Source organism: Suttonella sp. R2A3 (assembly GCF_021513215.1).
Classification (GTDB): domain Bacteria; phylum Pseudomonadota; class Gammaproteobacteria; order Cardiobacteriales; family Cardiobacteriaceae; genus JAHUUI01.
Genome location: NZ_CP090975.1, coordinates 1925687 through 1983357, shown reverse-complemented (window position 1 = coordinate 1983357; position 57671 = coordinate 1925687). Strand labels below are relative to the sequence as shown.

Here is a 57671-nt window from a genome sequence, read left to right as displayed (position 1 = left end):
GCGGGTTATCTGTTGTTGATTTAGCATCAAAATGATCATCTTCTGGATCAAATTGGGTAGGGTCTGGGTAAGCCATTTTCGCGATCTCAGCAATGCCGACAATCCCTGGAGGCGTTGTGTTGGAATGATAAAAGAACACTTGATCACCCACGCGCATGTCGCGCATGAAATTACGCGCCTGATAATTGCGCACGCCGTCCCACATTTCGCCTTTTTTGCCTTTTGCTTCTAAGTCGTCAAAAGAAAACTCATCCGGCTCAGATTTCATTAACCAATATTGCATTTTATCGCCCATAACAGCCAAAAAACGCATCATACCATAGAGCTGATCGAACCCCTGATGCGATAGAAAAAATGCGCTTAAAAAGCGCGCGCGGTTGCTTGTTCGGCTAAGGTAATCAGCGCGGCTTTATACGCGCTATCGGCAAATGGCTCGAGGGAGGCGATCGCTTGCTCGCTTAATTGTTGCGCCGCCTGCTTGCTATAGCTGAGTGCATCGGTTCGGTCGATCATCCCAATCACCTCTTCGATGGCCTCACGTTCGCCCTGCTCAATAATCTCACGCAAACGCAGACGATCGCTTTCTGGCAATTGGGCTTGTGCACGAATAATCGGTAAAGTGGGTTTACCTTCAGCAAGGTCATCACCCAGCGATTTACCAATCGCTTGCGCCTCGCCAGTATAGTCCAACAAATCATCCATAATTTGGAACGCCATACCCAGTTTACGGCCATAGTCAGCAAGCGCTTCAATACGCACCTTATCTTCTTGAGCGATTTGTCCGGCCACCTGACAGGCTGCAGCAAATAATACCGCCGTTTTTAGCTCAATCACCCGGTAATAACGTGCCTCATCCACATCCGGATCATGCACATTAGATAACTGCATCACTTCACCAGCAGCAATCTGGTTGGTGGCATCAGCCATAGTGTCTAAAATCGCAAATTCACCAGTACGCACCATCAACTGAAACGCACGCGTATAAAGAAAGTCTCCAACTAAGACGCTCGCTGCATTGCCAAAGGCAATGTTTGCTGAATCTTGCCCGCGCCGCATGGAAGATTCATCCACCACATCGTCGTGTAGGAGCGTTGCATTATGAATAAATTCAATAAACGCCGCCGCGAGCACATCATCCTCGCCTTGATAGCCACAAACGCCAGCAGCCAGCAAAGTGAGCAAAGGGCGAAAACGCTTGCCGCCATTACCAATCGCATACGCCATCACCAATTCTGCCAACGGCACTTCAGCATGCATTTCCTGATGCATCAATGCTTCGGTCGCAGTGAGTTTATCCGCTACTAAGGCGCGGATCTCGGCTTCGGTCATAATCGATCCTTTAGGCATAATCACAAAGCTGTTATTGTACCTGATTGATCATTGATACGTAACAAGAGTCACTATGAGTATTACTATTTATCACAACCCGCGCTGCTCAAAATCGCGCGCTGCCCTCGCCTACCTTCAAGAGCATGATTTTTCACCCATTGTTCTTGAATACTTACAAGACGCACCTGACGAGCCAACACTGCGTGCACTTGCTGCACAAGTCCCCGGCGGTGCATCATCGCTGATTCGCGCTAAAGATGCCAAAGTGCTGGGCATCACAGCCCAAGACGATGAAGCAGTTATCGCCACATTAGCCGCACATCCCGAATTGATTGAGCGTCCGATTGTCGTTACACCCCTAGGCGTACGCTTGGGACGACCACTGGAAAATATTTACGAAATACTGCCTCGATGAAATAACGCGGTAAACAACGCAATCAAGGCAACTTACGATATAATTTCGAAACAAGAACATGGCAAAATCCTGAGTGTAAATTGAGTTATAAATATACCGTTTTTTAATAATTCTGTTACAATCGACTATTGAGGGTTACTCATTTATCAACATAAGGATTGCCTATTTATGAAAAAAAGTATTGTAATTTTTGAGGCCGAAGGTGGCTCGGACAAAACGTTTAACGGCCACCGCAAAGATACCTTACCTATCCTCGATGCGATCAAGCAAAAAGGCTGGGGGTGTGAAATTGTGTATTTTCGTGACCAGTGGGCTGGGGAGATATTTGATTACTGTAATGATCGCTTCGATGGTTATATCAGCCGCATCAATCCTGGCAACCTTGAACATGGTGAAAAGATTTATTTTGAAACCCTGCGCAGACTATCTGATGCTGGCTTAGTTGGTATGTCGCACCCGGATGCGATGATTAATTTTGGCGCAAAAGACGCCTTGGTTAAACTCGCACAAACCGACCTTGTTCCTGAAGATACCTATGCGTATTACACGATCGAAGATTTTAAAAAAATCTTCCCGCAAAGTATTTCCCATGGCGAGCGTGTACTTAAGCAAAACCGCGGCTCGACTGGTGAAGGTATTTGGCGTGTACAGATCAGCGAAAGCGTCGATTACCAGCCTGGTGATAGTCTGCCTTTAGACACCAAACTTAAATGCACTGAGGCGGTGGACAATCATGTTGAATACCCAACGCTAGAAGAGTTCATGATTTTTTGTGAGCAATATATCGTTGGCGATAATGGGATGCTTGTCGACATGCGCTTTATGCCACGTATTAAGGAAGGCGAAATCCGCATCCTGCTCATTGGTGAACAGCCGATTTTTGTGGTTCATAAAAAGCCTGCTGATGCTGAAGACGCTTTTTCCGCCACCTTATTTTCCGGTGCAAAATACACCTACGATAAGCCCGAAGACTGGGCTGATCTAATGACCTTATTCAACGATTCTCTGCCGATTATTTCCGATAAGCTTGGCGGCTTTGATATTCCGCTGATCTGGACAGCAGACTTCATGCTTGATTGGGACGCTGATGGTAACGATACCTATGTCCTTGGCGAGATCAACTGCTCATGCGTTGGCTTTACCAGCCACCTTGATCAAGGCATTCAAGAGGTTATCGCTGACGAGGTCATCAGTCGCGTTGAACAAGCACACGCTTAATAGCGGCGTTATTTATTGACCAAAATCCCTGCCTGGTGCAGGGATTTTTTTATTACTGGGAAAGACGTAACTCACCGTTACTTTGTTGGATATTAAGTTGCCCAAGCACATTCATCCCCAAAAGTACTTCATCATCCATATTCGGCAAAATCGATGCCCGAACATCGCGCACTTGAATACCGCCCATATCTAAGAGATCAATATGGGTGATCCAGTTATGCGTCAGGCCGTTGGCGGTTGACGATTGGCCGCGCATGCCCTTCTCTAAACCGATTTTTTTAGCAAGCGCTTCATTTAACGCCACCCCACTCGCACCCGTATCTAACATAAACACCACAGGATAGCCATTAATCAAACCATCAACACGATAATGCCCATCTTGGGAAACTTGAAGCACAAGCTCACCTGAAGACTGGTTAATCATCACATTTTGATTGGGGTTATGTGCTTTTGAGAAATAATCGGTGGTATAGAAATAAAATAGAACGGCCAACCCTAATAGAGTGATCAAGGCAAATCCGGTTCCAAATGCATTTTTTTGCGCCATAAGCTGGTTTTTTAACGAACAATTAAGAGAAAAGCATCATAAAAGGCATCATCTGCCATACAGACTATTGCTGCTTCTATGATAGGATAACCACCAAGCTGTCGCAATAAGCGGTAGTGGTTTTCTCTCCAACCTAAGGAAACATACATGGATCTTAATTCTCTACTTAATAATGTTCTTTCTGCTGGTCAGAGCATGATGAACGATGGCAACACCGCGTCACGTGGCAATCAAAACCAATCCGCCAAAGACCAGTTTGGCTGGCTTAACAGCTTTGGTGGTGGCGCAGCAGCAACCGGCCTACTCGGCATGCTGATGGGCGGAAAAAGCGGATCAATGAGCAAAAGTATGGCTAAATATGGCTCACTTGCAGCGCTTGGTTCTCTCGCTTATAAAGCGTATCAATCATGGCAAGGCCAACAAGGCGGCACCAGCGCACAACTACAACCCACTTCAGAGCGTGCACCTGCAGAAGTGGAACAAAACAGCGAAATTTTATTACAAACCATGATCGCTGCAGCAAGCGCTGATGGACGCATTGACGCACAGGAAAAACAAGCGATTCTGTCTGAAGTCGATCACAGCGATCACGAAGCCAGAATGTGGCTAGAGCAGCAAGTAAACAACCCAAGCACACCGGCACAAATCGCCGCACGTATTGGTAATGATAAAGCACTTGCCGCTGAAAACTACCTCGCAGCTCGCATGGTATGTGGCGATTTAGACCGTAAAGAAATTGTCTTTTTGTACGAACTAGCTGATGCACTCAACTTAGAAGAAAATTTTGTTAATAAACTCGAAGAACAAGCTGGATTCTAATCTGGCCAAGCTGAAGCCCTGAATTCTCAGGGCTTTTTTATTCTCTCGCTATAAAAAATTTTAGTTTGAACACGCTGCGTGCTATGATGCGCGCCTTCCGCCCGTAGCTCAGCTGGATAGAGCGTTGCCCTCCGGAGGCAAAGGTCAGGGGTTCGAATCCCTTCGGGCGGGCCATTTTTACTTCTCCCCACTTCTATATACGCACCCTCATTATGAGAATACGCTTTCTTAACGGCACCGTGTGCTAATACTGGTATCAGATAGACACCCCATTTACAATCTGGTAGAACTCAGCCAAATACTCAATAAAATATAAACTCCAGCGGCAACACCAACATCATTGCGCCCACAAACAACCACATAGCACTAAGCTTCTATCACCTTCAATCTTTGCAAAAAAGTCTGCATAATACTCAAGAAAACTCTATCTAAGCATGGTACTGATTTAGGGGATCGGTGAAGGCAAACCAACACTAAATAAGTTCGACAGTTAATAATTGTCTGAGAGTAGCAGATGAAAAAAGTAATGTTGTCAGCAGTTCTGGTATTGGGTTGTAGTATTGACCCAGCTAATGAACCCAAGTTGGTCAATTCTGGACTTGATAATAGCTTGCTGACGTACCAGAGTTACAAAGAGATTCTAGATGACACCATTACTTTATGGGAAAACATCAATAAAGATAAAAATATAGCTGAAGCGTATCAAACATTATTGAGACTTGAAAAGTCTGGAGATGAGTTCTTTTCTCAAGGTCATTATGGTAAAGCTTGGAATCACTACAGCATGGCTAATAGGTATTATCCCTCACCGAAGGTTCTTATTAAGGGAGGTGATGCTTATATTTATAATGTGTTGAATAGATTTAATAAGATTCATAAAACGCAAAATATAATTGATGATGAGCTATATACAACTATTGAAGTAAATTATTTAAGATACAAAATTAGAAGATACTATAATCTAGCCCTTGATTTTAATGAATATCTTAAGAAAAACAACCCGTTAAGTCAGATTTTAACTACTGCAGAGGTCAAGACAACATTAAAAAAAGTATCGTGTTTGAATCAAAAATTGAATTTTGAAGGCAGTTCAATCGATACGTCTATATTACGCTCTTGTCTGTAGCTATAAATACTCATAAGTTTGTATATATTCATAAGTTGAGCCACCTAAATAACAGCACGTCCCACAGACCTTTAAAAAAACCAGGATAGTCACCTGCTGGTCTCATGGTTGAAAATGCGTCTAGCACCAGCGCAAAGATAGACAAAGATACTACCAACGCCACGACAAACATAATGATAGATACCAGCCTGTCTATCAGGGTTGGTGGTTTGATGAGTTCAGGTACAGGTGGGTTTTTGTTTAAGTCAAACTTATCATCAGGGTCGATGGTGCTTTGTGCTTCTATCTCAGCAGAAAACGTGGGTTGTTTACTGGTATAAACTGAAAGCAATCTGCCAAGGAACTTCAAGAACATAAACGGCGTGTTTATATAGTATGTCCAGTCTTTTTTAAAGCTTTGTTCTGGGTACTCCATGTTTTCATAGCCATGATGATACTCAAACTGAGTATGCTCAAAGCTTTCTTTTATTGTTTCTCTTCGCTCATGTACAGGAAAAAGATAGCGAATACTACTAGCTACTTCGGCTAAGTCTTTGTCAGTGCGAGCTTGCATGTAACGGTTAACAAATTCAAAGTGGCTGATTAAATCCTCATCTGTATAACTGGAAATAAAAGGTAAAGAAAAAGTTTTTTGAATAATGTTGTTGTTATCTACCTCGCAGCAGCGTACATAGCATTGGTCATTTCTTGGATGCACCATGTTTATTTTAAGTGTCTTCCAGTTGAAGGTTTGCACTTTACCAGTGGCCTGCAATACATGAACTTTGCCTGTTTTACGGTTAAAGCGCAGTGGAAAGTAACGATGGCTAAAAACCTCCAAACGAAGAACTTTGTAGCAAAAAAATACAAACAATATAGACGGCAAGAACAAGACACCTATAAAAACTATATAGCCTATATTTTCAGAATAGTTCTTAGCCATATCAACGATAAAGTATGCAAGCATGCTTGTTAATGCTAGAAAACCACCAAGAAATAAACTAAACCAAGAAGCCACTTCACCCCTAGTTGCATCCCACCTGTCTATTAATTCCATATATGTACTGTTGAACTGTATGACTGTACGCTGTGGTCTTAAAGGTACATCATGCTTTACACTTTGGTTTAAAGGCATCTGATGATTGTCATAAGGCTTGCCAACAAAACCATAACCATCTTTTGTAAAGTAAATAGCTTCTCGGCCTGTCAAATCACTTATCATTTTTTATCATCACTCTCATCAATATCTATTTCGATGTTCTGTGCCGCCTTTTGGTACTCAGCAACTAACTTGTCATAGCTCCAACCTGCATTTTCCTCACCCCAAGGACCGTACTTAAACCAATTTTTCATGGGTGACAGTGTAAAGTAAGCGATAACAAAGCTAATTTACAATAAAAAGGTCAGTCTACATCCACCTAAACAACAACACATCCCAAAGCATCTTCAAAAAGCTAGGGTAGTCACCTGCTAGTTTCATGGTTGAATACGCTTGGATAAAATCACCTCACTGAACCACCCAAATTCATTTGATAGAACCAGTCATACGCATCTTCCCAGAATCTATCCATTTCTAAATCTCTCAAAAATGACTCAATAGAGCATAACACCTAGCTAAAAAGACGCGTACATAGCACATCCTTTTTAAGTAACCTTTTAAACACACTTAGATATGAACAAAGAAGATAATCTTAATGCCTGGTATCAAGGCACCCTTTTGCATATACCTCGATAAACACCCGACTGATTAAGCGGTGTTCGTTAAATAGGTTTTGTCGTAATGCGCCGTTATGTAGACATATATCTTTAACCGTCCAATCGCTTGGCACAACAATACACAGATCAACGATATATTCACTGCCCATTTTACGGATAAGACATTCATCCACGCGTACCACTTCCGGCGAAGCGCCAACCAAAGCGACAATCTGTTCGCGCAGTTCATTATGATTATCTTCATCCATCACTTCACCCAACACCGGGCGGAAAATTCGCCAAGCATTAATATAGATAATCCCTGCGGCAAACAGCGCAGCCCATGCGTCAGCTGTGACCCAATTTTTGCCCATAATTAAGGCAATACTGATACCGATAAAAGCTGCTAAGGATGTGATCGCGTCGCTACGATGATGCCACGCTTCCGCACTCAGCGCTGAACTATGATTGTCTTTACCACGACGATCAAACACTCGATACAGCAACTCTTTGACAATGATCACACCAGCAAGCACTATCAGCGTATAAGGCGCGGGTAGCTCTTCAACCGGCGTACGAATTTTCTCGATACTCTCTAGGGCGATAATCGTTGCCGAGGTGAGCAAAAAGCCAACAATGATAAAGGTGGTGAGCGATTCTGCGCGTCCATGCCCGTAGGGATGATTGTCATCAGCCGGACGTTGCGCAAAACGCAAACCCAACAGCAATAAAATCGAGGAAAAAACATCGCTGGTTGATTCAATAGCATCGGCTATCAGCGCATGCGAATGCCCAAAAACACCGGTTATCCCTTTGATCAAGGCCAGCAGTGTGTTGCCGATAATGCTTAGCCACGCGGTCTGCACCACACCACGGTGGCGATTGGTTTTCTCGTTCACTTTAAGCATGACGGCATTCCTCGCTTAGCGCTGTGGCTGCGCCATAAAGCCCGGCACAATCATCATGAAGCAATAAATACACAGGAATATCAGCCAGATAATCACGACAGCGCCCTTTGGCGACAAAACGCTCGGCAAAAACGCCGTTTGTGAGTAAATCTACGCTGCGTGGCAAAATACCCCCACACAAATACACCCCACCACGTGCGCCCAAGGTTAGCGCTAAATCAGCTGCGACGCTCGCCAGCATGCCGTGAAACACATCCCATACGTGCCTGGCTTGCAACTCTCCGGCAAACGCTGCTGCACCAATTTCTTCAGCGCGGCGCCTAGTGTGCGCTTCTCCTGCATCAGCAAGTGCCGCATCAATCAAACTTAGTCCGTTGCCAGAGAGTAAACGCTCGGCTGAAACATGCTCGGGATAATGACGGCGAGCGTATTGATACACACGCCATTCATCTTCCGTTTGTGGGGCAAACGAAACATGTCCGCCTTCGCCAGCAAGTGCACACCAGCGACCACCATCACCTCGAATCAAACCCGACACACCAAGCCCCGTGCCCGGACCAAGCACGGCCTTTGGCGCCGTATGATCGATAATACCTGGGCAAATCGTGCAGTATTGATGATCTTGCAACGATAAAACCGCGAGCGCCTGTGCGCTGAAATCGTTAATTACCAAAAGTCGTTGCAAACCAAGACTGTCTTGTAGCGCGCGAATAGAGAACGCCCAATGATGGTTGGTCATCGCCACCCTATCACTGGTTATCGGTGTAGCAATCGCGATCACTGCATGATCAACCGATGCCCTGTGTGCGGAGAGATACGCACGAATAGCTTCTTCTATAGTAGGAAAATCCGCAGTGCGCAGACAATCAATTTCGCTGAGCACCCCATCGGGCATACTCAGCGCAAAGCGGGCGTGTGTTCCGCCAATGTCTGCGACCAGAAACTGCGTATTCATCATCCTTACATTCTCGCTTTCGCTTTCCAATCTAAGGTAAAGAGATCGCTACGACGGTCTTTTAAATTATGCACCGAGCCTTCAGCACGTACTTGCTTGAGCTTGGCCAAATCAATATCTGAGAAGAAAATCATCTCGGTATTGGGGGTCGTTTCGGCCATGATCGCATCGTGTGGAAACGGAAAATCTGACGGCGAAAATATCGAAGACTGCGCGTATTGAATATCCAAACTCTCCACCTGTGGCAAGTTACCCACGCTACCGCAAATCATCACATAACATTCGTTTTCAATCGCCCGAGCCTGTGCGCAATGGCGCACCCGCAGGTAGCCATTTTTGGTGTCCGTCCAAAATGGTACAAACAAAATATCCATATCATCGAGCGCCATCAAACGTGCCAATTCTGGAAACTCAACGTCATAGCAAATCAGAATCCCAATCCGCCCAGCATCTGTATCAAATACCCGCACGCGATCACCGCCTTCAATCACCCATGAATTACGTTCATGTGGGGTGATGTGGATTTTACGCTGTTCATCCACTGTGCCATCGCGTCGGCAGAGATAACTGACGTTATACAACGTATCCTCTTCAACAAGCGGCATCGAGCCAGTGATCACATTGACGTTATAACTCACCGCCATATGCGAAATTTTTTCTTTAAAATGCTCGGTATAATCCGCGAGAAAACGGATCGCGACGTTTTGATCGGTATCTTCACTTAGCCCCATCAATGGCGCGTTAAAGAACTCAGGTAACAAAGCAAAATCCGCGTTGTAATCAGCCATCACATCAACAAAGAATTCGACTTGTTGTAGCAGCTCATCAGCGGATTGCACCTCACGCATCTGCCACTGAATCCCTCCGATACGCACTTCTGTTTTGCCCGTTTTTGCGCTGTAATCTTGCGGTTCGTAATAGATATTGCTCCATTCGAGCAAGGTGGCAAACCCTTTCGATTTATCATCTTCGGGCAGGTATTTATGCAGCACGCGTTTAACAATAAACTCATTGGCTAGTTGGAACGACAAGATCGGGTCGTAAATCTCCCGACCTTTAACCGCCTCAATATAGTCCGCTGGACTCATGCCATCTTCTTGATGATAATTCGGCATCCGTCCACCGGCTAAAATCGCCCGATAGTTATGCTGACGGCACAGCTCTTTACGCGCATCATACAAACGTCGACCCAAGCGATAACCACGATAATCCGGATCAATCAGCGCGTCCAAACCATAAATCGCATCGCCATCAGGATTATTAAGGATGGTTTCGCTTTGGCCAATCAAATCGTCATAGGTATGCGGATTAGAGAATTTTTTATAATCGACTTGTACCGAAAGCACCATGCCGATCAAGCGATCGTGGTCAAACAACGCAATCTGACCTTCGTGGAACTCATCGACCAACTGATGAATGGTTTGCTCCGGCCAGGCACCACCAATATCGTGGTATACGCGATCCATTAACTGTTTAATTTGCGGATAATCATCGTGTTCGATTTCACGAATCTTGAGATAAAGGTCTTCGACCATAATTACTCCCCAAAAAGAAACTATTGTATCGGTATTAACGCCCATACGTCATCCCAATAACACTATCTAATGATTGTTAGCCACACCATCCTGCTTTTTTAGCGGCCCAACCACGGCCACTAACAACGCAACAAATAACAATGAAATAATTTTATCTTTCTTGACTCTAGTCAAGGCATAAATAGCACTAAAATTTTACGATATCGCCTAATAAAGTATCGTTGCCAAACCTATCAATACGATCAAACACTTAGATCGCTCATCGATTGAGATAGCAAGGCAAAGATTATTTTATGACCCAGGCAGAGACGCTCTCTGTGTTCTTCATTATAAGGTTATGAGGTTGTTATGAAATCCTATAAATGGCTCTGGGCAACGTTAGTTATCACCATGGTGATAACTTTTTCGGTGCTCGGTTATTATGGTCGCGAGGTTTATCGCGAAGCGCCGCCCATTCCGCAGACATTTGTCAGCGAAAGTGGCGAAACGATTTATTCACAAGACGATATTTTTGCCGGCCAAAGCGCTTGGCAGTCGATTGGTGGCATGTCGGTTGGTACCGTTTGGGGGCATGGCGCCTATCAAGCACCAGATTGGACAGCTGATTGGTTACACCGTGAGTTGCTCAGCTGGATGGATATCGAAGCGCAAAAGCAATTTGGTAAGTCCTACGATGCGTTAGACGAAGAAAATCAATCATTGATTGAATTGCGCGCCAAATTAGCCTTCCGCGAAAACACCTACAACACAGAGTCCGGTGCTGTCACCCTTTCTGATCAGCGTATTGCAGCGATCAAAAACACTGCTGTGTATTACGACAAACTTTTTGGTGATGATCCTGAGTATCAAAAGAGTCGTGAGCATTTTGCGATGAAAGAAAACACACTGTCTGATGCGGATAAACGTGCACAAATGACAGGATTCTTCTTCTGGTCATCTTGGGCTGCATCAACCAACCGTCCGAACATGGATGTGACTTACACCAACAACTGGCCGCATGAGCCAATTATCGACAACGTCCCAACCACTGAAAACATCATGTGGTCTGTGGCATCCGTTGTGTTACTGGTTTTCGGTGTCGGCATGGTCATTTGGTTGTGGGCGTTCTATTCAGAAAAAGATCCGGAAGTGCCTACTGCACCCAAACAAGATCCTTTATCGTTAGTCACCTTAACCCCTTCACAAAAAGCGTTGTGGAAATATTTGTTAGTGGTGGTTGCGCTGTTCTGCGTTCAAGTGTTGCTTGGTGGCTTTACCGCGCACTACACTGTTGAAGGACAAGAATTCTACGGCATTCCAGTCTCACAATGGCTCCCGTACTCTCTAACCCGCACCTGGCATATTCAAAGTGCGATCTTCTGGATTGCTACGGCGTTTCTTGCTGCGGGCCTGTTCCTTGTGCCGATTATTAACGGCGGCCGTGATCCTAAATACCAAGCACTTGGTGTGAATGTTCTTTTTGTTGCCTTGCTGGTTGTGGTCGGTGGATCGTTCTTAGGTCAGTTTGTGGCGATTAAAGGCTGGATGCCAAGCTGGTTGAACTTCTGGTTTGGTCACCAAGGGTATGAATTTGTAGAGCTTGGCCGTTTCTGGCAGTTAGCACTCTATATCGGCCTAATCTTCTGGCTAGTGCTTATGCTCCGTGGCGTTTGGGCAGCACTCAAAGCGCCTGGTGATAACCATCTGTTGATCTTGCTCACCCTATCGATTGGTGCGATTGGTTTGTTCTACGGTACAGGCTTGTTCTACGGCGAACACACTAACCTATCAATCATGGAATACTGGCGCTGGTGGATCGTGCATCTGTGGGTAGAAGGCTTCTTTGAAGTATTTGCCACAGTCGCTATCGCCTTTATTTTCTACACCATGGGCTTGGTTGGGGTACGCAGTGCCACTTCAGCGAGTATCCTTTCTGCCATCCTGTTTATGCTTGGCGGCGTCCCGGGCACCTTCCACCACCTCTATTTTTCAGGCACCACCACCCCAGTGATGGCGGTTGGCGCGATGTTCTCAGCGTTAGAAGTGGTTCCATTGGTGATCTTAGGTTACGAAGCTTATGAAAACTGGCACATGCAATCACGTGCTGCGTGGATGGCTCGGGTTAAATGGCCATTGATGTGCTTCATCGCGGTCGCCTTCTGGAATATGCTTGGTGCTGGGGTCTTTGGCTTCTTAATTAACCCACCGATTTCATTGTTCTACATCCAAGGTCTAAACACCACGGCTAACCATGCTCACGCAGCGTTATTCGGGGTGTATGGATTCTTATCCCTTGGCTTCATCCTCTTGATCTTGCGTTATATTCGCCCTGACATGCAGTTTAACGAAAAGCTCATGAAGGTTGCTTTTTGGGGATTAAATATTGGTTTGGCAATGATGATGTTTATGACCTTATTACCACATGGTGTAATCCAAGCCTATGCAGCGATTGAACATGGCTTGTGGTATGCCCGTGGCGAAGAATTCATGCAAAGCGATATCCTCGTCACCTTGCGTTGGATTCGTACCTTCGGGGATGTAGTCTTTATCATTGGTGCTTTTGCCGTCACCGCGCAGATTGTGCTCGGTGTCATGGGCAAATACCGCAAAAATGATACAATGGATTATTAACATCACTTGGGCATTAATCCTATCGTCGAGATGAATAATTATTGATGCAAACTGTGTTAGTTAACACACCCCATAAAGTCTGTTATGGCTTTATGGGGGCCAATGAGCGAAGCGCTTAGCGTATCAATCGTTAGTCGGCTCGACCGGGATGCCCTATCATCACTACAGGAGCTTTCTCATGACTCATTTTTTCTCTCGAATCACCCTCGCGTTATCACTGATTATCGGTATCGCGCACGCAGATTCTGATTATCAATTTGAACTCGTTGGCCCTGATGAACAAATTATTACTGAAACCAGTTTCCCCGATCACTATATCCTTTTAGCTTTTGGTTTTACCAATTGTCCTGATGTTTGCCCAACCACGCTTTATGATATGAAGCAAATGCTGGCAAAAATTAACAACCCCGATAACATCCAACCCATTTTTATCACCATCGACCCTAAACGCGATGACGTACCAAGGCTCAATGAATACGTGGATTATTTTGACCCACGGATTATCGGCCTAGGCGGCACACGCGAGGCCATTGATGCAGCGGTAGAAAGTTTTAGTGCCAGCTATGGTTACCAACTTGATGGCAAAAAGCTCAACCCAGACGAGCTTCCTGATGGCGCCTACACCGTGTATCACTCAACCTATATTTATTTGCTCGATAATCAAGGCAACCTGTTAGATGTTTTTGATTATCAAAGTGGCGCAGACAACCTAACCCAAGGTATTGAAGCCGCAGTGAGCGCTAACCCATTGAAAGAATAACCGCCATGATCAGTCGTCTGCTCGTCGTCCTCTGCGCCCTGTTGTTTGCCACACAGGCTTTTTCAGAAGCGCCTAAAAGCCTTTATGGCCCGACTGACTACGCATTCATCAGCAGCAAAGGGTTTCCGAATCTAGCAGTGGTAGACCTTAGAAGCGGTCAACAAATCGATACAGTAAAACTCCCAGTTACCGCAAAGATTCTTGCCGCAAGCACCGATCGTCCGTACTTAGCCTTTAGTGACCGTTTCACCCATGGCGTTTACGTCATGAACTTACAAACCCGCGAAATTGAGCTATTTGACTTACCAGCCAAGGCTTATCGTTTGGTGTTTATCCCTAACACCAGCAAACTGGTGATTGTGTTAGAAAAACAAGTGGCCACCTTGGATTACGAGCGTGGTGAACTGAATGTGATTGAACGCGAATTCCAGCATCTTTACACCCGGTTTAACACCATTTTTAGTGTCTATAGCCAAACCATATGGGTCACCCAAGAGCGTACGCCAATCATCTATCGCTATCGCTTTGATAAGCCAGAAGAAGGTTGGGAAGCGATTGATATCGGTGATACACGCGGCTTTGGTCGCGGTGCGCCAAGTTTTGAAGATCAGATTATCGCCTTTAACACCTACTATGCAGATGAAGGTATTATCTATTTTAACGACAGCGGCAAAACGATCACCACTGGTCCAATGTATGATTCGCGGCCACTCAATGAGCCAATGGTAGAACCTTATATCGATAACGGTACCCGCCATGTGATTTTTGGCGATAAACGCGGTAATTTAAAGATTTACGATCTACGTAAAAGCGATGAGCCTGAAGATTTTAAGGTCAGTTTCCCCCACGTCAGTTTAAAAGCGGTTGGCTCGATCAATATTTAATTGTTAGCGGCGACCAACATATTGGCATCTACCCGTTTGATCACTCCAGTAAAGGCGTGGTTTTTAGTTTTGACCACCAAGAAGATATCTCCGATATGTGGGTCAGTGGCGATTCTAAATTGTTACTTTTTGGCACAGAACGCTCTAATCGATTGATGCGTTATGACCTACAAAGACAAGTGCGTTTGCCGGATATCCCCCTGCAAGGTATCGCTGAAGTTGGCTTTATCCGCATGGGCACGACGAATACTATCTGCTATTAATAATTCCGTGTTACTATAGTCTATGCTTATGTTGTTTGGGTTATAAAGCGCTATAACGCACCTTACTCAGACACGCTAACAATCAGCGCCCCATTGTGGGCGCACAAATTATCTAACCTTGAGATAATCATAAATAATCAACAGGATACCCATTTACCACCCTAAAATATCAATAAAGCAAACGATTAGAGTTATTAATAACCTATTAGTATTAGATATTATCGATATTTTAAGAAAATTGATGTAAATCAAGTCAAATAAGATTGCTTTTTTGTATAATGAATGTAACTGAAACCATAGGAGAACAGTTATGCGTAAACTCTTTCTCGCTTTAGCCATTGCTTCAACTGGCGCCCTTGCAGAAAGTCACACTGGTGGCCTTGATGGCTATGAAGTTGGCACCCCTTCACCAGACTTAAGTAATTTAGAGCACGTAACTCAAACGCTCGTTACCCCACCTGCGACCCCTGAGCACAGCTTAGAGCCACCGGCTGAAGCGCGGGTTGTTAAGATGGAAATGGTCATCGAAGAAAAAGAAATCGAGGTCGAGCCTGGCGTGTTTATGTGGGCATTTACCTTTAACGGTAGTGTTCCTGGGCCAATGATCGTTGTTCATGAAGGCGATTATGTTGAATTAACCTTGAAGAATCCAAGCTCTAACCAGCTCGTTCACAACATCGATTTCCACGCAGCGACTGGTGCGCTAGGTGGCGGTGATTTAACCGTTGTAGCCCCAGGTCAGGAAACCGTATTACGCTTCAAAGCAATCAAACCCGGCGTGTTTGTGTATCACTGCGCCCCTGGTGGCACAATGATCCCATGGCACGTTGTCCACGGCATGAACGGTGCAATTACAGTCTTACCTAAAGAAGGCCTGAAAGATAAAGATGGTAATCAGCTGACTTATGACAAAGCGTTTTACATCGGCGAACAGGATTTCTACCTCCCACGCGATGAAAATGGCAAATACAAGCGCTATGCAACCCCTGCTGAATCTTATGCTGATGATAAGAAAGTGATGGATGGCTTAATTCCGACTCACGTTGTGTTCGGCGAAAGCAAAGGGCAGCTAACTGGTGATAACGCGATGACGTCAAAAGTTGGCGAAACCATCATGATTTATCACTCACAATCTAACCGCCCATCTTACCCACACCTCATCGGTGGTCATGGTGAGTATGTTTGGGAGCGTGGTAACTTAGCAGACACTCCTGCACAAGACTTGGAAAGCTGGATCATTGGTGCAGGCTCTGCCGGTGCTGCGATGTATACCTTCAAGCAACCTGGCACTTATGTCTACCTCTCACACAACCTGATTGAGGCGCTTGACCTTGGCGCGATTTCACAAATCCGCGTTGATGGTGAGTGGAATAATGACTTGATGGAACAGGTTGTTCCACCAAGCCCAATGTCTGAATAATTCAGTCATTAACCCGACAAAAACTGCCCCACTTGGGGCAGTTTTTTTATCGCTAAACCATTATGCTAGTGGCTTGCTGAATAAACCACTGCTGCAAAAGCCTGCATTTTCTCAGGCGATTTAACCCCCGGCGCTGACTCAATCCCCGAGCTGACATCAACCGCATACGGCCGATATTGCGTTATTAAAGCCTCAACGTTTTCAGCGTTCAATCCGCCAGCAATAATAATCTTTTGTCTGTCCTCGGGAATCAACGACCAATCGAAGCGCCTTCCGCTGCCGCCACTTTGCGCCCCACCAAAGGCATCGAGTAAAAAACCACTCGCCTCAGGATAATCGTTCATATAATCGACTATCGCATCTTTGTGCTTTAGTGTGTTCATTGGAATCGCTTTATTATATCGGCGCATAAACTGTCGACAAAATACTGGTGTCTCCTGGCCATGGAATTGCAATTCATCTAAGGGAACCTGTGCTAAGACCTCTTCGACTTGTTCTGCGCTCGGATCAACAAACAGCCCCACTACTGAGATATAAGCTGGTAAGACGGCCACAATATCCGCAGCTTGTTTAACTGAGACGGCGCGTTTTGATGGTGGATAAAACACCAAGCCAATACTATCAGCCCCAGCTTGCGCAGCCGCGAGCGCATCAGCAGGGAAACGCAAACCACACATTTTGATTCGTACGCGCATAGCGATTAAAACCGGTAATTAATTGATAGCGAGCCAAAGACAGAATCATCGGCCAGCGGAGAGTTGAATTCTTTACTGCGCCAGTTGAGCGAATAGCTCAAGCGCCAGTTGTGATAGCTATAGGCTGCGCCTAAGGCCGCATCATGCACCAGCCATTTTTTATCCACACTGTGACTGTCTTTAAAACTATTCCCATCAAGGAAGATATTTCGCGCCACTAAACGGCTATCCCAACCAGCAAAAATCATCCAGCCGTAGTTACGATCACCATTATCAAAGTAGCCACTGCCGGGAATCGCCGGACGCACACGCACCGGCTGATCCTGCCAACGGGCGCTCATTGGCGTAATATTCACCGTCACTCCTGCATTAGCATAGGTATACACATTACCCAATGTGGCCCCAACGTGTGGTGACACACGCAGGTTTAAATTATTATCCCATTGCACGGTGTAATGCCCCGGCCATGAGCGTTCCCAGGAAAGCATCAGCGCCGGTTCATCTTTTAATCCGTAGCGCCAGCCTTGCGGAAGATCGCTGCCTTTAAATTTATGAAACTCGGTTTGCACCTGTTTCCCTAATGCCGAAGGGCCGACCATACCAAAGGTTAGCTCGACATTATCCATATGGCGATTGGTAATCGTAGACACCCCAGCTGATCCATAAAGAAAAGCCGCATATGGCCGATCAAGCGGTTCAAAATCGGTGCGCGTGATATCGCTCGGCGTATAGAGGTTATGACCAAACGAAAAATAAGAGGTGGTGGTTTTATTGCGTTCAAAGGTTGGGGTAATCTGGTCAATCCAATCAACATAAAATGGCTGATCCGCACCAACGTTAAAATAGGTAAGGCGCAAACCATTGGTGTAATCACGATCCTGACCGCTACCGAAATAATCATTTTCTACACTCAGGGTCAAAAATCGATCATTGCTGGTTAGCATATGCGCGGGAATTTCCTCAACAATCGGTTTATCTGAGTGATCAACAACAAACTTACTTTGGGTACTCATAATCGCACCATCTTTTTGCGCAATCGGTAAATCTGCCTCAGCGAATGCCCATGAGGAGAGAATCAACCCGCCTAAATAACCCAGATAACGCATTAAGGTCTCCTACAATAATGGGCTCGCCAAACGCACCACACGCTCAATAAAATACTGCAACCGAGGTCGTTTTTCCCACTGCTGCAAATTGACCGCACAACTTTGCGCCAAATAACTATGCAACAGACCATCAATTGCAGCCACCGTTTTTTTATCATACACCGCTAGCGACAATTCCATATTTAAAAAGAAACTGCGCATATCCATATTCATCGTGCCAAAAAGCGCATAGACATCATCAACCAGCACCGCTTTAGTGTGCAGCAGGCCATCTTGATGGTGGGCGATATTAACGCCCGCTTTAAGCAGTGGCTTGTAATACGTTCGTGAGGCTTTACGTACCAGCCAAGAATCTACTCTATGCGGCATAATCAGCGTCACATTCACCCCACGCCAGGCTGCATGTTGCAACGCGGTAAATAGCAGCTCATCTGGCACAAAATACGGCGTCGAGATAATAATACGCTCGCGCGCATGATAGAGCGCATTAACCAAGGTATCGTACATCACAGACGTTTCCCGATCCGGCGCAAAAGGAATCACTTGCAGCAATGCCTCACCGACTGATGGTGGTAAGTAATCACCAATAATCCCTTTGTAATACGACAACCTTTGCAGGGTTTCTTGCAGGTTGTGTTCGTTCTCAACCGCCCAATCGCCGTAGAAAATCCCGGCCAAGGTCAGCACTACCGGCCCACGACAACGCAACATCGCATCACGCCACTCGCCCACCCCGGCCTCTTGTTTAAATAAGGCCGGATCAACCAGGTTAAAACTACCGGTATAGGCGATCTCATAATCAACAATCAATAATTTACGATGATTACGTAAATCGCTACGCACAAATAACGTTTTAAGTAGGCCCACAGGTAATGAGTTGGTGAGTTCAACGCCTGAGGCGCGTAGACGCGCCGGCCATGCACTCTTTAAAAAGGCACTACTGCCAACATCATCTACGAGCAGCTGACAATTCACTCCGCGCTCGGCAGCTTTCATCAGTGCCTCTAACACAGGATTAACTCGACCTTGCCCATCGATGATATAAAACATCAACAAACACGAATATTGCGCGGCTTCAATATCTTTGCGCATAGAAATAAGCATATCGTCTGCACGATGTAATAATTCAACATCATTACCGCTATCAAGCCCTATGCCGCTGCGATGTTCAGCGAGTTGAACCAATTGATTAAACCGTGGGGCAATCGCACTATTACTCGGTGTTTTTTCACCAACAAAACGCCGCTGATACGCATCATAAAACCTCTGCATTTCTTGGGTGCGTTTCGCACGCTTATTACCTAAGCGCGGCTCGCCAATCAGTAAATAAGCCGCTGTACCGACAAAAGGGATTAAAAAGAGCAACACAATCCAGCCAAGGGCGGCGCTACTTGCGCGCGGAGAATAAATCACCCGCAGCGCACACACCACATTTATGGCAAAATACGCAAGGGTTAGCCCTTCAGCAATGGTCATGGTTTCATCCTAGCCAATAATATTGAGGTATTATCATAAAAAGCCCAAGTATCTTACGCAAGCGCTATGCACATCGTTAGTTATAATATTCAAGCCACCATCAACAGCCGCAACTACCTAGCCTATAGCTATGAGTGGCCGCGTCAATTTCTCCCCTTACCGAGTAAGAAAAAAACCCGAGAGCAGATTGCAGCTTATCTAAACCGCTTTGATGTGGCGTGTTTACAAGAAATCGACCTCGGTGGACTGCGCAACGCTTTTCAAAACCATGCCGAGCAATTCGATGCACTAACCGATTTCAAATACTACACCACACAAACCAACCGCCGCATCAGCAAACTCTCGTTACATGGCAACATGATTTTAAGTAAAAAACCTTTTGAGGTTGTATTGGATTGCGCACTACCGGGCAAGGTTTCCGGGCGTGGCGTACTCGCGGTACTGGTTGAGGATCTGGTCATTGCTAACGTACATTTAAGCCTGGGGACTGCCGACCAGCAACATCAGCTGCATTTTATCAACGAACAACTAAGAAGCTATGAGCAAGTGATCCTGTGTGGGGATTTCAATTGCACCCCACAAAGCGCGCCGCTTAAAGCCATGCAGGCGCGCGGCTGGCGTTTACTCGGTAATGGCAGCGCCACATTTCCAGCCTGGCAACCTAAAAAAGCTCTAGACCACGCCTTATATAAGGGCACGCTTAACGCCTCCAGCCACGTCAGCCGCTTCAACCAATCAGATCACTTACCAATAATTATCACGATCAACTAATCGTGACGCTGACGTTTCTTATAAAAAGAAACTGTTATGGGATACAAAGAAAATACACCCAGTATCCAAAATATCATGTAGTTAGCCCATGCCTTGCTAATCAGCGGATCAGCAAAAAGATGCACCGCAATAACCAATACCAATCCAAGCATCATAGACAGCAAACCTATTAATGCCGCTGTAGACTTATGCGGTCGTGTTTGATGACGTTCTTTGGTTATACGATAAATGAACAACCCAATCACACAGACAACACACAATATCAGCAAGAATACCGCTATAAAAAAACTTCCAAAATCATCAGAAAAGAAAGAAACGGAACTAATCATAAAAATACTCTATTGCATTTCCTATACATCATCATAATCCAACATGGATACTGAACAACAGAATATTAAATGCCTATTTGTGCCCTGATTTAATTTCACCCCCCAAGAAAGGCGTTATTTAAAACCATCATTGATATACGAAAACGCTACATCTCACCACACATAAACAGCCAATACCACATTAATCACTATAATTAGTTACAATGATTCTTTTGTTCGGCGATTAGAGATTTTATGAGAACCCAATATATCACCAGCACCCCTTTTAGCGATCAGCGTCCCGGAACATCTGGCTTGCGCAAAGCCACGCAGACTTTTCAAAAAGCGCACTACAGCGAGAATTTTATCCAAGCAGTATTTAATACTTTGGGCATTGCCGGTAAAACGTTGGTGATTGGTGGCGACGGGCGTTTTCATAATAAAGCCGTGTTGCAAACGATTATCGCCATGGCCGTCGCACAAGGCGCAAAAGCGTTGATCATCACCCAAAATGGACTACTCTCAACACCAGCCGCTTCACACCTGATTCGCTTAAACCAAGCCGATTACGGGATGATTTTATCCGCGAGTCATAATCCAGGCGGCGCAGACGGCGATTTCGGGATTAAAGTGAACCTTGAACGTGGTGAACCAGCGCCGGAACACGTCACCGAAGCGATTTATCAGCAAAGCCTTGCCCTTGATGGCTATATCACCACCGATAATGGGGCGATCGATCTATCCGAATTAGGCGACACCCGCTTAGGCGATACCAAAATCCGTATCATCAGCGCCACCACCGATTATGTGGCTTTGATGCAAGAATGCTTTGATTTCCCGGCGATCAAGCGCTGGCTGGAACAATACCGTATTGCCTTTGACGCCTTACACGCTGTCACTGGGCCTTATGCAAAGGCACTATTCGTTGATGCACTGGGCGTTGATGAAACCTATTTACTCAATACCACCCCACTACCCGATTTCGGCGGCAAGCATCCTGACCCTGCACCCGATCGTATCGACGAACTCAAGCACAAAATGACTGAAGATGAACGTATTGTGTTAGTCGCTGCCAGTGACGGTGATGGCGACCGGAATCTGATCAGCGGTCGTGATGGCGTGATCAACCCTTGTGATAGTTTAGCGGTAATCGCTGATCATCACGCAGATATCCCCTGCTTACGCACACTTCGCGGCGTTGCACGCTCAATGCCTACCTGTCGCGCGATTGATAAGGTCGCTAGCGCGCAGCGCCTGACTTGCTACGAAACCCCAACCGGTTGGAAATTCTTCGCTAATTTGCTTGATGCTGAGCTCATTCAACTTTGTGGTGAGGAAAGCTTCGGCACAGGTGGCGATCATATTCGCGAAAAAGATGGACTATGGACCATTTTATGCTGGTTAAATATCCTCGCAGTGAGCGGCAAAACCCCAGATCAATTGATCCATGAACATTGGCAACGCTACGGACGACACCATTTTAATCGCTTTGATTATAGTGGGCTCGATCCAGAATCAGCAACGAAAATGCTTGCCAGCTTAGAGCGCGATCTCACTAAATACATTGGCCAAACCCACCACGGTCTGACCATCACTTCTGCAGGACAATTTAATTACACCGATCCAACCAATGGTGAAACGACTCCAGGACAAGGGTTACAAGTCCAGTTTGGTTCCCAAGCACGAATTATTTGCCGTTTATCAGGCACAGATACCCGTGGCGTCACGCTGCGTATCTATTGCGAATATTGGCAGCAAGATATCACTACAAAACCAGCGCTCGCTGGCACAACCGCCACACTGGCCAGCCTCGCACAAGGTGCGCTGAATATTAGCGCATTTTGTGGCAAAACCCAGCCCGATCATATCGTATGATAGGCAGGTGGTGGCTGGTTTTCAGCCTTTGACGGGAAGACACCATGAGCAATCTTGAGCAACGATTAAGCGATCACGCAAACAGACTACAAAAAGCGCATTTGAACGATTTATTTGCCGCTGATCAACGCCGTGTCACGCGCCACACCATTAAAGCGGCGGGCTTATTCGCCGATCTCAGCAAAAACTTTATTGATGTGGATACGTTGGCTTTATGGAACGAATGGTTAGAGCAAGCCAATGTGTCTGCTGCCCTTACCGCTCAATGGTGTGGTAAACACGTCAATAACAGCGAAGATCGTCCAGCCTTGCATCACCGTCTGCGCGCCCCATGCGATGATCCTTTTATCGTTGATGGACAAAACATTAGCGAAGAAATTATCCAAGCGCGCACCAAGATGCGCTCATTGAGTGAAGCCATCCGTCAAGGCCGCTGGTGTGGTTATACCGGAGAGGCGATTTGTGATGTGGTGCATATTGGCATCGGTGGTTCCGAGCTTGGGCCGCGCCTCTTATGCCAAGCGTTTGCCCACCTTATTGATGGCCCAAAAATTCATTTTTTAGCCACCCCAGATCCACGATACATTCTTGACTTACAGCAGCATTTAAACCCAGCAACCACCCTGCTGATTATCGCCTCAAAATCCTTCTCCACCGAAGAAACGCTGGCTAATGCGAATGCTATGCGCGACTGGTTATATGCGCATGGTGGTGAAGCGGCCAATAAGCAAATGATTGCGATCAGCGCCAATCTTGAACGTACGGCCGAATTTGGCATTGACGGTGCGCATGTCCTGCCATTCTGGGATTGGGTTGGCGGTCGTTTTTCACTCTGGTCGGCGATTGCACTACCGTTTGTTTTGCAAAATGGTTATGAGGCTTACACTGAATTATTAAGCGGTGCGCATGCAATGGATAAACATTTCCGCGGCACCGAAGCGAATACCAACCTACCGATGCAGCTTGCTTTACTCGATGTGTGGTACAACCACTATTTTGCAATCAACAACCGTGCGATCATCACCTATGCGCACGCGTTGAGCCCATTCCCGGCTTACCTGCAACAGCTGGACATGGAAAGCCTTGGCAAACGCAGCAAAGCCAACGGCAGTCCGTTGGACAAACCCAGTGGCATGATAATCTGGGGCGGTAATGGCACACAAACCCAACATGCATTTTTCCAGCTTATCCATCAAGGTCAACGTAAGATTCCGCTCGATTTCATCACGGTCAAAACTGCTCCTGGAGGCATGGAAGACGCACAACGCATCCTACACAGCCATTGTTTGGCGCAAAGCGAAGCCCTAATGCGCGGACGTCATGAAACCGATCTTAGCGATCTCCCGCCAGAAGCGCGTTATCCACGCACTTCACCTGGCAATCGCCCATCGACCACGATTATTTTAGACGACCTCACCCCAGAGCATCTCGGCGCATTGATCGCTGCTTACGAGCATAAGATCACGATCAGCGCCCTGCTCTACGGCGTCAACGCTTATGACCAATGGGGGGTTGAACTGGGTAAAAAACTCACGCAAGGCACGCAGGATAGTTTGTGTGGTGGAGAGAATCAATCCCACGATCCCTCCACTGCTTCATTAATCCGCTACTTGCGCGATTAACCGGCAACATTCTTCACCCACAAAAAAGGCGCAACTCTGTGCGCCTTTTTATGAAGTGAGCGAATGATTAGTGATTAATCACCGCTGGCATCACCCACCGACTGCTGTAAATAATTTTCTAATCCCAAACTGTCGATTAAATCTTCTTGGGTTTCCAACCAATCGATATACTCTTCAACATCGTCTAATAACGATTCAACGAGCGCACGCGAAACATAATCCTGCTCTTGTTCGAGCAATTTTATTGCCTTGCGTTGATCAGCCATTTGCGCATAAGACGCTTTAATATCGCAGCTAATCGCCTCCGGCACATCCTCACCGACTAAAAGCTTGCCTAAATCTTGTAAATTCGGCAAATCTTCAAGCAGGTAAATACGCTCAATCAATTTATCGGCATTTTTCATCGCGCGAATCGATTGTTTATAAACCACTTTACCCAAGGCATCATAACCAAAATGTTTAAACAGGCGTGCGTGTAAAAAATACTGGTTAATCACCGTGAGCTCATGGCGCAACAAGCCATTTAACGTATCATTGATCACGGGTTTACTGTTCATAGTGCCTCCAGCTTACGCCTGGCTCTGTAAATAATTTTGTAAGCCCATTTGCTCAATTAAACGCAGTTGCTGCTCAAGCCAATGCGCATGATCTTCTTCGGTATCTTTAAGCTGAACCACCAGCAAATCACGTGTGACATAGTCTTGATGCTTCTCACACAACTCAATCCCTTTTTTCAGGCGATCGCGCACGTGATACTCAAGCTCTAAATCTTTTTTGAGCATCGATACCACATCTGCGCCAATATTCAATGCACCAACTTGCATATTTGGCGTGCCTTCAAGCATTAACACACGCTCAATCATCACACTGGCATGCTCTGTTTCATGCTCCATCTCATGATTCATTGCATCAAAAAGCTTGCTATAACCCCATTCTTGATACAAACGTGAATGGATGAAATATTGATCGCGGGCGGCTAATTCACCACCAATTAACTCATTTAAATAAGCAATAACTTCTGGGTTGCCTTGCATTGTTGTGTCCTCCGTTATAAAAATGGCTGCAGTATGGGCAGCAATCAATGCTTAAGTCAAAAATATTTTATAGAAACCAAAGTATAGTTAACAATAGAAAGTTAATGTCCTGTATTAACTAACAATTTTATTGATGTTGCGAATAACTCTCTCAACCATTACCAGTTTCAATTATTTTTCTTAAATAATAATTAGTTTTAATTCAGTATCTATAATCATAAACCCGGTCGTCGGCGCTTATCTGGATCATCACATTACAAGCGCGACCATATCCCGTATAATCGCGGCTTTGCTCAACTTATTCTGTTTATGGCTCACGAAACGCTCAAACATCTTGCCTACCACCTCCACAACCAACTCAGCGGCAAACATGTTCACCTCGTCGTCACCCCGGATACCCGTTGGGCGGAATATACCTATCGCTGCTTACAATTCTGGCTGCCAGCAGCGCAACATCCTTCGCTGTATTGGTTTAGCGATTGGGAAACCCTGCCGTATGACCCTTATACCCCACACCCGGATCTCGTTTCAGAGCGCCTACGTGTGCTCGCTGAACTGCCCACACGGCGACAAGCCGTAGTTGTGGTCGCTGCCAGCACACTCCGCCAGCGCCTGTGCCCACAAACCCACCTAGACACCTATGGTATTCATCTCAGCATCGGCGATCAGCTAAAGCGTGAAGATTTTATCGCTCGCCTCGCACAAGCCGGTTATCAGTCCAATACACTGATTGCACAAAAAGGCGAATTTGCTGCGCGCGGTAGTTTGGTCGATTTATTTCCGATGGGCGCTACCCACCCGATCCGTTTAGAATGGTTCGACGATGAGATTGAATCGATCCGCACCTTTGATATCGAAAACCAGCGCACCATTAGCAAACTCAAACAAATGAGTATTTTGCCGCGTAGTGAGCTCGATTTATCCGATAGTGGACGGGTGTGTTTTCGTCAGCGCGCACGTGAGGCGATTGGTGAGCACATTATCAACCACGCGCTCTACCAACAAGTCAGCGACGGACGTACCCCACAAGGGCTGGAATATTATCTCCCGCTGTTTTTTGATGAAAGCGCGAGCTTATTTGATTATCTGCCATCACAAACGCGCCTGGTCATAAGCGATGGGGTTAGCGAGGCGCTCCACAAACACCAAAGCTATTGTGAGAAACGTTTTGAGCGCACCAATCCCTTACGTGAACGCAGCTTGCTACCGCCAGAAATGCTGTGGCTAAACGCTGATACAGTAAGCGAACAACTTGCCCGCTTAGAACGACACACCTTTGCCCAACGCGCGCAGAGTATTGCCTTTAGCGGCACACGTGAGGATCGAGAAGCACAGTGGCTCGATTTAATTAACGCCCACAGCACAGCGCACCTTCACCTGCCGGGCAACGGCAGCCGAGAATACTGGCAAGAACGCTTGCTAAAATCCCATCCTGAGGCGAAAAACGCAGATCATTGGGACAATAGCGCTGGCCTAAACCTCTATGTCTCACCGATGCACTACAGCTTCCATGACGGTGAAGCGGTGCATTTATCAGAAGCCGACTTACACACCGCCCCGGTTGCGCCAAATTACCGACAAAAAGCCGCACAAGATCCTGCGAGCATTATCCAGTCATTGCAGGATTTAACTATTGGCGCACCAGTCGTGCACACTGATTATGGCGTCGGACGCTACCAAGGTTTGCAACGCTTGGAAGATGACGATGAAGAACTACTCACCATCGAATACGCCAAAGGCAGTCGCCTGTTTGTCCCGGTGACTGATTTAGATTTGATCACCCGTTATAGTGGTGGTGATCCAGACAGCGCACCGTTGCACGATATCGGCGGCAAACAGTGGCAGAGCAATAAACGCAAAATCAGCGCTAAAGTACGCGATACCGCGAGTGAACTGCTGGCCCTGTATGCCAAGCGTGAAGCAGCACAAGGCACGCCAATTACTCTTGATCATAAAGCGCTCACCACTTTTGCCGAAGATTTTCGCTTCGATGAAACGCCGGATCAACAACATGCGATTGATACCGTGCTCGCTGATCTTGAGCGCAGCCAACCGATGGATCGGATCGTTTGTGGCGATGTCGGCTTTGGTAAAACCGAAGTCGCGCTGCGCGCAGCGTATGCCACGGTTTTGGCCGGACAGCAGGTTGCGCTGATTGCACCAACCACTTTACTCGCCAACCAGCATTATCATAACTTTTTAGATCGCTGCGCCGATTACGCGCTCAATATCGATGCCGTATCGCGTTTTAACAGCGCCAGTGAGCAGAAAGCCAGCCTCGAGCACCTTGCCGCCGGCAAAACTGACATCATTATCGGCACCCATCGCCTGCTACAGAAAGACGTGCAATTCGCCAATCTTGGCTTGGTGATTATTGATGAAGAACAGCGCTTTGGCGTGCGTCATAAAGAAAAGCTGAAAAGCCTGCGCGCTAACGTCAACCTGCTCACCCTAACCGCCACCCCAATCCCACGAACGCTCAATTTTGCGCTCAGCGGCTTACGCGATATCTCGATCATCGCCACCCCGCCTGTTGGTCGGCAATCAGTGCAAACGATCATCAGTGATTATGATCCGGGCATCATCGAGGAAGCCTGTGAACGCGAGCTCAATCGCGGTGGGCAAGTGTTTTTCTTGCATAACGATATATCGAGTATCGAGCGCGTTGCGCGTAGCCTGCAAGAGCTACTACCACAAGCACGTATCGGCATGGCGCACGGTCAAATGCGTGAAAGCGCGCTTGAGCACATCATGCAGGATTTCTATAACCGCCACTATGACATCCTGATCGCCACCACGATCATCGAATCAGGCATCGATATCCCGAACGCCAATACCATTTTGATTAATCGCGCCGATAAGCTTGGACTCGCACAGTTGCATCAGCTACGCGGGCGTGTTGGCCGTAGTCACCACCAGGCGTACGCCTACTTATTCACGCCTTCTTGGCAAACACTCAATAAAGACGCACAGCGTCGTCTTCATGCCTTTACTACCCTAGACAGCCTTGGTGCCGGCTTTTTGCTCGCCAGCCAGGATTTAGAGATTCGTGGCGCAGGAGAGCTGCTTGGCGATGAGCAAAGTGGCCAAATTCAGCAAATCGGTATGAGTTACTACCTCGATTTACTCGAGCGCGCGGTCAGTGCGCTCAAATCTGGGGAGAGCTTTGACCCAGAACATGAACAAGAACGCGTCAACATCGAGCTTCATGAACCGACGCTGCTACCTGATGATTATATCTATGACCCGCATATTCGTTTAATCTGCTATCAGCGGCTTAGTCAATGTCGTGATAATGAAAGCATCGACGAACTCGCCGTGGAAACCACCGACCGCTTTGGCCGACTACCACAAGCGGCAAAGAATCTTTTTGCCCGCGCCAAGCTCAAACTTCACGCTGAAGCACTCGGCATCGTGGCCATTCTTGCTGATGAGGCAACCATCACCCTAACTTTCAATGCCGATCCAAACATCAATACCGATGCGTTATTTGCTCTACTGCAAAATAACCCCGGCATTTACCGCATGAGCGGCCCAACCACACTCATCAAAGAGCGCAGCGACGAAGCGATTACAGCTATTGAAGCGATTAATGAACTGCTTGATCAGCTCACGAAAAAACCTTAAAACACTTACGTATTAACCCTCAAAGCTAGTTCTACGCTAAATATTTAGCGTAGAGCGCACACTGCCCCTTGAAAAAAAACACACCGCCCACATTAATAGAGACAGTTTTAAGTCATATTTGAGGTCGACATGCAAGACGAGCACAAAGCGGACGAGATGCCGCGCGATGATAACGGGTTTCAAATCGATGATGAGGCAACGCTTCAAGTCGAAGGTGATGAGGCCATAGCTGATGAAGCGATGATTGCTTTAGAAGAAAAAGTGGCTGCTTTAAGCGAGCAGGTGATTCGTGAGCGCGCAGAAAATGACAACCTGCGTAAGCGTCAGGCACGTGAGTTACAAAGCGCGCACAAATTCGCTACCGAGCGTCTAATTAAAGATTTATTGCCAGTGCTCGACTCATTAACCCTTGGTATTGATGCTGCGAAGAATGGCGAACACAACGCTGAAGCGATTGAGCAATTTATCGAAGGCTCTGAGATGACCTTGAAATTGTTAAATGAAACGCTGGCCAAGCACGGCGTGGAAACAATTAACCCCGAGGGTGAGAAATTCAACCCTGAACAACACGAAGCGGTAGCTTCTCTACCAAATGCAGACGCCGAGCCAAACAGTGTGTTGCACGTCACCCAAAGAGGATATGTGTTAAATGGCCGAGTTATTCGCGCAGCACAAGTGGTTATTGCCAAGGCCGCAGACTAATTTTTAAGGTGGGCTTGAATTTTTCATTATCAGCACCATCTATAGAACAGATTAATTTTTAATAGTTATAGTGAGGAAACCATGGGTAAAATTATTGGTATTGATTTAGGAACCACTAATTCATGTGTCGCAGTCATGGACGGCGATAAGCCACGTGTGATCGAAAACGCTGAAGGCGGACGTACCACACCATCGATTGTTGCGTTCACCGAAGAAGGCGAAGTATTGGTTGGCCAACCAGCCAAACGTCAAGCGGTCACTAACCCGAAAAATACGCTGTATGCGATTAAGCGTTTAATCGGCCGTCGTTTTGACGAACAAGCGGTACAAAAAGACATTGACTTAGTGCCGTATAACATCGTTAAAGCCGATAATGGCGATGCGTGGGTAGAAGCCAACGGCAAAAAAATGGCAGCACCAGAAGTTTCTGCGCGTGTCCTGCAAAAAATGAAGAAAACGGCCGAAGATTATTTAGGTGAAAAAGTTACCGAAGCGGTCATTACTGTTCCGGCGTACTTTAACGACAGCCAGCGTCAGGCAACTAAAGATGCCGGTAAGATCGCAGGTTTGGACGTTAAGCGCATCATCAACGAACCGACCGCTGCAGCTTTGGCCTACGGTATGGATCGTAAAGCAGAAGATGCGAAAATCGCAGTTTATGACTTAGGTGGCGGTACCTTTGATATCTCGATCATCGAAATGGCTGATTTAGACGGCGAGCATCAGTTTGAAGTCCTTTCAACCAACGGTGATACGTTCTTAGGTGGTGAAGATTTCGACGCACGCATCATCGATTATTTAGTGGCCGAGTTCAAAAAAGACAGCGGCATTGATTTAGCGAACGATTCACTCGCCCTGCAACGCCTAAAAGAAGCAGCAGAAAAAGCGAAGATCGAGCTGTCTTCGAGCCAGCAAACCGAAATCAACTTACCGTACATCACAGCCGATGCCTCAGGTCCTAAGCACTTGAACATCAAGATGAGCCGTGCGAAGTTGGAATCATTGGTTGATGAGCTGATCCAACGCACCCTCGCACCATGTAAACAAGCGTTACAGGATGCTGGTGTTTCTAGCAGCGACATCAAAGACGTGATCTTAGTCGGTGGGCAAACGCGCATGCCGAAAGTTCAAGAAGTGGTGAAAAACTTCTTTGGCAAAGAGCCACGCAAAGACGTAAACCCTGATGAAGCGGTTGCAATGGGCGCTGCGATTCAAGGTGGTGTGCTTGGTGGTGATGTCAAAGACGTGTTGTTGCTAGACGTCACCCCATTGTCGTTAGGTATCGAAACCATGGGCGGCGTGATGACCAAGTTGATTGAGAAAAACACCACGATCCCAACCAACGCTGATCAAGTGTTCTCAACTGCTGAAGACAACCAAACTGCGGTAACCATTCATGTATTGCAAGGTGAGCGTCAGCAAGCAACTGGCAACAAATCGCTAGGTCGCTTTGACTTAACCGATATCCGTCCTGCGCCACGTGGCATGCCACAGATCAAAGTTACCTTTGATATTGACGCCAACGGCATCCTCAATGTGTCAGCGAAAGACAACGAAACCGGTAAAGAGCAATCGATTGTGATTAAAGCAAGCTCTGGTCTGTCGGATGACGAAGTCGAGCGCATGGTGAAAGACGCTGAAGCGCACGCCGAGGAAGACAAAAAATTCCAAGAAACCGTGGAAGCAAAAAACAGCGCAGAATCCATGATTCACGGCGTTGAGAAATCCATCGAAGACTTAGGCGATGAAGTCAGCGCTGAAGAGCGTGAACCAGTCGATGCGGCAATCAAAGCGTTACGTGAAGCGATTGACGCTGGCGATTTGGATGAGATCAAAGCGAAAAATGAAGCGTTGATGGAAGCCTCTGGCCCGCTGATGCAAAAAGCGTATGCAAAGATGGCCGAGCAAGCAGGCGGTGAACAAGCACAGAGCGCAGAAGGCGAACAAGCACAATCTGACGATGTGGTTGATGCCGACTTCGAAGAAGTTAAGGAAAACAAAGACGGTCAATAAAGGCCGAGTAAACTCACTAGGGGCGGTCATCCGCCCCTTTATTGATAGACTATGATGGCAGAAAAAGACTTATACAAAATTCTTGGCGTCGAGAAAAACGCCTCAGCTGACGAGATCAAAAAAGCGTATCGTAAAATGGCTGCGAAGCATCACCCCGATCGCAACCCTGGCGACGATACTGCTGAGCAACGTTTTAAAGACGTGAAAAAAGCCTACGATATTTTGTCTGATGAACAAAAGCGTGCCACTTACGACCGCTTTGGCTTTGACGCCGCTAACGGTAATGGTCAAGGCGGGTTTGGTGGCGCTGGCGGCTTTGGTGGCGGCAATTTCAGCGACATCTTTGGTGATGTATTCGGCGATATTTTTGGTGGCGGACGTCAAGGTGGTCAACGTGCCAACCGTGGTCGTGACTTAGCTTATGAACTCGATTTATCACTCGAAGAAGCGATCACTGGCTGCGAAAAACAGATCCGCATCCCAACCCAAGTAGGCTGTAAGAAATGTAGCGGTAGCGGCGCTGCTGAGAACTCGAAGAAACGCTCCTGCCCGACCTGTCAGGGTGCCGGTCAAGTACGCATGCAACAAGGCTTTTTCTCTATCGCACAAACCTGCCCGAACTGTAAAGGCAAAGGCGATATCATCGAGAATCCTTGTGATAACTGTCAAGGTAGCGGACGCGTTCGTGAGCAGAAAACGCTCACCGTCAGCATCCCTGCAGGGGTTGATAGCGGCGACCGCATTCGTTTGTCTGGTGAAGGCGAAGCCGGTGAGAACGGCGCACAATCTGGCGATTTATTCGTTGAAGTTCGTGTACGTAAGCACCCAATTTTTGTCCGTGAAGGCGATGATTTACACTGCTCGATGCCAATTAGCTTTGTCACAGCGTGTTTAGGCGGTGAGCTTGAAGTGCCGACCTTAGCTGGACGCGTGAAACTCAGCATTCCAGCGGAAACACAAACCGGACGCGTATTCCGTTTGAAAGGTAAAGGCGTTAAATCGGTGCGCAGTCGCAGCGAAGGCGATTTATATTGTACGGTCAATATCGAAACGCCAGTGAAGCTCTCTAGCGAACAAAAAGCGCTACTTGAGCAATTCGCGGAAACGATTAACGAAGGCGGCAACCGCCACGCCCCCAAAGAAAAAGGCTTCTTCGATAACGTAAAAAGCTTTTTTGATAACCTGTAACCATCAACCCGCCAATCGGCGGGTTTTTCTTTACGCGTTAATCCAAATAAATCAGGCCATAATGTGCATTGGTTTCCCCACGATGATAGGCCCATGACTGGTTACCATAATCATAATGCCACCATTCGCTGGAAAGATTGGTGAACCCTGCCTCTATCATTGCTTGATAAAGTAATCGACGGCGCTTACGTATGTCCCCTGCCTGGTGCTCATAAGCGTCACTATAAGACCGCTCACTTGCCTCATCAAACTCACTACCCATATCTAGCGGCTCACCTTCAGCACTACATAAGGTAACATCCACCGAACCACCGGTGAGATGCGGACTAGGCTTATGCAATTGCTCAGAAGGAAGCGAGACAAAATATTGTGTACGCTTATGCCATTGAGCTTCACCCTCATCCGGATATTGCTGCTGATAACTATCATATAACGATTGATAAAGCGCCTGTTGCACTCTCGGTGGACGCCAACCATCCAGGATTTGCATGAGTAACCCTGCGCGTTCAATAGTACGCGCCGCACGCTCAAGACGTTCGATGACTGAAGGTCGTAGATAACATTGTCCTATTGCACCTTCAATCTCATAATAAGCATAAACAGGCTCAATCAACCAGTACGCTTTTTCGGGAATACGCTCGAGCCGACTGCCATCATCATAAATCGGTATGCTATGAACTTTTGCCCAATCAGGATCAATAAATGGAGGAATAGATAGAGTTTGCGACATAATTACCCTAACGTTTGTGGTAGCCAGAGCACCAGTATTGGGAAAAATATAATTAATAACAGTACAAATATTGCCGTCAGGACAAACGGCCAAATCGTTTTGAATAACTGCAAAATATCGAGCTGACTGACGGCTGCTGCGACATAGACACAAGCGCCCATAGGCGGTGTAATCAACGCGATAGTGATATTTAACGTCACCACAATTCCTAAATGCACCGGATCAACCCCAGCCATCATCGCTACGGGCAGGAATACTGGCGTTAGCAATGTTAGCGCTGAGACCTCTTCCATAAACATGCCCGTAATAAAGGTCAGCAAGCTGATGAGTAATAAAATCATTGTTGGTGAGTCAACAAATGGCGTGAGTAACGCAACAAACTGCTGCGGTGCTTGTGCATAGGAAAGCAACCAACTCACCACTGAAGAAGCGGCAATAATTAAGAAGATCGCAGAACTTAAAATCGCAGTTTCTTTTAATGCCTGCCATAGGCTACTAAGCGTCAATTCACGCAATGCAAACCCGCTTAGCGCCACATAAACAGCGGTCAACGCACCTGATTCAGTCGCGGTCACTTTTCCAGCAACAATTCCGGCAACGATAATAAATGGCGCAACCAATGCTGGAGAAGCAACCAACATCGCTCGCAACAAAGCACCAAACCCTGGCCAGCTATCATTTTTAGATAAATGATGCCGCCAAGCGTAGGAAAAGTTCATCAGCATAAACGCCACGCCAAGTAGCAAACCCGGTATCACACCGGCCAAAAATAAATCACCTACCGAAGTATTGGTTAACGCACCATACAAAATCATGAATATTGAAGGCGGAATAATCGGCCCAATAAGCGATGAGCCAGCTGTTAAACCCGCAGCAAATGCCGTTGAATAGCCTTCTTTGCGCATGGCTGGTACCAGTAGTGAACCGAGTGCAGAGGTATCTGCCACTGCTGAACCATTCACACCAGCAAAAAATACACTACCGACCACATTTACATGCCCTAATCCACCACGGAAATGCCCCACCAAATGCCGTGCAACCAACATCAACCGATCTGTTAGGCCTGCCGCATTCATTAAATTACCGGCGAGAATAAACAGTGGAATGGCCATGAGTGAGAATACATCAATACCAGAGAAAAACTGTTGGGGCATCGTTTGCCACAACAAACTCATATCAACAAAAAAGAAGCCACATAACGCCGTCACTAATAGCGCAAAAAAAGTGGCACACCAATCAGGACATGAGCCACAAAAACAATGAACATTGTTATCAGCATTATTGCACCACCTGCCGTGGTAATGGCGATGGTCCATGAACGACTATAGCAAGACTAAGCAAACCAAACCCTAATGGCATGCTGAGCATCGGAATACTACGACTAATCCCTAATCCTTGAGAAGTAAACATAGATACTGACAAAGCATAGCGCCAGGTCATATACGTACCAATCACCGCAAAGCTTAAGCTGAGCAGCCACTGATAATACACAACCCAACGGACAACGTGTACGGGCAGAAATCGCTCAGCCAACGCCACACGCATATGCCTGCCATAAACCCATGTACCACCACCGGCGAGCATCGCCGTAGCTATCATGCTGTAGCGAGACAGTTCATCGGTCCAAATAGGCGCGCCACCCAGTAGATATCGCGTCGTTACGCCATACATAACCACCAAAACATTGATAATCACCAAGCAAGCAGCAATGCTAATACTCAACCTTGCAATCATTTCCAAGATTTTCTGTCGCATAAAAATATATTACTAGCGTTATACGGAAAGGCCTAAAGCATGCGTCAAAAGCCTGTTAGAAATAAACAGGATACCTTGAGCGATAAACAGAACATATCTGTCATATCGCTAAAGTACCCTGTCGATTGAGTGCTATTTCGCAACATCTGCCTGAGCTGCATCCAAATAGCTTTGTGCAATATCTTGTTCTTGTAACCAGTCTTGATAAGCAGGGCTCGCGGTTTTACGGAAAGCTTCAAGTTGTTCATCCGTTGGACGAATCACTTCCATTCCTTGTTCTGCCAAGTAGGCAATGCGTTCTTCCACTTGCGCTTCATTAGCTGCTCGAGCCTGTTCGTTTGCCTCAGCAACGGCTTCGTCAAATGCCTGGCGTGTCGCATCATCCCAACTATCTAACATTGCGGCATTACCTACAAGAAACTGATCGGAATATTGAATATTTGCCAAAGTCAGATACTTCTGAACTTCGTATAAACTACCCATAATGATATACATTGGTGGGTTCATTTGCCCATCAGCCACGCTGGTTTTTAATGCCATATAGACTTCGGTCCAAGGGATAGGCGTACCAGATGCACCAAAGGCTTCATATAAAGCGACTTGGCTTGGATCCATTGCGCGGAAACGTAATCCTTCAAAATCTTTTGGCTCATGAATTGGGCGTTCATTATTGGTAAAGGCTAAAAAACCACCTTCTTCTACAACAGCTAACATCTCAACGCCAGCACGTTCTTTCAGTGCATCTTTAACCATCTGCCAATAGCTGCCTTGATCAAAAAATGCGCGCGCTTCAGCAAAGTCAGCAAACATAAATGGCGTGGCACTGACATAGATTTCTGGAACTAAAGGCGAGATACCGGCAAATGAAGCGATATTAAGATTTGGACCCGTCATGGTTTGCTCCATGCGAGCCTCTTCTTCGCCTAACATGGAATTGGGATAAAGCTTGAGTGTGATTTCCCCATTGGTTTTTTCTTCCACTAACTGCTGCAAATTCTCAGCAAACGCGTGTACGGCGTTCTTCTGTGCATCCGCTGCGCCGTTATACGATAAATTGATGGTTTGTTCTGCCAAGACCGCTGAACTTGCTAACCCTGCGGCCATTGCTAATAACAATGTTTGCTTTCTCATCATCGTCTCCCAGTTGTGTGAATAATCCATAATAGACGATAATTATATGAATATACAAATTATTTTAAAACGCGTATGATGACCAGTATTTTGAATTAAGCGTAAAATTATGATTTACCCACACAGTATTGATCAAGCAAAAAGCGACGGTTTTTGTATCGTGGATATCCGCAATAAAGAAGAATCTGCGCTACGTCCATTACCTCAAGCCGATGTGATTATTGCTATGGGTGAACTATTAGAGCAACCGGCAGAACATCTCAACCCAGAAACACCCTATTTACTCGTTTGCGCAGCCGGTGGTCGTACACGTTATGCAGCTGCCCTACTCAGCCAACAAGGCTATGACAACATATGGGCATTTCCCAGCACTTGGTAATACGTTATTAACATCACTACAGTGCAGATTTAGCGCATTGTATCTCTTATAAAAGCCCTTAAAGCAGCATCAAACTCGCTAGCCCTAGAAAGATAAAAAAGCCGCCAGAATCGGTACACGCGGTGATTAATACACTAGAACCTAGCGCCGGGTCGCGGCCGGTTTTCTGCATGATTGAAGGGATCATCACCCCCATGATCGCCGCTAACGATAAGTTCAGCGTCATGGCTAACAGCATGACGAAAGAAAGCATCGGGTTATCGTATAAGAAATAGGTAATCACCGCGAGTAAGCTGCCCCAAATAACCCCATTAATTAAGGCGACGCTAATCTCTTTCATCAGTAGTTCGCGGATTTGCGCCCAACTAAAGACGGTTTGCGCCATCGCACGCACAATCATGGTGATGGTTTGATTCCCCGCATTGCCGCCAATCCCAGCGACAATCGGCATCAATGAAGCGAGCGCAACGATTTTCTCAATCGAGCCTTCAAACACCCCGATTACGCGTGAAGCAAAAAATGCCGTACAGAGGTTGATCACCAACCACAACCAACGCGATTTAAACGCATCAACGACTGGTGAGAACAAGTCTTCCATCACGCTCACCCCGGCCATACCGAGCATATCGGCATCACCGGCACTACGCAATACATCAACCATTTCATCGATGGTAATTCGCCCGATCAGGCGATGATGTTCATCAACCACTGCGGCGGTGATTAAGTCATAGCGCTCAAACGCATTCGCGACTTCTTCAACGTTATCATGCGCGTGAAAGGTAACTGTTTCGCGGTTGTATAAATCACGCACCATTGCTTTGGGTTTGCTGGTCAGCAAGCGGCGAATCGATAGTGCGCCGAGTAGCGTATTGTAATCATCAACGATAAAGATTTTATCTGCCTGATCTGGCAATTCTTTAAAACGGCGTAAATAACGAAACACGACTTTACACGACACGTCTTCGCGCACTTTCAACAGATTAAAATCCATTAGCGCGCCGATTTGATTTTCCGGATAGTGGCGCGCCTTGTCATATTCTTCACGCGCCTGTTCATCGAGTGCCTCGATGATTTCATCAACTGTGTCGTCATCCAGAAGTGGCGTGATATCTGCCAACTCATCAGAATCAAGCTGGGTGGCGATTTGCACCACTTCCGCCTCATCTAATTCCGCGATCAAGCTATCTCTTGCAGCTGGAGAAATCTCTAACAGCACACGACCATCAATCTCGCCGCTGACCATATGCCAAATCAAACGGCGCTCATCGAGCGGCAATGATTCGAGTAAATCCGCGATATCCGCGTAGTGCAATTGTGACACATAGCGACGGATTTCCTGGTTGTGCCGACGCTCAAGCAAGTGCTCAATCACCGGCATATTTTTTGCCTCGGCTTGGCGCGCTGACACCTTATTTTCTAAATCGTGGCGCTCGAGCAATTCATGAATATGATTGAGAATCTGCTTGGGACTATTGTGACTCACGAGAACACCTGATGAAAAGATTAATACTGCGCTTAGTCTATCGACAAAGGCCTCAATAAGCCATTAAGAATAGGCAGTGAATACACGATTAGACTTGATTTAGCTGACCCGTCTGCGACAATAGATCCGTTATCATCCTAACTAAGGGACACCCATGCATATCATTCTTTCTCACGGTCGCGGCAGCTCAGCAAACGCGAAAAAAATGGTTTACTTAGCACGCAGTGCTGAGCAATTAGGCCATACCACGCATCGCGTGAATGATAGCGACACCCAAGACCCTGATGAACGTTTAAAGCGCTTAATCCACTTGGTTGAGCCCTTAGAAGAACCGATCGTATTACTTGGCTCATCGATGGGCGGTTATACCTCAATCCTTGCGGCTAAGCATTGTCAACAGCTTAAAGGGGTATTTTTGATTGCCCCGGCGCTCTTTGTGCCGCGTTATACAAACCAACGCTACCCGCTCGATTTAGATGCACCGATCAGTATTGTGCATGGTTGGGATGATGAAGTGATTTTATACGAACATTCAGTGCGCTATGCGCGCCAAACTAACGCCAGCTTGCATCTCATTGCTGGCGATCATATGCTCCATGATGCGATGCCTACGTTATCCACGCTATTCACGCAATTCTTACAAGACATCGAGAAAGATTGATTCAAGCGCTACCTCAATACATTCAGGTAGCGCCAGTACGTCAGTTATAGCGATTTAAGCGCCGCAATGCGTTTTTCTAACGGTGGATGGGTGGCGAATAGACCATTCATCGGCACAATACCAAACGCTTTGAAATCCTTTGCCATTGCCCCTTCTGCGCCCTGCTGTTGCGCACGTTGCAAGGCTTCTAATGCGGCAATCATTTTATGCTTACCCGCAAAATGCGCGCCACCAGCATCGGCTTTAAACTCGCGATGGCGTGAATGCCACATCACAATCATCGAGCCTAAAAAGCCCAGCACCATTTGTAGCACCATATAGGTGGCAAAATAGCCCGCTCTACTACTACGACCATTGCTACCACGACTCAGCATCGAGGCAATAATTTGCGCAAAAACAATCACAAAGCTGTTAATTGTGCCTTGAATCAGCGCTGAAGTCACCATATCACCATTACTCACGTGCGCCATTTCATGCCCGAGCACAGCCTCCACTTCATCAGCATTCATATGCTGCAATAAACCGGTACTCACAGCGACTAACGCTTTATTTTTATTCGCACCAGTGGCAAAGGCATTCGGAGATGGTTGCTGAAAAATACCCACTTCCGGCATACCCACACCAGCTTTTTCAGCTTGGCGACGTACGGTTTCAACTAACCAACGCTCAGTATCATTACTCGGGTTTTCAATCAGCTGCACACGCATTTGTTTTTTGGCCATGCCTTTAGAGAGCATCAAGGAAATAAACGAACCCGCAAAGCCATAAATGCAGGCAAAAGCCAAAAAGCTCCAGCTACTCGAGCCTTGCTGTGCCAAGGCTTGGTTGATACCAAACAGCTCAAAAATCACCGCCAGCACGGCCATCACGCCAAGGTTTGTTGCCACCAATAAAAATGTTGCCTTCATAGTTTTTTCTCCAGCTTAAGCAAAGAAGATTATAGCGTTTTGGTCATAGCCAATGATTGCTGTCAGGTAAATGTGCGCTATTAAATGCACCTTAGTCGATTACGTCATTAGTTTTGTGATAAACGCCTGCCAGGGTTGCACCACCTGAACAAAAATCTTGAATTAATGTAGCATATTCTGCGTTCGGAATTTCAATCTCCAACTGAGCTTCGCTAAAGTGATAACGAATGGTCGTGTCTTTATACGATGATTGATACACGCCCTGCGCTACCTTCTGCGCTATTGCCTTATATGCACAAGTGGCTGGTTTTTTAACATCAGCACGTGAACGCACCGTGATATCCATAGTCTGATCGCTTTGCGCTTTAACGAACACAGCGATCCAATCTGCACCTTGATCGCGCTGTACGTACGCGCTACTCGCGTAATAACCATTGAAATCTGTCTCATGAGACAAAGGCAATTGTGCTCTGCAGGCGCTTAAAAATGTGGCAACCGCAATAACGAATACCGTAATTCGATCAATCCGTTTCAAATTCATAGATGAAATCGATTGCCTGCACATCGCCACTGGTGCTCGCTTCAGCTTTTAAGCGATCAGTGAATTGGTAGCGGGCAATAAACTCGGTGACTGCATTAAAGAAATCGCTTTGCATACCGACATAAATATCTTCACCGAGATATTTACCGGCTTCTAAACCGCTGATACCGAGATCAAACACATCCAAGCCTGTGCTTTCGGTAATCTCATCAGACACCAAGCCACCCACGGCGTAGTTTCCTGCCGCTTGTAGTAAGGCGTTAGCATCGGTGCCGCTATCAGGCGATCGTCCAAATAATAAATACGATAAAATTGCTGAATCAGGCATAATCGGCGTCGAGGTAAGGGTCAGCTGCAAAGTATCCACGCTGCCTTTAACCTCAGCCCCAACATTCACATCTTCCACTTCACGCAGCGCTAGGAAATTGATGTAGGGATTGGCGATATTCCCCCCGGAAAAAACCACATCCCCACGCTCAATATTGAGCTCCTGACCGTAGAGTTTATATTCCCCGCTGGCGATCGAGATTGTGCCACGTGCAGTGATGGGCTGGCTGGGCAACATGGTGATATTAATGCCGCCAAGCAACCGAATATCAACATCTTTATTTTTAAAATACACATTATCGCCAAGCTGCAAACCAATTTTGGCGTTAAACGGCGTTTGCGTTTCTTCAAGCTTTTCCTGGGCATTTTGTTTATCCTCACCAACGATCACCACATCCTCAGAAAGGCTGCGACCTGATGAAGTATCAGGAATCGAAATCTTGGCCTCAGGAATCAGCACATCCCCATTAAGCGTGATCCCTGTATCAGGGTCGATGACCACATCAAACTTTGGGGATGCCACCACTCGCATTGTCTCAGCATCCGCAAGCAGTAAGCGATCGCCGCTTAGGTTCATATTGAGCGTCAAAGGAGATAAATTCAACGCCCCATTGATATCAAGCGCCCCTTCTGGTGTACCAACATTACCTAAGATATCAATCTGTCCGCTTTGCCTGGCCGATAATTCCAAGCGAATGTCATTAAGCTCGGTGGAGTATTCTGGGATAACCACACGACCATCATCCAAAATAATCTGTCCACCGATTGCCGGATCGCTAGCTTTACCAGAAAACCGCAGATCGCCCTGAACACGACCTTGTAATTCGCTGACTTGTGGCACGAGGTATTTAAACTTACCAACATCTGGCACATCCATTTGCAAGCGCCCAGCGATACTCGGATCGCTGAAGTTATTCACCTTACCATCAAGGATAAATTCTCCCGCATCTCTAAACGACAAAGCCATGCCAACATTCGCTTCAGAGCCTGAAAATACCGCTTTTGCCTGGGCTTCTTGCAGATGCAAGGTGATCGGTGCACCATCTTGTGGGCTAATACGAATCTGACCCGGTGAGAGCGCGATATTCGCTGTTCCGTTAATGGCGCCTGCCTGATCGATATTGATCGTGCCTTTACCGCTTGCCTCTGTGCCGAGCGAGATCATATCCGGCAACCAATACGCAAAGCTTTTCGGCGATAGTTTGGCGATGTCGTAGTTGATTGTCGCCTGCTCAGCATAGGCGATATCTAAGCATAAATTCGAATGTGGATCGCTCAAACAAAACGGATTGAGCGCGACCGCTTTGGGTGACAGCGTTACATCGGCTGGTTTGGTGAGTTTCCAGTCGAGCCCTTCGCCTTTGATTGTGAGCGCATTGAGTTTACCTGCCCACGCATCAAGCCCTTTCAGGCCACCTTCAGCGTTCATATCCACATTAACTTCGCCACCGCTGGTGCTAAATTTAAGCGCGTGGTCCTGGTAAATCCCTTGCGTGGTTAGGCGGACCGTTTCCCAACGCTGTCCTACCAAATCTAGGCCATCAATCTTAATCACATTATCAAACGCGCCATCACGCTCTAACGATGTATCGACCGTGCCTTCAAGCGCTCGCACACGATAATCTTGATAGGCGATATTTTTAGCCGACACATCGAGTTTGGCCTGTGGTTGGCTTTTTGTGCCGCCAATATGGCCTTTCGCGCTAAACGTACCTGCAAGTGGTGCATAAAGCGTGGCCAAATTTTGCCCATCAACGTCCACATCAAAATCGAGCTTTTCGCCATCAAAGGCGCCACCCAAGCTTAATTTGTTGTTTCCGATACCAAGCGCTAAACCGTCTAAACGGAGATTATTATCTTCAATAGTAACCGTGCCGCCGCCGCTTAACGCTTCGCCAAACCACTGGCCATCAAGCGATTTAATTTCAGCAATCGCATTAACCCCGCCAAGCGCGCTGACATTTCCTTTACTAACGATCTTGGCATCAACTTTGCCGCTATAGCCTTCAAGGAACAGCCCAGGATCAAAATGGTCGGTGGTGATTTCTGCGTCCCAAGCAATCTGCGGGGTTAAATCAACCGCCCCACTAATATGCGCCGAACCATCACCAGCTTTAAGCGTAACATCAACATCACGCACTTGCTCTGGGGTATAGAGTACTGATGCGTTAATATCACTACGCGGTAAATCTTTGCCGCTAGCGACCAATGCAGCTTGAATATTGAGCGCATTGAGCACACCATCAAGGGTGAGCTTGCCTTGTTCTGATTGATACGCACCCTGATAAGCAATATCGCGCCAATCGATCGCCCCTTTAACTTGTGGATTATCAAGCGCACCGCTCAGCGCAATATCTCCACTTACATCCCCAGATAATTCCGCCACCACGGCATCCAAATGCTTGGCCTCGATATCTAGATTGAGCGTATCGTCGCTGCCCCCTAAGCCACCATTTGCACGTAAGCTATTACCGGCAAAGATAAGTTGAAAATCTTCAGCGTTTAAACGCTCACCACGCCACGCAAGCAGCCCCTGACCGCTTACCGGTTGCCCCTGCCACTGCCCATCAAGCGATTCAACCAAAACATCCGCATGCAAACCATCGCTGGTCATCTCACCTTGGGTGGTCAAACGACCGTTAATCGTGCCATCAAGGGCTTCATCGTATTTACTGGCGTTAATCCCGCTAATCGCTAGCTCGCCTTGCCAGTTTGGCTGCTCAGCAAAACCTGCCTCACCTTGGAGCCGCACTTCGCCATCGAGTAACTTAGCGAGCACATCAATATTATGCAGTTTGTCTGCGCCAAGATTGGCTTGTGCGCGAAGCTGAGTGGTCGGTACGCCCGCCCCCGATAATTCACTATCTAAAACAATCGCTAAATCATCAAACGCCCCACCCAAGGTTAACACTCCGGAAGGGCTCGCAACCGCGCCTTCTGCGGCGCTGAATTCCTGCCAATCAAGGCGCGCATCTAATTGACGCGCCGCTAAATCAATCACCCCGGTTAACGAAGCATCTAAGCTCGCATCACCGCTGGCTTTAATCGTTAAATTCGGCTTAAGCGCGCTGCCTTCACCGCGCAGCACAACGTTTTGATACTGCGCACCTTCGTCATTAACCAACCCGGCATCAAGATTAATATCCAATGGATAATCGGCATACGTTTGTATCGCGACAGACAGATCGCCCACCGCACGATCAGTATCCACATCACCAGTGAGCTCGAGTTGTCCATCAAGCCACGCACCATCTACATTTGCTTCATGAATCTCAAGCATCGGCACGTCATCTTGAGTGATGCTGACACGTGCTAAACCGATATTATGGAAGACGATATCAACCGGTAGGCGTAAATCGGGTAACGATTCGGGAATGCCCCCTTCTTTTTGCTCTTCTTGGGGTTTTTCCTGCGGGTGTAAGTTGATAGTGGCATCACGAAACGTCGCGCTCGCAATCCCCACTTTTTTTGCAAACAACGCGGTTGCATTATCTAAGCTCAGCTCTTCGGCTTGTAAATCTAATGCTGGGCCGCTGACCTTAAGCTTTCGCCAGCTTTGCTCAGACCAAAATGTACCGCTTAATGATTCATAATCAATTCGATAACTGGTGAATGTATTCACCAGCTTGGGGATTTGGCGATAGCCATGCTCTGTGCCGGTCAGATAAAACACTGCCGCAAATAGCACGATCAATAAGCAGAGGATGGTTATCAGCAACCATTTTGTGATCCGCCACAAGCCACGCCATAAACCACGCATAAATTATAAATTAAGCTCCGTGCCAATCGTTAAATGCAGGCGAACATTATCGCCCACATTCTTATCAAAGCCATGTGCCACATCGATATCAATCGGCCCAACCGGTGAGCGCCAATGCAGACCAACGCCAGCACCAACTTTAAAATCAAAGTCTTTATCTGTAGCGTCGCCTGCATCAACAAACGCCGCTAACGCCCAATCCGGCTTGAAGTAGTATTCATATTCCACACTACCGACCGCTAAATAGCGCCCACCGATGTTGGTATTAGAACCATCGCGCGGCCCAATATTCTCAAATGCATAACCGCGCACAGAGCGATCCCCACCAGCAAAATAGCGCAAGCTCACCGGCAAACGATGAAAATCATTGGTTTCTAAGCCACCCAAATCAAAACGACCGATCACACGATGCTGTTCATTGAATGAATACAGGCCGCGCGCACGCAAATCAGCTTGCACAAACGACACATCTGAAACCAGCTGATCGGTCGCCCCTTTCAATCCAAGCGATACTTGATAGCCAGAATCAGGGTTTAAGCGATCCTCGGTTGAGGTGTAAGTCCAGCGCGCTTGAGGATAAAGGAGCAAGGTGTCTGCTTGATCCAAGCCAATGCGGAAATCTTCCCAGGCAGTCACCAAGCCATAGCGATGTTCCCATTTATCGCGACGGAAGTTATAACCGCCTTCAGCAAAAGCGCGCTTCGAGCGATAGTCATCATTGTCTTTATAATGCCCACCACCACGCAGATAATAGTAATCTGTGGTTGGGTTATCGCTTGGAATACGATAAAGCGCATCGAGGCTCATATCCTTTTCTGAGATAAACGTTTTCGCATCAAAAGTATGACCGCGTTCATTCACCCAACGCCAATTGAACTCAAATTTCGCCCGTGGACCTTGGTCAGTCGAATAACCAAGCCCGATAAGATAGCGTTTATTCTTGTTCATTTCCAGCTGCGCATCCACCGGAACCGTTTTGCTCACCGGATCAGGATCACCACCAACCAGTACCTGGCTAAAATAGCCACTACCTTGTAAATCTTGCTGCAGCGTGGCGACATCTTTTGAGGTATACGGCTGGCCTGGGCTAAAGGGCACAAAACGCTGTAATAAATTTGGGGTCAGCTCGGTTTGGTTGTAAGTAACGTTTGTGAATTTATATCGTTCACCACTGTCAAAATGCAGGGTAATTTCTGCACTGTTATTTTGTGGGTTGATGCCAATGCGTTTTTCGACAAACTGGCCATCGAAATAGCCGCGCGCGCTGGCAAGCGCCTTAAAGCGCGCTTTATATTCTTCATACGCTTTATGATCAAGCTGCTGACCAACCGCCAACGGGTTATCGTTTAATAATTCAACAAATGGTGGATCATTTTGCGCCTCACCGCTCAAACGCACATCAACGTTGGTCAACTGCGTCGGCTCACCCAGAGACACAGTGTAGTGAACGATTAATCCTTCACTGCTTTGCTCACGCTTTGAATCGACCCGCACATTGTAATAACCAAAGGGCTGTTGTGATTCGGCGATCTCTTTAGCACCATCTTCAATCAAAAAGTTCACATAATCCGGGCGATTAATATTTTCATTCACCACCTGATTGAGGGTTAAAAACAGGTAGGCATTTTTTCTTTGTTCTTCGTTTTCAATCCCTTGGATATCAATCTCGATCAGTTTCAATCCGGTAATGGCTTGTGCGTTTTCGCCAACGGGCTGACTGGCCGGAGATGCTGTGTTGGTATTACTACCTACCGCGTTAAATAAAGGTTCTGCCTGCGTAGCTACTACCATCCCCAGCAAACTGATACCGAACACAATTTTATTCACACTATTTCCCCAATCTCAGTTGATTCCATCGCACACCCAGTAGCCGCAAAGCTAACACATAGGTAAGAATACCACAGCCAACCAGCAGAAATAAGTGCCCTATGCGCCACCAAAAGCTCTCAGCAAGCCACAGCGCCCAATCGCCTTGCAAATAAACAAGCATCGAGGCCATCGCACCATTGGCTAACACAATTTGGATTAAAAATTTCCATACTCTCGAAAGCAGCTTGACCCCTTCACCATGCAGCAACCACACCAGAATCGCCACATTAATCAGCGCCGAGAGCGCGCTTGCTCCAGCCAAGCCGACATGCGCCCAGTATTGGCTAAGTATCAGCGCGAGCACAATATTACAGCCCATCGCCACCAACCCAGCTTTAACCGGCGTTTTTGTGTCATGACGGGAATAAAATGCTGGTGCCAGCACTTTCACCAAAATCCAGAAAAAAGCACCAAAGGCATACGCACGCAAACTCATCGTCGTCATCATCACATCATAATCGCTGAAATGCCCACCATAGAACAGCGTCAGCAAAATGGTTGGCGCAAGTACAAACAGCCCCATAGAAGCGGCGCTACCGATCAACAAGCCCCAGGTTAGCGACCAATCGAGGGTTTCAAAAAAAGCTTTCGGGTTATCATCAGCGTTCAACGCACTCAGCTTTGGCAAAATCACCGTACCAAGCGCCACGCCGATCAGGGCAATTGGAAACTCCACCAGACGGTCGGAATAATACAGCCAGGAAATACTCCCAGTGGCCAATAATGAAGCAAGGAAGGTATTGACCAAAATCGTTAACTGCCCCACCGATGAACCAAATAAGGTCGGCACCATTAGCTTCATAATTCGGCGCACACCGCTATGTTTCCAGCCCCATTTTGGCCGCACCAACAAACCGAGTCGCCATAAAAATGGCAGCTGTAGCGCTAACTGCGCTACCCCACCCAATAATACAGCCCAAGCCAAAATCAGCGGATCCACCATCGCCCCTTGGCCGGGCAGGTAGTGCCATAAGCACGCCGCGATAATCGCTACATTGAGCAGCACAGGTGTAAACGCGGGCACACCAAACTGTCCATGGGTGTTGAGCACTCCACCACACATCGCAGTGAGCGAGATCAACAGAATATAAGGGAACATAATGCGCAGCATGTCGCTGGCCAAAATAAACTGCTGCGGTTTGTCGTTTAGACCATAAGCCACCAACGACACAATCGCGCCTGAAAAGACCATCCCGAGAATGGTAATCACCAAGAGAATAGTAAACAGCGTGCCCGATGTGTTACGCAACAAATCTTTAAGCTTATCCGGATGTTCGGTTTTTGTTGCCGAGAACACCGGGACAAACGCATTGGCAAAACCGCCTTCACCAAAAAAGCGGCGCAACGTATTTGGGATACGCAGTGCAGCAAAAAATGGGTCAGTGACTGTGGTATCAAAATAACGCGCGAGGAAAATATCGCGCAACAAGCCCAAGACTCGGGACGCCATGGTCATTGTTGAAATAACCGCTGACGACCGCAATAACGATTTAGCCATAAAAATCCTTCCGTTCAGGTGGGATTACTGCCCCACCCAACCTAATTCTTGCGCCACAGCCAGCACCGCATCTTCGCGGTTCATGCTATAGAAATGTAGCGCATCAACTCCTTCATCAATCAAACGCGCGCACATCGTCGCCACCACTTCAGCGCCAAAAGCCCGCAAATCTTGTTTATTGTCTTGATACGCTTCTAAGCGCTTGCGGATCCAGCGTGGAATCTGCGCCCCACACATATCAGAGAATCGCGCGAGCTGTTTGTAATTGGTGATCGGCATCACACCTGGCACAATCGGAATGTCCACGCCGATACGCGTCGCATCATCGCGAAAGCGCAAAAACGCATCAACGTTATAAAAATACTGAGTGACTGCCTCGTTCGCGCCTGCGTCCACTTTATCTTTAAAATGACGCAAATCATCTTCGGGGGTTTTCGAGCGCGGATGAATCTCTGGATAAGCCGCGACATAGATTTTCGCCGTTTCTCCCCAACGCTCGCGCACCAAACTAACCAACTCACGCGCATTATGCAAATCGCCAGCTTGGTACATCCCTGAAGGCATATCGCCACGCAACGCCATCAACTGCGTCACACCCCATTCCTGATAAATATCGAGAATACTTTCAATGTTGCTGCGTTTCGCCGCCACACAGGTTAAATGCGGCATCACTTTTGTACTTTGTTCGTCTAAGATACGGCGCACCGTTTGTAGCGTGCGTTCGCGTGTACTACCGCCTGCGCCGTAGGTGACAGAAAAATATTCACAGTCCAACACAGACAACGCCTGACGAACGCCATCAAGCTTTTCAGCGCCTTCATCAGTCGAAGTAGGAAAGAACTCACAGCTCACACGCACAAGAGGGGTTTTGCCTGACATGTTCTAACCCGTCACTTCTTAAATTTGGCTGGTTCGATAAACAACACCAAGTTCTCGCGGATAATGTATTTCTGATCATTCACATCATAAAAGGTGTAATAACCATCATCCAGCGAGGGGCGATTGTCCGCATATAAGCGTTCACCGCTAGTCATCCGCACTTCATAGAGCGATTGAGTTTTAATAAACCCACAAGCGCCTAACAATAATGCCATTGAACATAAAAGAGCCACCCGCATAGTCCTATCCTTTATTGCTTGTTCACAAGTTTAAGCAGTATATCATCCTAAATAGCGCTGACGTGCTATAATTGCGGCAAATTAAAGTCTAATATCGGAATAAAATAACACCCTATATGTCAGAAAAACACACCACGAACACAGCGTTCGTTGATCTTCCCCTGCATGCATCCATCCAAGAAGCCTTACAGGATGCGGGTTTAACCCATGCCACCCCCATCCAAGAACAAAGCCTGCCGCTAACGCTTAAAGGCCACGATGTGATGGGTTTGGCGCAAACAGGTACCGGCAAAACTGCTGCTTTTTTAATCGCCTTATTGCAATACCTGATGGTCAACCCGGTGCACCCAAAAGCCAAAGGCCCATGGGCGATTATTGTCGCACCGACTCGTGAGCTCGCGATTCAAATTAAAAAAGACGCCGACCAACTGGGCCGTTATACCGGCCTTAAGAGCCTCGCAGTTTATGGTGGGACAAACATCGAACACCAGAAAAACCTTTTTGCAGCGACCAATATCGATATCGTGATCGGCACCCCTGGGCGAATCATCGATCTATACAAACAAAAAGTGTTCCGCTTAAAGAATATTGACGTGTGTGTGCTTGATGAAGCGGACCGCATGTTTGATTTAGGCTTTATCGACGATGTGCGCTATCTGCTTAAGCAAATGCCACCAGCTAAAGAGCGTCTAAACCTTTTATTCAGCGCAACGATGGCGCAAAAAGTGCAAGAATTAGCCTATGAGCATTTCAATGCGCCTAAAACCGTAAGCATCGAAGCCGATCATCCAACCGCTGATAACGTCGAACAATCGCTGTACCACACTGCGAAACACGAAAAAACCCCGCTGCTTTTAGGCCTGCTCGCTAAAGAGCAACCGCAGCGCAGCATTATTTTCTTAAATACCAAGCGCGATTTAGAGCGCCTAAGCATAGTCCTTGAAGCTAACGGTTATCCGAATGCTGCCCTTTCTGGCGACATTGCGCAGAAAAAACGCGAGCAAGTGATCAAAAGCTTCCAAAATGGCGAAACCAATATTGTGGTCGCCACCGACGTTGCCGCGCGCGGCTTGCATATTCCTGATGTCAGCCATGTGTTCAACTACGACCTACCGCAAGTCGCTGAAGACTATGTACACCGCATCGGCCGTACCGCACGCGCTGGCGCAACCGGTAAAGCGATCAGTTTTGCTTGCGAAGAATACGTCTATTCTTTGCCAGAAATTGAGCATTACATTGAGAACAAAGTCCCGGTTGTTTCCATCGACGACGACTTACTCGCTGATGTCATCCCGCCAAGCGACGAAGCACTAGCTGCACTAAAAGACGAGCAGCGCCAACGCCGCGAGAAATCAGGCAATCGTCGCGGCAACGGCCGTAACAATAACGGCGGAAAACGCCCGGCAAACCGCAAACACACCACTCGCCGACACAATAAAAACGGCAACCACTAAAGCCTCATGGCCACGTTATATCTCTTTCGTGGCCATGATTTACGACTTGCCGATAACCCGACTTTACAACAAGCGCTGCGCGCAGCACAAGCCCAAAGAGCGCCGCTGTATTTAGCCTACGTTGATGAATCAGATAAAGAGCAATCACAAAGCGCGGTTGATGCTTGGCGTGCGCTGGCTTTAGCCAAACTTAGCGGCGCTATTGAACAACTTGGCGGCTCGTTGTGCCGCATTGAGCCGCATGTGTTACTTGATACCATCAACAAAAGCTCGATCAACGCGGTGTTTTGGAATCGCCGCTATGATCCAGAGAGTATCGCGGCCGACCGATCACTCAAAACCCAACTACAATCCCATAATATTGTCGTGCATAGTAGCCCTGGCAACGTGCTTTTTGAGCCATTTGATCCACGCAGCTTTAACCAAAGCGACCAGCCTTATCGCGTCTACACGCCATTTAGTAAACGTTTACGCGTGCAACTTAACGATATCAGCGAGCCCCTATCGGCACCAAGCTCTTTAAGCGCTGCAAAAGACCCAATTAACCAAAGTATGATCAGCAAGCAGGTTCCCGTGCTTCCAGCTTGGGTGAGCGCCATACTCAAAATAGATCAAGCTGGGGAACAAGCCGCCCTTCGCCACGCGGCAGATTGGTTTGCAACGCGGTTAAATGGCTACAGTTCACGGCGAGATTTCCCCGCTGAAGCTCAAGGGACATCCAAACTCTCGCGCTATCTCAACATCGGCACTCTCTCACCCAAACAAGTGCTTCATTTACTCAACAAGCACCAGAGCGCTACCGGCGAAGACAGTGAGCATTTTATCCGTGAATTATTATGGCGTGAATTCGCCTACCACATCCTCTATCATTTTCCAGACACCGCGCACACGCCCTTCCAAAGTAAATTCAACAGTTTTAACTGGCGCGAAGCGAACGAGCATCAAGATTGGGTTCGTGCATGGCAGCAAGGCAGAACCGGCGTACCGTTGGTGGATGCCGGTATGCGTGAGCTATGGACGACCGGCTGGATGCATAATCGCGTACGTATGGTGACAGCCTCTTGGCTGACGAAAAACCTACGCCTGCATTGGCAAGCGGGCGCAAAGTGGTTTATGCACACTTTGATCGACGCAGACATCGCGAGCAATACTCTCGGCTGGCAATGGGTTGCCGGCTGTGGCGTGGATGCAGCGCCGTATTTCCGTATCTTTAATCCGCTCACTCAGGCAGAAAAGTTTGACCCTGAGGTGCACTATCTTAAACAATGGTTACCCGAGCTGCGTGGTCTCAGCGCAAAACAATGTTTCGCTCCTTGGACACACACGGATTATCCACAACCGATGGTGGATATTAAAGGCAGCCGTAAAGCCGCATTAGCTGCTTATAAAACGTTATGACTCGTTAGAAAAAAAACCTATAAAAACAACAAATAATGCGTATCAAATAACGAATAAAGAAGATAAAATGAGATTGCCATTTAGCCATAAGCCTTGCATTTAATCGCTATAACCTATAATTTATGAAATCAAACATAAACTCAATCTAGTAAACTTTTAATAAGGAGTCATCATGTCTTTTACACTTCCTGCATTACCTTATGCCTATGATGCACTTGAGCCGGTGATCGACACCGCAACCATGCATTTGCACTACGACAAACATCACCAAGGCTATTGCAACAATTTTAATGCGGCGATTGAAGGCACGGACTTAGCCGATAAATCGCTAGAAGAGATTTTCGCCAACATTTCTACCCAAAGCGGCGCGGTTCGCAACAACGGCGGTGGCTACTACAACCACATCGTTTATTGGAACTCAATGAGCCCAAATGGCGGTGGAGAACCAAAAGGTGAATTAGCCGAAGCGATCAACAGCGCCTTTGGCAGCCTTGATGCATTCAAAAAAGAATTTGCTGATGCAGCAGCCACACGCTTTGGTTCAGGCTGGGCATGGCTGATCGTTAAAGATGGCAAACTTGCTGTAACCAGCACAGCAAACCAGGACAACCCATTGATGGATATTGCCGACGTTAAAGGCACACCAATCCTCGCCTTAGACGTTTGGGAACACGCGTATTACCTGAACTACAACAACCGCCGTCCTGAGTACATCGAGAACTGGTGGAAAGTCGTCAACTGGGATTACGTTGCAGAGCAATTTGCTAAAGCCTAAATCCTAGGTTCGATAAGAAAGATGGCATCGCACAAGCGGTGCCTTCTTTTTTATCTATAAACACCCTATCCATCACTCTAATTGACCACCCTGTCACAACCTCGTCACATAGTTATAGCTGTATTTTTATTTTAAGGTAATATTTAGCAAGCCCTACCTTTTAATAACCACCAGACTCATACCATGAACGTCGCAATCATCCTTTTTACCGATTTTGAAACGCTAGACGTTTTTGGGCCGGTAGAAATCTTTGGACAATTAAGCGATCAATACACCCTCACCTTCTATTCACTCACAGGTGGAATGATCAGCAATCATCACGGCGTATCGATAGCCACAAAACGGCTTGATCCCACAAACTATAGCGCAGATATTTTGTTTATCCCTGGCGGTAAAGGCACAAGAGAAGAAGTAGATAACTCAGCACTCATTAAAGCGATCAAAACTGCAGCCGAGCATAGCGAATATGTTTTAACCGTATGCACAGGCAGCGCCCTGCTCGCTAAAACGAGATTACTCGATGGCAAACACGCCACCACAAACAAAAAAGCGTTTCACTGGGCGGTAAGTCAAGGTGCGAACGTGCAGTGGAATAAACACACGCGCTGGGTAGTCGATGGCAAGTATTACACCTCAGCAGGTGTCAGCGCCGGTATGGATATGACATTAGGCTTTATCAGCGACCAATATGGAAACTCCTGCGCAAGAGCAATCGCTAATCACATCGAATACCGCTGGATCGAAGACAAAAACAGCGATACGTTTAAGGTTGAATAAATGACTAAATTAGTGCGTAATTAAGCCAAACTATATTTACAACAGTCGATTATTCTTATGCTTCTATAAAGACCTATGAAAACATGAGCTTTTAAACGAGTTTTTACCATATTTTTTAGTCTATAGGTGAATTCCGTGATAAATATTTAAATAGGACTGTGGACTATTTACCATTTGTTCCAAATCAGAATACTGACGTAGAAGCTCTATCAATGTTCAACAACAATATAACCTCAAATTACAGAACTGAATATATTTGTGAAATATATAGACAATCCCATCATCCAATATATCCCTCACGGCTATCTGCTTGCTATGCATTCGCTGATAGTGAATCCTACCTAAAAGCATGTGAAAACTATCATTGGGATATATCAACTATACGTAAATTTAAGCTATTACCTAACCCTCTTAACAGAGTAGTAAAAGTCAATATGGAAATCATTTCTCTAGCACGGACTGCAAATAGCATTTCTATGCTTGATCAGGAAACACAAGATAAAATTTGGCATTCCTATTGGAATGGGATTGGAAATATTGAACTAGAATTACCAACGCCCGAAGGAAGAAAAAAATCGAATCTGGAGTTATATGGGAATATTTAATAGAGGGAAGATTAGAAATAATTCAATAATATAATGGAACAGATGATTAATGATAATTTGGATGTATTTGACTATATTTAAATACAGTTTGAAATTCTAACACTAAGGTAAGCTACAAATCAGTATGTGACCTCATAAAATAATGATGTAATAAAATGCTAATTTTTCAAATCATGATAAACATTAGTGAAAATTTTAAACATAAAAAAGCACCACTCAATGGTGGTGCTTTCATCTATGATTTAAACGCTTAGTCGTTTAATACAAAGGTCACTTTCAGGCGTACTTTATAGGCGATGATTTTTCCTTTTTCTACTTCCACGCTATGATCTGATACCCAGGCTGATTTGACATTTTTTAAGGTTTTATTCGCGCGCTTAACGCCCTCTTTGACCGCATCATCAAAGCTTTTTTCAGAAACGGCGATGACTTCGGTGACTTTTGCAATACTGCTCATAGTTAAACTCCTTACGTGTATTTCTGTCTTTTATACCCATGTATTTTAAAGACATATTCAGCATAACATGACGAATTTACAGCAACATGAACAAAAATTTAACTACCTACACCAGTCCAGCCTCACGCCACGCCATCAGCTCATCAGCGCTAATCGCACAAACGCCCTGCCCACCGCGAGTAAATTCGATCCAGCTAAAATCCAGCTCAGGGTAAGCTTCTTCGAGTAAGTAGTCTGTCATCCCAACTTCTAAAATCAGCACCCCTTCTGGGGTCAAGTAATCCGCGGCTTGCGCAAGCAATTGCTGGGTGAGGTTCAGTCCGTCTTCGCCAGAGATTAGCGCGTGTAACGGCTCATGGGTAAACTCTGGCGCAATCTCATCCATTTCTGGCGCTTCCACATACGGCGGGTTGCATAAGATCCAATCGAATTGCCCTTGCACCTGGCTAAAGCCATCGCTTTGTAGGGTTTCAATGCCGCAATCGCGCATGCCGAATCGGTCGATGTTGATCTCAGCAACAGCCAACGCATCTTCATCGATATCGGCGAGCACGACCTCCGCTTCAGGATGCGCCATTTTCGCAAGAATCCCAATACAACCACTGCCACAGCACAAATCGAGCACTCGCTCAGGCGCTTGTTCTGCCGGCCACCAAGGCGCCAATTTTTCCTCAATCAACTCGGCAATTGGCGAACGCGGAATGAGCACCCGCTCATCGACATAAAAATCATAGCCGCCGTAAAGGGTGCGCTGAGTGATATACGGTACAGGTACGCGTTCATGAATACGGCGTTGCAAAGCACCTGCAAGCATGGCGGCTTCTTGTTCAGTCACTCGGGCATGAAAGTAATCCATGCTGAGGTCATAAGGCAGCGATAGCATACCAAGCACCAAAGCAGCCGCTTCATCAAGCGGCGAATCGGTCCCATGACCAAAATACACGTCGTGACGGGCGAGTTCGCTCGCGCTATAGCGTAGCCAATCGAGCAAGGTGCGTAATTCTTGCATGTGTTCCTTACATTGAAAAAAACCGCGCCTATTATAACGCGGTCTGTTGATCGGTTGCGATAATCAGTGGGTTATGAGATTACGCGGCTTGCTCAATCAGCTTGCGGTGCAAGGCTTTGACTGTGCCTTCATAATCTTCATCAGCAACCATAAACATCAAATCGACTTGGCGCATCGCCTGATGCGTCGCCAGCACAGGAATCCCTGCTTCATATAGCGCACCAGAGGCGTTATGCAATAAGTCTGCGATGTTCAAATTCGCGCCGATCACACTTACCATCGCAATTTTCTCTAAGCGAATATCCGCATCCGCATAGCCATTTTGAATCTCTTCGACGAGTTTCAAAATGCGCTTTTTATCCGCTTTGACGTAAAACGTGACCGTGTTGGCGTTAAAATCTTGCGCCAATAAGCGGATTTTCGCGGCAAACATACAGTTCACCATGCGCTGTGAATAGTTTGTTTTACCAACCATATCCTGATCGAATACTTCCACCGCCCAAACGTTCTGTGAACCGGCGATGATATCGACTTGCGCTTTTTCCGGATCATGATCAGCGCGGATATACGTACCTTCATGTTCTGGTTCAAAGGTGTTTTTGATGCGCAAAATAATATCGGCTTTACGCAACCCTGCACCTGCGCGCGGGTGAATCGCCTCCATGCCCAGATTCGCCAGCTGATCGGCCACATCATAGTTCGTTTGCCCGATCGGGCGCACATTGTCTTCGCCTACCAAACGCGGATCGGCGCTCGATAAGTGAAATTCTTTGTGGATAATCGCTTCGCTCGCGCCGGTCACTGTGGCGATTTTCGAAAATGTCATTTCGCTATAGCCACGGTCAAACGTGCGCATCAGGCCTTCGCAGCATTGCGTGTAGCCTGTAACGATCGGCATCGTGTTCGTCAGATCAATACCGTTAAGCTTATCAGCGATATGCCCAGCAAAACTTGGCTGGTGGTCAGCGCGCCAATTGGTGAGATCGACAAATTGTGCATTCACACCGTGTTGCTTAAGCAATAGCACGCTGTTATGCGCGCTGTGCGCTTCGCCAATCGCTGAGAGCATTTCGCGCACTTGCAGGAGCTGTTCGCTCAAGTTGAAATGGCCAAAATCGCATACTTGCTCAAGGTTGCCGAGCACTTCTCGCGCATCGTCTAAGCGGGTATTGATAAAGCTATCGGCTTGCTCGCGAAGCGCTTCATCAGCAAACATGTTGGCGTTGATCTCGGCGAGTTTTTCGCGCACCACCTCGATCTGATCGCGCCAGGCGTTGCCCTCTTCAGCGCTGGCAAAAAGCCCATAAATGCCGGGGCGACCACTCTTTTTGTGCTCTAACAGCTCGTCGGTGATCCCACCATACGCTGAGACAACAAAGATGCGGTTATAAATTGAGCCGTTATCATCGGCGCGTAACCAGATGTTTTTTAGTACATCTTGATGGCGACTCATCGATGTGCCGCCAATTTTTTCTACGGTATGTGTCATCAGCTCGTTATTCTGCTGGCGCATACGATCCATCAGGACGGTGTACTTCATTCCCTGTGATCGGCGGGTTAAATACACACGCCATCTTCATGTCTTGGGTGCCGCCACGCAAGATATGCTCATCATTCTGATCTAAGATGTAGAGCGTGCCCTCTTTAATCGGGTACACTTTGCCATCGGCCAGCGTTTCGATCTCGCCGTTACCGCTCATGCAATAAACCGATTCGAGGTGGTGTTTGTAATGGATGTGCGTTTCACCACCGGCATAAATGGTGGTGATATGAAACGAGAAGCCCATCCCATCATCTTTGAGCAGCATGCGCACGCTGTCCCATGTTTTGGTTTCAGAATGAACCTGACGGTCCGTACCTTCACATTCTTTTAATCTCCGTACAATCATGTTTCCTCCTAATCTAAAACTTTTATAAACCTTGATAATGCGGTGATACATTGAGCTGTGTTGCGTTCATAGGCGCTAAACCAGATAGTTTGAGAACACTTTGATGGCGGCTCATTACTCGCCGCTATTTTCACCCATTTGTGTGCTCAAGCAATCATTTGGTTGGCGGAAATGAACCATCACGACGGTGCACTTCTTGACCAATGATCGGCGGGTTAAATATACACGCCAGCTTCATGTCTTCTGTGCCACCACGCAATCTATGTT

The 57671-nt window shown here is 46.8% G+C and carries 52 protein-coding genes, 1 tRNA gene and 1 pseudogene (2 of these 54 running past the window's edge); 23 read left to right on the top strand and 31 right to left on the bottom strand.

Translation table 11 applies throughout. The features are described 5' to 3' along the window. Both L0B52_RS09540 and L0B52_RS09535 read right to left on the bottom strand, forming a co-directional pair. On the bottom strand, nt 1-283 hold the 5' portion of the coding sequence (locus tag L0B52_RS09540) for an EVE domain-containing protein (protein WP_409202351.1). 188 nt of this gene lie to the left of the window's left edge; the window shows 283 of its 471 coding nt (coding positions 1-283); it begins with the start codon at nt 281-283; its stop codon lies beyond the left edge, outside the window. Between the two features lie 77 nt (nt 284-360). Further along, nucleotides 361-1329: a polyprenyl synthetase family protein gene (locus tag L0B52_RS09535; protein WP_235064484.1), complete on the bottom strand. Its 969-nt coding sequence runs from the start codon at nt 1327-1329 to the stop codon at nt 361-363. A gap of 73 nt (nt 1330-1402) precedes the next feature. Between L0B52_RS09535 and L0B52_RS09530 the strand changes: the two genes are divergently transcribed. Both L0B52_RS09530 and L0B52_RS09525 read left to right on the top strand, forming a co-directional pair. Further along, entirely contained in the window at nt 1403-1744 is a 342-nt protein-coding gene (locus L0B52_RS09530) for an ArsC/Spx/MgsR family protein (protein ID WP_235064483.1), read from the top strand. A 168-nt stretch (nt 1745-1912) separates the two neighbouring features. Continuing rightward, complete coding sequence (locus L0B52_RS09525; protein ID WP_235064482.1) at nt 1913-2962, top strand: Cj0069 family protein; 1050 nt, start codon at nt 1913-1915, stop codon at nt 2960-2962. Between the two features lie 52 nt (nt 2963-3014). Here the strand turns inward: L0B52_RS09525 and L0B52_RS09520 are convergent, their stop codons facing one another. Then, complete coding sequence (locus L0B52_RS09520; RefSeq protein ID WP_235064481.1) at nt 3015-3509, bottom strand: TIGR02281 family clan AA aspartic protease; 495 nt, start codon at nt 3507-3509, stop codon at nt 3015-3017. 147 nt (nt 3510-3656) lie between these two features. Here L0B52_RS09520 and L0B52_RS09515 point away from each other — a divergent pair, with 147 nt between their 5' ends. The 3 genes from L0B52_RS09515 to L0B52_RS09505 all read left to right on the top strand — a co-directional run bounded on the left by L0B52_RS09515 (nt 3657) and on the right by L0B52_RS09505 (nt 5454). Further along, nucleotides 3657-4328 (top strand): tellurite resistance TerB family protein, encoded by a 672-nt coding sequence (locus L0B52_RS09515; RefSeq protein ID WP_235064480.1) that lies wholly within the window; start codon nt 3657-3659, stop codon nt 4326-4328. Nucleotides 4329-4425: 97 nt separating this feature from the next. After that, nucleotides 4426-4502 (top strand) — tRNA-Arg (locus tag L0B52_RS09510). A gap of 340 nt (nt 4503-4842) precedes the next feature. Next, nucleotides 4843-5454 carry a hypothetical protein gene (locus L0B52_RS09505; RefSeq protein ID WP_235064479.1) on the top strand — a complete coding sequence of 204 codons (612 nt, stop codon included), beginning with the start codon at nt 4843-4845 and terminating at the stop codon, nt 5452-5454. Nucleotides 5455-5482: 28 nt separating this feature from the next. Here the strand turns inward: L0B52_RS09505 and L0B52_RS09500 are convergent, their stop codons facing one another. From L0B52_RS09500 to L0B52_RS09485, 5 genes are all read right to left on the bottom strand, one after another. Further along, nucleotides 5483-6643 (bottom strand): DUF6708 domain-containing protein, encoded by a 1161-nt coding sequence (locus L0B52_RS09500; RefSeq protein ID WP_235064478.1) that lies wholly within the window; start codon nt 6641-6643, stop codon nt 5483-5485. A gap of 8 nt (nt 6644-6651) precedes the next feature. Then, the gene (locus L0B52_RS09630; RefSeq protein WP_260088551.1) at nt 6652-6786 is read right to left on the bottom strand and encodes a hypothetical protein; all 135 of its coding nucleotides are present in this window, start codon (nt 6784-6786) and stop codon (nt 6652-6654) included. Nucleotides 6787-7124: 338 nt separating this feature from the next. After that, entirely contained in the window at nt 7125-8036 is a 912-nt protein-coding gene (locus tag L0B52_RS09495) for a cation diffusion facilitator family transporter (protein WP_235064477.1), read from the bottom strand. After that, the gene (glk, locus tag L0B52_RS09490; protein WP_409202350.1) at nt 8029-8991 is read right to left on the bottom strand and encodes a glucokinase; all 963 of its coding nucleotides are present in this window, start codon (nt 8989-8991) and stop codon (nt 8029-8031) included. The genes L0B52_RS09495 and glk overlap by 8 nt, the downstream gene beginning before the upstream one ends. Nucleotides 8992-8996: 5 nt before the next feature. Next, nucleotides 8997-10526, bottom strand: coding sequence for a carbon-nitrogen hydrolase family protein (locus L0B52_RS09485; RefSeq protein WP_235064475.1), 1530 nt, complete (start codon nt 10524-10526; stop codon nt 8997-8999). 348 nt (nt 10527-10874) lie between these two features. Between L0B52_RS09485 and L0B52_RS09480 the strand changes: the two genes are divergently transcribed. From L0B52_RS09480 to nirK, 5 genes are all read left to right on the top strand, one after another. Next, nucleotides 10875-13136 (top strand): nitric-oxide reductase large subunit, encoded by a 2262-nt coding sequence (locus L0B52_RS09480; protein ID WP_235064474.1) that lies wholly within the window; start codon nt 10875-10877, stop codon nt 13134-13136. 178 nt (nt 13137-13314) lie between these two features. Next, a complete protein-coding gene (locus L0B52_RS09475) occupies nt 13315-13896 on the top strand; it encodes an SCO family protein (RefSeq protein WP_235064473.1) in 582 nt (193 codons plus the stop codon). Nucleotides 13897-13901: 5 nt separating this feature from the next. Then, entirely contained in the window at nt 13902-14780 is an 879-nt protein-coding gene (locus L0B52_RS09470) for a hypothetical protein (protein ID WP_235064472.1), read from the top strand. Nucleotides 14781-14836: 56 nt separating this feature from the next. Further along, a complete protein-coding gene (locus tag L0B52_RS09465; RefSeq protein WP_235064471.1) occupies nt 14837-15043 on the top strand; it encodes a hypothetical protein in 207 nt (68 codons plus the stop codon). 310 nt (nt 15044-15353) lie between these two features. Further along, nucleotides 15354-16463, top strand: coding sequence for a copper-containing nitrite reductase (gene nirK / locus L0B52_RS09460; protein ID WP_235064470.1), 1110 nt, complete (start codon nt 15354-15356; stop codon nt 16461-16463). A 65-nt stretch (nt 16464-16528) separates the two neighbouring features. Here the strand turns inward: nirK and L0B52_RS09455 are convergent, their stop codons facing one another. Genes L0B52_RS09455 through cls form a run of 3 tightly spaced genes read right to left on the bottom strand, consistent with a single transcriptional unit; the run spans nt 16529 to nt 19740 of the window. After that, nucleotides 16529-17158 carry a phosphoribosylanthranilate isomerase gene (locus tag L0B52_RS09455; protein ID WP_235064469.1) on the bottom strand — a complete coding sequence of 210 codons (630 nt, stop codon included), beginning with the start codon at nt 17156-17158 and terminating at the stop codon, nt 16529-16531. A 5-nt stretch (nt 17159-17163) separates the two neighbouring features. Next, a complete protein-coding gene (locus tag L0B52_RS09450) occupies nt 17164-18264 on the bottom strand; it encodes a lipid A deacylase LpxR family protein (RefSeq protein WP_235064468.1) in 1101 nt (366 codons plus the stop codon). A gap of 9 nt (nt 18265-18273) precedes the next feature. Next, nucleotides 18274-19740 (bottom strand): cardiolipin synthase, encoded by a 1467-nt coding sequence (gene cls, locus L0B52_RS09445; RefSeq protein WP_235064467.1) that lies wholly within the window; start codon nt 19738-19740, stop codon nt 18274-18276. Between the two features lie 66 nt (nt 19741-19806). Between cls and L0B52_RS09440 the strand changes: the two genes are divergently transcribed. Next, on the top strand, nt 19807-20511 hold the full coding sequence (locus L0B52_RS09440) for an endonuclease/exonuclease/phosphatase family protein (RefSeq protein WP_235064466.1): 705 nt from the start codon (nt 19807-19809) through the stop codon (nt 20509-20511). Here L0B52_RS09440 and L0B52_RS09435 read toward each other — a convergent pair. Continuing rightward, on the bottom strand, nt 20508-20840 hold the full coding sequence (locus L0B52_RS09435) for a hypothetical protein (protein WP_235064465.1): 333 nt from the start codon (nt 20838-20840) through the stop codon (nt 20508-20510). The genes L0B52_RS09440 and L0B52_RS09435 overlap by 4 nt on opposite strands. Before the next feature lie 234 nt (nt 20841-21074). Between L0B52_RS09435 and L0B52_RS09430 the strand changes: the two genes are divergently transcribed. Continuing rightward, nucleotides 21075-22694, top strand: coding sequence for an alpha-D-glucose phosphate-specific phosphoglucomutase (locus L0B52_RS09430; protein ID WP_235064464.1), 1620 nt, complete (start codon nt 21075-21077; stop codon nt 22692-22694). Nucleotides 22695-22738: 44 nt separating this feature from the next. Then, entirely contained in the window at nt 22739-24316 is a 1578-nt protein-coding gene (pgi, locus tag L0B52_RS09425; RefSeq protein ID WP_235064463.1) for a glucose-6-phosphate isomerase, read from the top strand. A gap of 74 nt (nt 24317-24390) precedes the next feature. On the opposite strand, the gene bfr (L0B52_RS09420) is transcribed toward pgi, so the two are convergent. Together bfr (L0B52_RS09420) and bfr (L0B52_RS09415) are read right to left on the bottom strand one after the other, a co-directional pair. Then, nucleotides 24391-24873 (bottom strand): bacterioferritin, encoded by a 483-nt coding sequence (bfr, locus tag L0B52_RS09420; protein WP_235064462.1) that lies wholly within the window; start codon nt 24871-24873, stop codon nt 24391-24393. A gap of 12 nt (nt 24874-24885) precedes the next feature. Then, nucleotides 24886-25350, bottom strand: coding sequence for a bacterioferritin (gene bfr / locus L0B52_RS09415; protein ID WP_235064461.1), 465 nt, complete (start codon nt 25348-25350; stop codon nt 24886-24888). A 309-nt stretch (nt 25351-25659) separates the two neighbouring features. Here bfr (L0B52_RS09415) and mfd point away from each other — a divergent pair, with 309 nt between their 5' ends. From mfd to dnaJ, 4 genes are all read left to right on the top strand, one after another. Next, the gene (gene mfd, locus L0B52_RS09410) at nt 25660-28977 is read left to right on the top strand and encodes a transcription-repair coupling factor (RefSeq protein WP_235064460.1); all 3318 of its coding nucleotides are present in this window, start codon (nt 25660-25662) and stop codon (nt 28975-28977) included. Nucleotides 28978-29106: 129 nt separating this feature from the next. Next, nucleotides 29107-29679: a nucleotide exchange factor GrpE gene (gene grpE / locus L0B52_RS09405; RefSeq protein ID WP_235064459.1), complete on the top strand. Its 573-nt coding sequence runs from the start codon at nt 29107-29109 to the stop codon at nt 29677-29679. Nucleotides 29680-29760: 81 nt separating this feature from the next. After that, a complete protein-coding gene (gene dnaK / locus L0B52_RS09400) occupies nt 29761-31692 on the top strand; it encodes a molecular chaperone DnaK (protein WP_235064458.1) in 1932 nt (643 codons plus the stop codon). A gap of 54 nt (nt 31693-31746) precedes the next feature. Then, nucleotides 31747-32880 (top strand): molecular chaperone DnaJ, encoded by a 1134-nt coding sequence (dnaJ, locus tag L0B52_RS09395; protein WP_235065488.1) that lies wholly within the window; start codon nt 31747-31749, stop codon nt 32878-32880. Between the two features lie 37 nt (nt 32881-32917). Here dnaJ and L0B52_RS09390 read toward each other — a convergent pair whose 3' ends face one another. From L0B52_RS09390 to dctP, 4 genes and pseudogenes are all read right to left on the bottom strand, one after another. Continuing rightward, the gene (locus L0B52_RS09390) at nt 32918-33610 is read right to left on the bottom strand and encodes a M15 family metallopeptidase (RefSeq protein ID WP_235064457.1); all 693 of its coding nucleotides are present in this window, start codon (nt 33608-33610) and stop codon (nt 32918-32920) included. A 2-nt stretch (nt 33611-33612) separates the two neighbouring features. Next, a pseudogene (locus tag L0B52_RS09385) lies at nt 33613-34892 on the bottom strand (TRAP transporter large permease). After that, nucleotides 34889-35332, bottom strand: a complete 444-nt coding sequence (locus tag L0B52_RS09380; RefSeq protein WP_235064455.1) for a TRAP transporter small permease — start codon at nt 35330-35332, stop codon at nt 34889-34891. The pseudogene L0B52_RS09385 and the gene L0B52_RS09380 overlap by 4 nt, the downstream one beginning before the upstream one ends. A gap of 165 nt (nt 35333-35497) precedes the next feature. Further along, the gene (gene dctP, locus L0B52_RS09375) at nt 35498-36499 is read right to left on the bottom strand and encodes a TRAP transporter substrate-binding protein DctP (protein WP_235064454.1); all 1002 of its coding nucleotides are present in this window, start codon (nt 36497-36499) and stop codon (nt 35498-35500) included. Between the two features lie 106 nt (nt 36500-36605). On the opposite strand from dctP, the gene L0B52_RS09370 reads away from it, so the two are divergent. Then, on the top strand, nt 36606-36875 hold the full coding sequence (locus tag L0B52_RS09370) for a rhodanese-like domain-containing protein (protein WP_235064453.1): 270 nt from the start codon (nt 36606-36608) through the stop codon (nt 36873-36875). A 58-nt stretch (nt 36876-36933) separates the two neighbouring features. Here L0B52_RS09370 and mgtE read toward each other — a convergent pair whose 3' ends face one another. Beyond that, entirely contained in the window at nt 36934-38358 is a 1425-nt protein-coding gene (mgtE, locus tag L0B52_RS09365) for a magnesium transporter (protein ID WP_235064452.1), read from the bottom strand. A 154-nt stretch (nt 38359-38512) separates the two neighbouring features. Here mgtE and L0B52_RS09360 point away from each other — a divergent pair, with 154 nt between their 5' ends. Continuing rightward, nucleotides 38513-39019 carry an alpha/beta hydrolase gene (locus L0B52_RS09360; RefSeq protein WP_235064451.1) on the top strand — a complete coding sequence of 169 codons (507 nt, stop codon included), beginning with the start codon at nt 38513-38515 and terminating at the stop codon, nt 39017-39019. A 44-nt stretch (nt 39020-39063) separates the two neighbouring features. Here L0B52_RS09360 and htpX read toward each other — a convergent pair whose 3' ends face one another. The 7 genes from htpX to L0B52_RS09325 form a co-directional block, all read right to left on the bottom strand. Continuing rightward, nucleotides 39064-39927, bottom strand: a complete 864-nt coding sequence (gene htpX / locus L0B52_RS09355; RefSeq protein ID WP_235064450.1) for a protease HtpX — start codon at nt 39925-39927, stop codon at nt 39064-39066. A gap of 91 nt (nt 39928-40018) precedes the next feature. Then, on the bottom strand, nt 40019-40468 hold the full coding sequence (locus L0B52_RS09350) for a hypothetical protein (protein WP_235064449.1): 450 nt from the start codon (nt 40466-40468) through the stop codon (nt 40019-40021). Further along, the gene (locus L0B52_RS09345) at nt 40449-44555 is read right to left on the bottom strand and encodes a translocation/assembly module TamB domain-containing protein (protein WP_235064448.1); all 4107 of its coding nucleotides are present in this window, start codon (nt 44553-44555) and stop codon (nt 40449-40451) included. Before L0B52_RS09345 ends, L0B52_RS09350 begins: the two co-directional genes overlap by 20 nt. Before the next feature lie 3 nt (nt 44556-44558). Further along, nucleotides 44559-46382, bottom strand: a complete 1824-nt coding sequence (locus L0B52_RS09340; protein ID WP_235064447.1) for an autotransporter assembly complex family protein — start codon at nt 46380-46382, stop codon at nt 44559-44561. Nucleotide 46383: 1 nt separating this feature from the next. Further along, on the bottom strand, nt 46384-47922 hold the full coding sequence (gene murJ / locus L0B52_RS09335; RefSeq protein WP_260088528.1) for a murein biosynthesis integral membrane protein MurJ: 1539 nt from the start codon (nt 47920-47922) through the stop codon (nt 46384-46386). Between the two features lie 24 nt (nt 47923-47946). Continuing rightward, entirely contained in the window at nt 47947-48801 is an 855-nt protein-coding gene (gene metF, locus L0B52_RS09330) for a methylenetetrahydrofolate reductase [NAD(P)H] (RefSeq protein ID WP_235064445.1), read from the bottom strand. An 11-nt stretch (nt 48802-48812) separates the two neighbouring features. After that, entirely contained in the window at nt 48813-49040 is a 228-nt protein-coding gene (locus tag L0B52_RS09325) for a YgdI/YgdR family lipoprotein (RefSeq protein ID WP_235064444.1), read from the bottom strand. Between the two features lie 116 nt (nt 49041-49156). Here L0B52_RS09325 and L0B52_RS09320 point away from each other — a divergent pair, with 116 nt between their 5' ends. The 4 genes from L0B52_RS09320 (at nt 49157) to L0B52_RS09305 (ending at nt 53444) form a co-directional block, all read left to right on the top strand. Beyond that, nucleotides 49157-50494 (top strand): DEAD/DEAH box helicase, encoded by a 1338-nt coding sequence (locus tag L0B52_RS09320; RefSeq protein ID WP_235064443.1) that lies wholly within the window; start codon nt 49157-49159, stop codon nt 50492-50494. A 6-nt stretch (nt 50495-50500) separates the two neighbouring features. Then, the gene (locus tag L0B52_RS09315) at nt 50501-51892 is read left to right on the top strand and encodes a deoxyribodipyrimidine photo-lyase (RefSeq protein WP_235064442.1); all 1392 of its coding nucleotides are present in this window, start codon (nt 50501-50503) and stop codon (nt 51890-51892) included. Between the two features lie 172 nt (nt 51893-52064). After that, the gene (locus tag L0B52_RS09310) at nt 52065-52667 is read left to right on the top strand and encodes a superoxide dismutase (RefSeq protein ID WP_235064441.1); all 603 of its coding nucleotides are present in this window, start codon (nt 52065-52067) and stop codon (nt 52665-52667) included. Between the two features lie 183 nt (nt 52668-52850). Beyond that, nucleotides 52851-53444, top strand: a complete 594-nt coding sequence (locus L0B52_RS09305) for a DJ-1/PfpI family protein (protein ID WP_235064440.1) — start codon at nt 52851-52853, stop codon at nt 53442-53444. 855 nt (nt 53445-54299) lie between these two features. Here L0B52_RS09305 and L0B52_RS09300 read toward each other — a convergent pair. The 5 genes from L0B52_RS09300 to L0B52_RS09280 all read right to left on the bottom strand — a co-directional run. Continuing rightward, nucleotides 54300-54506 (bottom strand): dodecin family protein, encoded by a 207-nt coding sequence (locus L0B52_RS09300; protein ID WP_235064439.1) that lies wholly within the window; start codon nt 54504-54506, stop codon nt 54300-54302. A gap of 106 nt (nt 54507-54612) precedes the next feature. Next, the gene (gene prmB / locus L0B52_RS09295) at nt 54613-55515 is read right to left on the bottom strand and encodes a 50S ribosomal protein L3 N(5)-glutamine methyltransferase (RefSeq protein WP_235064438.1); all 903 of its coding nucleotides are present in this window, start codon (nt 55513-55515) and stop codon (nt 54613-54615) included. Nucleotides 55516-55594: 79 nt separating this feature from the next. Then, on the bottom strand, nt 55595-57055 hold the full coding sequence (locus L0B52_RS09290) for an aspartate kinase (protein ID WP_235064437.1): 1461 nt from the start codon (nt 57053-57055) through the stop codon (nt 55595-55597). Then, the gene (locus L0B52_RS09285) at nt 57012-57404 is read right to left on the bottom strand and encodes an ectoine synthase (RefSeq protein WP_235064436.1); all 393 of its coding nucleotides are present in this window, start codon (nt 57402-57404) and stop codon (nt 57012-57014) included. The genes L0B52_RS09290 and L0B52_RS09285 overlap by 44 nt, the downstream gene beginning before the upstream one ends. A 154-nt stretch (nt 57405-57558) precedes the next feature. After that, on the bottom strand, nt 57559-57671 hold the final stretch of the coding sequence (locus L0B52_RS09280) for an ectoine synthase (protein WP_235064435.1). 280 nt of this gene lie beyond the right edge of the window; only the last 113 of its 393 coding nucleotides appear in the window; its start codon lies off the right edge, out of view; the stop codon is at nt 57559-57561.

Bases quoted from the DNA above. Each gene is read 5' to 3' on its own strand.
- dnaK (WP_235064458.1), top strand. From the start codon at position 29,761: ATGGGTAAAATTATTGGTATTGATTTAGGAACCACTAATTCATGTGTC.
- mfd (WP_235064460.1), top strand. From the start codon at position 25,660: ATGGCTCACGAAACGCTCAAACATCTTGCCTACCACCTCCACAACCAA.
- L0B52_RS09495 (WP_235064477.1), bottom strand. From the start codon at position 8,036: ATGCTTAAAGTGAACGAGAAAACCAATCGCCACCGTGGTGTGGTGCAG.
- L0B52_RS09535 (WP_235064484.1), bottom strand. From the start codon at position 1,329: ATGACCGAAGCCGAGATCCGCGCCTTAGTAGCGGATAAACTCACTGCG.
- L0B52_RS09325 (WP_235064444.1), bottom strand. From the start codon at position 49,040: ATGCGGGTGGCTCTTTTATGTTCAATGGCATTATTGTTAGGCGCTTGT.
- glk (WP_409202350.1), bottom strand. From the start codon at position 8,991: ATGAATACGCAGTTTCTGGTCGCAGACATTGGCGGAACACACGCCCGC.
- bfr (WP_235064461.1), bottom strand. From the start codon at position 25,350: ATGCAAGGCAACCCAGAAGTTATTGCTTATTTAAATGAGTTAATTGGT.
- L0B52_RS09505 (WP_235064479.1), top strand. From the start codon at position 4,843: ATGAAAAAAGTAATGTTGTCAGCAGTTCTGGTATTGGGTTGTAGTATT.
- L0B52_RS09485 (WP_235064475.1), bottom strand. From the start codon at position 10,526: ATGGTCGAAGACCTTTATCTCAAGATTCGTGAAATCGAACACGATGAT.
- L0B52_RS09430 (WP_235064464.1), top strand. From the start codon at position 21,075: ATGAGAACCCAATATATCACCAGCACCCCTTTTAGCGATCAGCGTCCC.
- L0B52_RS09290 (WP_235064437.1), bottom strand. From the start codon at position 57,055: ATGAAGTACACCGTCCTGATGGATCGTATGCGCCAGCAGAATAACGAG.
- L0B52_RS09455 (WP_235064469.1), bottom strand. From the start codon at position 17,158: ATGCGCGTACGAATCAAAATGTGTGGTTTGCGTTTCCCTGCTGATGCG.
- murJ (WP_260088528.1), bottom strand. From the start codon at position 47,922: ATGGCTAAATCGTTATTGCGGTCGTCAGCGGTTATTTCAACAATGACC.
- dctP (WP_235064454.1), bottom strand. From the start codon at position 36,499: ATGATGAGAAAGCAAACATTGTTATTAGCAATGGCCGCAGGGTTAGCA.
- L0B52_RS09300 (WP_235064439.1), bottom strand. From the start codon at position 54,506: ATGAGCAGTATTGCAAAAGTCACCGAAGTCATCGCCGTTTCTGAAAAA.
- L0B52_RS09470 (WP_235064472.1), top strand. From the start codon at position 13,902: ATGATCAGTCGTCTGCTCGTCGTCCTCTGCGCCCTGTTGTTTGCCACA.
- L0B52_RS09345 (WP_235064448.1), bottom strand. From the start codon at position 44,555: ATGCGTGGTTTATGGCGTGGCTTGTGGCGGATCACAAAATGGTTGCTG.
- L0B52_RS09530 (WP_235064483.1), top strand. From the start codon at position 1,403: ATGAGTATTACTATTTATCACAACCCGCGCTGCTCAAAATCGCGCGCT.
- L0B52_RS09360 (WP_235064451.1), top strand. From the start codon at position 38,513: ATGCATATCATTCTTTCTCACGGTCGCGGCAGCTCAGCAAACGCGAAA.
- L0B52_RS09370 (WP_235064453.1), top strand. From the start codon at position 36,606: ATGATTTACCCACACAGTATTGATCAAGCAAAAAGCGACGGTTTTTGT.
- L0B52_RS09315 (WP_235064442.1), top strand. From the start codon at position 50,501: ATGGCCACGTTATATCTCTTTCGTGGCCATGATTTACGACTTGCCGAT.
- grpE (WP_235064459.1), top strand. From the start codon at position 29,107: ATGCAAGACGAGCACAAAGCGGACGAGATGCCGCGCGATGATAACGGG.
- cls (WP_235064467.1), bottom strand. From the start codon at position 19,740: ATGACCATTGCTGAAGGGCTAACCCTTGCGTATTTTGCCATAAATGTG.
- L0B52_RS09475 (WP_235064473.1), top strand. From the start codon at position 13,315: ATGACTCATTTTTTCTCTCGAATCACCCTCGCGTTATCACTGATTATC.
- L0B52_RS09320 (WP_235064443.1), top strand. From the start codon at position 49,157: ATGTCAGAAAAACACACCACGAACACAGCGTTCGTTGATCTTCCCCTG.
- L0B52_RS09515 (WP_235064480.1), top strand. From the start codon at position 3,657: ATGGATCTTAATTCTCTACTTAATAATGTTCTTTCTGCTGGTCAGAGC.
- L0B52_RS09285 (WP_235064436.1), bottom strand. From the start codon at position 57,404: ATGATTGTACGGAGATTAAAAGAATGTGAAGGTACGGACCGTCAGGTT.
- htpX (WP_235064450.1), bottom strand. From the start codon at position 39,927: ATGAAGGCAACATTTTTATTGGTGGCAACAAACCTTGGCGTGATGGCC.
- L0B52_RS09520 (WP_235064481.1), bottom strand. From the start codon at position 3,509: ATGGCGCAAAAAAATGCATTTGGAACCGGATTTGCCTTGATCACTCTA.
- prmB (WP_235064438.1), bottom strand. From the start codon at position 55,515: ATGCAAGAATTACGCACCTTGCTCGATTGGCTACGCTATAGCGCGAGC.
- L0B52_RS09350 (WP_235064449.1), bottom strand. From the start codon at position 40,468: ATGAATTTGAAACGGATTGATCGAATTACGGTATTCGTTATTGCGGTT.
- L0B52_RS09440 (WP_235064466.1), top strand. From the start codon at position 19,807: ATGCACATCGTTAGTTATAATATTCAAGCCACCATCAACAGCCGCAAC.
- L0B52_RS09480 (WP_235064474.1), top strand. From the start codon at position 10,875: ATGAAATCCTATAAATGGCTCTGGGCAACGTTAGTTATCACCATGGTG.
- L0B52_RS09310 (WP_235064441.1), top strand. From the start codon at position 52,065: ATGTCTTTTACACTTCCTGCATTACCTTATGCCTATGATGCACTTGAG.
- L0B52_RS09435 (WP_235064465.1), bottom strand. From the start codon at position 20,840: ATGATTAGTTCCGTTTCTTTCTTTTCTGATGATTTTGGAAGTTTTTTT.
- L0B52_RS09390 (WP_235064457.1), bottom strand. From the start codon at position 33,610: ATGTCGCAAACTCTATCTATTCCTCCATTTATTGATCCTGATTGGGCA.
- pgi (WP_235064463.1), top strand. From the start codon at position 22,739: ATGAGCAATCTTGAGCAACGATTAAGCGATCACGCAAACAGACTACAA.
- L0B52_RS09305 (WP_235064440.1), top strand. From the start codon at position 52,851: ATGAACGTCGCAATCATCCTTTTTACCGATTTTGAAACGCTAGACGTT.
- L0B52_RS09630 (WP_260088551.1), bottom strand. From the start codon at position 6,786: ATGAAAAATTGGTTTAAGTACGGTCCTTGGGGTGAGGAAAATGCAGGT.
- bfr (WP_235064462.1), bottom strand. From the start codon at position 24,873: ATGAACAGTAAACCCGTGATCAATGATACGTTAAATGGCTTGTTGCGC.
- metF (WP_235064445.1), bottom strand. From the start codon at position 48,801: ATGTCAGGCAAAACCCCTCTTGTGCGTGTGAGCTGTGAGTTCTTTCCT.
- nirK (WP_235064470.1), top strand. From the start codon at position 15,354: ATGCGTAAACTCTTTCTCGCTTTAGCCATTGCTTCAACTGGCGCCCTT.
- dnaJ (WP_235065488.1), top strand. From the start codon at position 31,747: ATGGCAGAAAAAGACTTATACAAAATTCTTGGCGTCGAGAAAAACGCC.
- L0B52_RS09525 (WP_235064482.1), top strand. From the start codon at position 1,913: ATGAAAAAAAGTATTGTAATTTTTGAGGCCGAAGGTGGCTCGGACAAA.
- L0B52_RS09450 (WP_235064468.1), bottom strand. From the start codon at position 18,264: ATGCGTTATCTGGGTTATTTAGGCGGGTTGATTCTCTCCTCATGGGCA.